The organism is Chitinimonas prasina (assembly GCF_030160395.1).
GTDB lineage: Bacteria > Pseudomonadota > Gammaproteobacteria > Burkholderiales > Chitinimonadaceae > Chitinimonas > Chitinimonas prasina.
The window spans coordinates 1530966-1588636 of the sequence record NZ_BSOG01000001.1 but is presented as its reverse complement, the minus strand read 5'-3'; the positions used below and the strand labels follow the sequence as shown (position 1 = coordinate 1588636).

Annotated in this window: 43 protein-coding genes, 1 pseudogene and 1 riboswitch (2 of these 45 cut by a window edge); of the genes and pseudogenes, 15 read left to right on the top strand and 29 right to left on the bottom strand. The window is 63.5% G+C overall.

Annotated features, from left to right (window positions below; all coding sequences use genetic code 11):
* The 3 genes from gabD to QQK16_RS07280 all read right to left on the bottom strand — a co-directional run.
* Positions 1-195, bottom strand: the beginning of a protein-coding gene (gabD, locus tag QQK16_RS07290; protein ID WP_284195766.1) for an NADP-dependent succinate-semialdehyde dehydrogenase. Its footprint begins 1260 nt before the window's first position; 195 of the gene's 1455 nt are visible here — the first part of the coding sequence; it begins with the start codon at positions 193-195; the stop codon falls past the left edge of the window.
* A gap of 81 nt (positions 196-276) precedes the next feature.
* Complete coding sequence (locus tag QQK16_RS07285) at positions 277-1545, bottom strand: 4-aminobutyrate--2-oxoglutarate transaminase (RefSeq protein ID WP_284195765.1); 1269 nt, start codon at positions 1543-1545, stop codon at positions 277-279.
* A gap of 107 nt (positions 1546-1652) precedes the next feature.
* Positions 1653-2201: a thioredoxin family protein gene (locus QQK16_RS07280; RefSeq protein WP_284195764.1), complete on the bottom strand. Its 549-nt coding sequence runs from the start codon at positions 2199-2201 to the stop codon at positions 1653-1655.
* 93 nt (positions 2202-2294) lie between these two features.
* Here QQK16_RS07280 and QQK16_RS07275 point away from each other — a divergent pair, with 93 nt between their 5' ends.
* Positions 2295-3020 carry a 16S rRNA (uracil(1498)-N(3))-methyltransferase gene (locus QQK16_RS07275; RefSeq protein ID WP_284195763.1) on the top strand — a complete coding sequence of 242 codons (726 nt, stop codon included), beginning with the start codon at positions 2295-2297 and terminating at the stop codon, positions 3018-3020.
* 33 nt (positions 3021-3053) lie between these two features.
* On the opposite strand, the gene QQK16_RS07270 is transcribed toward QQK16_RS07275, so the two are convergent.
* From QQK16_RS07270 to QQK16_RS07250, 5 genes are all read right to left on the bottom strand, one after another.
* On the bottom strand, positions 3054-3947 hold the full coding sequence (locus tag QQK16_RS07270; protein ID WP_284195762.1) for a DMT family transporter: 894 nt from the start codon (positions 3945-3947) through the stop codon (positions 3054-3056).
* Between the two features lie 90 nt (positions 3948-4037).
* Positions 4038-4559, bottom strand: a complete 522-nt coding sequence (locus tag QQK16_RS07265) for a GNAT family N-acetyltransferase (protein WP_284195761.1) — start codon at positions 4557-4559, stop codon at positions 4038-4040.
* A 143-nt stretch (positions 4560-4702) separates the two neighbouring features.
* Positions 4703-5863, bottom strand: coding sequence for a c-type cytochrome biogenesis protein CcsB (ccsB, locus tag QQK16_RS07260; protein WP_284195760.1), 1161 nt, complete (start codon positions 5861-5863; stop codon positions 4703-4705).
* Positions 5856-7889, bottom strand: coding sequence for a cytochrome c biogenesis protein ResB (locus QQK16_RS07255; protein WP_284195759.1), 2034 nt, complete (start codon positions 7887-7889; stop codon positions 5856-5858). The genes ccsB and QQK16_RS07255 overlap by 8 nt, the downstream gene beginning before the upstream one ends.
* Before the next feature lie 225 nt (positions 7890-8114).
* Complete coding sequence (locus tag QQK16_RS07250) at positions 8115-8738, bottom strand: c-type cytochrome (protein WP_284195758.1); 624 nt, start codon at positions 8736-8738, stop codon at positions 8115-8117.
* A 190-nt stretch (positions 8739-8928) separates the two neighbouring features.
* Between QQK16_RS07250 and yihA the strand changes: the two genes are divergently transcribed.
* The 6 genes from yihA to QQK16_RS07220 all read left to right on the top strand — a co-directional run bounded on the left by yihA (position 8929) and on the right by QQK16_RS07220 (position 19948).
* Complete coding sequence (gene yihA, locus QQK16_RS07245) at positions 8929-9549, top strand: ribosome biogenesis GTP-binding protein YihA/YsxC (RefSeq protein ID WP_284195757.1); 621 nt, start codon at positions 8929-8931, stop codon at positions 9547-9549.
* A gap of 273 nt (positions 9550-9822) precedes the next feature.
* Entirely contained in the window at positions 9823-10206 is a 384-nt protein-coding gene (gene pilG / locus QQK16_RS07240; RefSeq protein WP_284195756.1) for a twitching motility response regulator PilG, read from the top strand.
* Between the two features lie 25 nt (positions 10207-10231).
* The gene (locus QQK16_RS07235) at positions 10232-10597 is read left to right on the top strand and encodes a response regulator (RefSeq protein ID WP_284195755.1); all 366 of its coding nucleotides are present in this window, start codon (positions 10232-10234) and stop codon (positions 10595-10597) included.
* Between the two features lie 12 nt (positions 10598-10609).
* Positions 10610-11125 carry a chemotaxis protein CheW gene (locus QQK16_RS07230; protein ID WP_284195754.1) on the top strand — a complete coding sequence of 172 codons (516 nt, stop codon included), beginning with the start codon at positions 10610-10612 and terminating at the stop codon, positions 11123-11125.
* Between the two features lie 115 nt (positions 11126-11240).
* The gene (locus QQK16_RS07225) at positions 11241-13469 is read left to right on the top strand and encodes a methyl-accepting chemotaxis protein (protein WP_284195753.1); all 2229 of its coding nucleotides are present in this window, start codon (positions 11241-11243) and stop codon (positions 13467-13469) included.
* 206 nt (positions 13470-13675) lie between these two features.
* Entirely contained in the window at positions 13676-19948 is a 6273-nt protein-coding gene (locus tag QQK16_RS07220; protein WP_284195752.1) for an Hpt domain-containing protein, read from the top strand.
* An 89-nt stretch (positions 19949-20037) separates the two neighbouring features.
* Here the strand turns inward: QQK16_RS07220 and glpD are convergent, their stop codons facing one another.
* Positions 20038-21579 carry a glycerol-3-phosphate dehydrogenase gene (glpD, locus tag QQK16_RS07215; RefSeq protein WP_284195751.1) on the bottom strand — a complete coding sequence of 514 codons (1542 nt, stop codon included), beginning with the start codon at positions 21577-21579 and terminating at the stop codon, positions 20038-20040.
* Positions 21580-21647: 68 nt separating this feature from the next.
* Between glpD and glpK the strand changes: the two genes are divergently transcribed.
* From glpK to QQK16_RS07200, 3 genes are read left to right on the top strand one after another with little or no spacing between them, the layout of a single operon-like run.
* On the top strand, positions 21648-23132 hold the full coding sequence (gene glpK / locus QQK16_RS07210; RefSeq protein WP_284195750.1) for a glycerol kinase GlpK: 1485 nt from the start codon (positions 21648-21650) through the stop codon (positions 23130-23132).
* 32 nt (positions 23133-23164) lie between these two features.
* Positions 23165-24634, top strand: a complete 1470-nt coding sequence (locus QQK16_RS07205; RefSeq protein WP_284195749.1) for a TIGR04222 domain-containing membrane protein — start codon at positions 23165-23167, stop codon at positions 24632-24634.
* A 53-nt stretch (positions 24635-24687) separates the two neighbouring features.
* Positions 24688-25536: a sterol desaturase family protein gene (locus QQK16_RS07200; protein WP_284195748.1), complete on the top strand. Its 849-nt coding sequence runs from the start codon at positions 24688-24690 to the stop codon at positions 25534-25536.
* A 159-nt stretch (positions 25537-25695) separates the two neighbouring features.
* Here the strand turns inward: QQK16_RS07200 and QQK16_RS07195 are convergent, their stop codons facing one another.
* Positions 25696-26007 (bottom strand): hypothetical protein, encoded by a 312-nt coding sequence (locus tag QQK16_RS07195; RefSeq protein ID WP_284195747.1) that lies wholly within the window; start codon positions 26005-26007, stop codon positions 25696-25698.
* 60 nt (positions 26008-26067) lie between these two features.
* Positions 26068-26445, bottom strand: coding sequence for a VOC family protein (locus QQK16_RS07190; protein ID WP_284195746.1), 378 nt, complete (start codon positions 26443-26445; stop codon positions 26068-26070).
* Between the two features lie 65 nt (positions 26446-26510).
* Positions 26511-26730: riboswitch (cobalamin riboswitch) on the top strand.
* A gap of 154 nt (positions 26731-26884) precedes the next feature.
* Here QQK16_RS07190 and QQK16_RS07185 point away from each other — a divergent pair.
* Positions 26885-28837 carry a TonB-dependent receptor gene (locus QQK16_RS07185; RefSeq protein ID WP_284195745.1) on the top strand — a complete coding sequence of 651 codons (1953 nt, stop codon included), beginning with the start codon at positions 26885-26887 and terminating at the stop codon, positions 28835-28837.
* A 265-nt stretch (positions 28838-29102) separates the two neighbouring features.
* Here QQK16_RS07185 and QQK16_RS07180 read toward each other — a convergent pair whose 3' ends face one another.
* Positions 29103-30041: a lipase secretion chaperone gene (locus QQK16_RS07180; RefSeq protein ID WP_284195744.1), complete on the bottom strand. Its 939-nt coding sequence runs from the start codon at positions 30039-30041 to the stop codon at positions 29103-29105.
* Positions 30042-30298: 257 nt separating this feature from the next.
* Positions 30299-31228: an esterase/lipase family protein gene (locus QQK16_RS07175; RefSeq protein ID WP_284195743.1), complete on the bottom strand. Its 930-nt coding sequence runs from the start codon at positions 31226-31228 to the stop codon at positions 30299-30301.
* A gap of 184 nt (positions 31229-31412) precedes the next feature.
* On the opposite strand from QQK16_RS07175, the gene QQK16_RS07170 reads away from it, so the two are divergent.
* Positions 31413-32195: a substrate-binding periplasmic protein gene (locus QQK16_RS07170; protein WP_284195742.1), complete on the top strand. Its 783-nt coding sequence runs from the start codon at positions 31413-31415 to the stop codon at positions 32193-32195.
* Between the two features lie 698 nt (positions 32196-32893).
* On the opposite strand, the gene QQK16_RS07165 is transcribed toward QQK16_RS07170, so the two are convergent.
* From QQK16_RS07165 to glyQ, 11 genes and pseudogenes are all read right to left on the bottom strand, one after another.
* Positions 32894-33691, bottom strand: a complete 798-nt coding sequence (locus QQK16_RS07165; protein WP_284195741.1) for an inositol monophosphatase family protein — start codon at positions 33689-33691, stop codon at positions 32894-32896.
* 95 nt (positions 33692-33786) lie between these two features.
* A complete protein-coding gene (locus QQK16_RS07160; RefSeq protein WP_284195740.1) occupies positions 33787-34332 on the bottom strand; it encodes a response regulator transcription factor in 546 nt (181 codons plus the stop codon).
* The gene (locus QQK16_RS07155) at positions 34329-35543 is read right to left on the bottom strand and encodes an ATP-binding protein (protein WP_284195739.1); all 1215 of its coding nucleotides are present in this window, start codon (positions 35541-35543) and stop codon (positions 34329-34331) included. Before QQK16_RS07155 ends, QQK16_RS07160 begins: the two co-directional genes overlap by 4 nt.
* Positions 35544-35600: 57 nt before the next feature.
* A complete protein-coding gene (locus QQK16_RS07150) occupies positions 35601-36302 on the bottom strand; it encodes a M48 family metallopeptidase (protein ID WP_284195738.1) in 702 nt (233 codons plus the stop codon).
* Positions 36283-37050, bottom strand: coding sequence for a lysophospholipid acyltransferase family protein (locus tag QQK16_RS07145; protein ID WP_284195737.1), 768 nt, complete (start codon positions 37048-37050; stop codon positions 36283-36285). The genes QQK16_RS07150 and QQK16_RS07145 overlap by 20 nt, the downstream gene beginning before the upstream one ends.
* Complete coding sequence (gene gmhB / locus QQK16_RS07140; RefSeq protein WP_284195736.1) at positions 37050-37595, bottom strand: D-glycero-beta-D-manno-heptose 1,7-bisphosphate 7-phosphatase; 546 nt, start codon at positions 37593-37595, stop codon at positions 37050-37052. The genes QQK16_RS07145 and gmhB overlap by 1 nt, the downstream gene beginning before the upstream one ends.
* An 81-nt stretch (positions 37596-37676) precedes the next feature.
* A complete protein-coding gene (locus tag QQK16_RS07135; RefSeq protein ID WP_284195735.1) occupies positions 37677-38285 on the bottom strand; it encodes a hypothetical protein in 609 nt (202 codons plus the stop codon).
* A gap of 28 nt (positions 38286-38313) precedes the next feature.
* Positions 38314-38691 (bottom strand): annotated as a pseudogene (locus QQK16_RS21300) (acyltransferase family protein); the annotation flags it as partial.
* Between the two features lie 82 nt (positions 38692-38773).
* Complete coding sequence (glyS, locus tag QQK16_RS07130) at positions 38774-40858, bottom strand: glycine--tRNA ligase subunit beta (RefSeq protein ID WP_284195734.1); 2085 nt, start codon at positions 40856-40858, stop codon at positions 38774-38776.
* Between the two features lie 72 nt (positions 40859-40930).
* Positions 40931-41419, bottom strand: coding sequence for a hypothetical protein (locus QQK16_RS07125; protein WP_284195733.1), 489 nt, complete (start codon positions 41417-41419; stop codon positions 40931-40933).
* A 9-nt stretch (positions 41420-41428) separates the two neighbouring features.
* A complete protein-coding gene (gene glyQ, locus QQK16_RS07120; RefSeq protein ID WP_284195732.1) occupies positions 41429-42319 on the bottom strand; it encodes a glycine--tRNA ligase subunit alpha in 891 nt (296 codons plus the stop codon).
* Positions 42320-42493: 174 nt separating this feature from the next.
* On the opposite strand from glyQ, the gene recC reads away from it, so the two are divergent.
* From recC to recD, 3 genes are read left to right on the top strand one after another with little or no spacing between them, the layout of a single operon-like run.
* Positions 42494-45637, top strand: a complete 3144-nt coding sequence (gene recC / locus QQK16_RS07115) for an exodeoxyribonuclease V subunit gamma (RefSeq protein WP_284195731.1) — start codon at positions 42494-42496, stop codon at positions 45635-45637.
* Complete coding sequence (recB, locus tag QQK16_RS07110) at positions 45634-49137, top strand: exodeoxyribonuclease V subunit beta (protein WP_284195730.1); 3504 nt, start codon at positions 45634-45636, stop codon at positions 49135-49137. Before recC ends, recB begins: the two co-directional genes overlap by 4 nt.
* A complete protein-coding gene (recD, locus tag QQK16_RS07105) occupies positions 49134-50903 on the top strand; it encodes an exodeoxyribonuclease V subunit alpha (protein ID WP_284195729.1) in 1770 nt (589 codons plus the stop codon). The genes recB and recD overlap by 4 nt, the downstream gene beginning before the upstream one ends.
* Here the strand turns inward: recD and QQK16_RS07100 are convergent.
* The 5 genes from QQK16_RS07100 to ftsA all read right to left on the bottom strand — a co-directional run.
* On the bottom strand, positions 50900-53812 hold the full coding sequence (locus QQK16_RS07100; RefSeq protein ID WP_284195728.1) for an EAL domain-containing protein: 2913 nt from the start codon (positions 53810-53812) through the stop codon (positions 50900-50902). The genes recD and QQK16_RS07100 overlap by 4 nt on opposite strands.
* A gap of 173 nt (positions 53813-53985) precedes the next feature.
* Positions 53986-54168 (bottom strand): hypothetical protein, encoded by a 183-nt coding sequence (locus tag QQK16_RS07095; RefSeq protein WP_284195727.1) that lies wholly within the window; start codon positions 54166-54168, stop codon positions 53986-53988.
* 47 nt (positions 54169-54215) lie between these two features.
* Entirely contained in the window at positions 54216-55130 is a 915-nt protein-coding gene (gene lpxC / locus QQK16_RS07090; protein WP_308446997.1) for a UDP-3-O-acyl-N-acetylglucosamine deacetylase, read from the bottom strand.
* A 308-nt stretch (positions 55131-55438) separates the two neighbouring features.
* Positions 55439-56614: a cell division protein FtsZ gene (gene ftsZ / locus QQK16_RS07085; RefSeq protein ID WP_439954231.1), complete on the bottom strand. Its 1176-nt coding sequence runs from the start codon at positions 56612-56614 to the stop codon at positions 55439-55441.
* An 89-nt stretch (positions 56615-56703) separates the two neighbouring features.
* Positions 56704-57671: the 3' portion of a cell division protein FtsA gene (gene ftsA / locus QQK16_RS07080; RefSeq protein WP_284195724.1), read on the bottom strand. 271 nt of this gene lie beyond the right edge of the window; the window shows 968 of its 1239 coding nt (coding positions 272-1239); its start codon lies beyond the right edge, outside the window; its stop codon occupies positions 56704-56706.

Sequence of the window (57671 nt, the reverse complement as noted above, 5' to 3'; positions counted from 1 at the left end):
CCAGGCCGGCCAGGCGCGCTCCGCAGCCTCGATGGCGCGGCGGGTCTCGGCCGTCCCCATCTTGGGCACATGCGCAATGATCTCGCCGGTGGCCGGATTGTTCACGGCGATCTTCTCGCCGGAGTCCGCGTCCAGCCACTGGCCGTCGATATAACACTGCTGCTTGAGCAGGCTCGGGTCTTTCAGGTTCAGCATGTCGATCTCCAACGCAAGATGGCACGAAGGCCCCACGGGGCTCGCCCGGGGGCCTTCGCGTTCCGGACTACGGGGGAAAGCTTAGGCCTTGAGTGCCGCTTCCAGCACGGTCAATGCCTCGGCAAAAGTGTCGTCCTCAATGGTGATGGGCGCCAGGAAGCGGATCACATTCGAGTACACGCCACAGGTCAGCAGGATCAGCCCCCGCTTCATGGCTTCGGTCTGGACCTTCTTGGCAAAGTCCGCATCGGGCTCGTCGCTGCCAGCCTTGTTGAACTCCACCGCCACCATAAAGCCTAGGCCGCGCACATCGGCAATCTGGGGCACGGCAGACTTGAGGCTGTTGAGCTTCTCCATCAGCGCAGCACCCAGGCGCTGAGCGCGCTCGTTCAGCTTCTCCTCGGCAATCACCTCAAGTACGGCCAGCGCAGCCGTCACCGCCAGCGGGTTGCCGGCATAGGTACCGCCCAGGCCACCGGGTGCAGGCGCATCCATCAGATCGGCTCGGCCGGTCACGGCCGACAGGGGGAAACCACCAGCCAGACTCTTGGCCATGGTCATCAGGTCGGCCTTGACCGCGTGGTGCTCCATGGCGAAGGTCTTGCCGGTACGGGCAAAACCGGTCTGTATCTCGTCAGCAATCAGCAGGATGCCGTGCTCGTCGCAAATCTTGCGCAGTTCGACCATGAACTCGGTGGGCGCCACATAGAAGCCCCCTTCGCCCTGCACAGGCTCCAGGATGATGGCAGCTACGCGCTTGGGATCAATATCCGCCTTGAACAGGGTCTGCAGGGCCTTGATCGAGTCAGCCGAAGTCACGCCGTGCAGCGGCACCGGGAAAGGGGCATGGTACACATCCGCCGGCATGGGGCCGAAGTTCAGCTTGTAGGGGTTGACCTTGCCGGTCAGCGCCATGCCCATCATGGTGCGGCCATGGAAGGCGCCGGAGAAGGCAATCACACCGCTGCGGCCTGTGGCGGCACGGGCAATCTTGATGGCGTTTTCCACTGCCTCGGCGCCACTGGTGAAGAAAGCGGTCTTCTTGGGGCCGTGCACAGGCACAATCTCGTTGAGCTTCTCAGCCAGCTTCACATAGCTCTCATAGGGCACAACCTGATAACAGGTGTGGCTATAGGCATCCACTTGCGCCTTCACGGCAGCAGTGATCTTGGGATGGCGGTGACCGGTGTTCAGCACGGCGATACCGGCGGCAAAATCAATGAAGCGGCGGCCTTCCACATCCCATATCAGGCTGTTCTCGGCGCGCTCGATAAAGAAATCCCCCAGCACACCGACGCCACGGGGCGTAGCAGCGAGTCGACGAGCGTGGAGATCAGCATTCTTGGACATGATGGAATTCCTTGTGGCACAGGGGTGACGTGATGCGAATTTAATCATAAGCGATGAATAAATTCACCACTTACGATGAATTTATTCATCGCTGCGCCGCAACATCGTCACCGCCATTTGATCGCACAGCCTATGCTGGGCTTCTGCTCCAGCGGCCCATCCCCCATCATGGCAACTTGCTTCATGGCCTCGAACAGCTCCCGCTGGGCACCATGCGCCGCATGCCTGCCCGAGGCATCGAAGCGGCCCCGGTACTGCAGCAGCAGCTCGCTGTTGTAGCCAAAGAAGTCCGGCGTGCACACCGCTCCAAATGCCCGCGCCACGGCCTGGCTCTCGTCATACAGGTAGGGAAAGCCGAAGCCATAGGCCCGGGCATAGGCCTTCATATGTTCAAAGTCGTCCTCTGGGTACTGGGCAGGGTCGTTGGCACTGATGGCCACGCTCTTGATACCGTAACTCTCCAGCTCACGGCAGGTCTCCACCAGCGCCTCGCGTATGGCCTTGACGTAAGGACAATGGTTGCAGATGAACATCACCAGCAGGCCATTGTGCCCGCGCAACTCACTCAGGCAATGGTTGCGTCCGTCCACGCCAGGTAAGGTGAAATCAGGGGCCGGCAGGCCCAACTGGACAAGGGGAGCGGTCACACTGGCCATGGCTGCACGATCCGGAGTTGGGTAACCATGATTATAGGTGGCCCGCGCGGCTGGCATAATCCCTAACTCAACCTCTAGCGATAAGACCGCCTCATGCCCCGTATCTACCTCGATATGCCGCTTGCCAGTGGCCAGCAACTCAATCTGCCCGAACAGGCTGCCCGCCATGTACAGGTGCTGCGCCTGCAGCCAGGCGAGCCGCTGATGCTGTTCAATGGTCAAGGCGGGGAATTCGAGGCAGAGGTTGTCGACATGGGCAAGCGCCATGTCACCGTAGCCGTCGGTCAGCATCAGACAGCTGAGCGCGAGTCGCCGCTGCAGCTGACCCTGGTACAGGCGCTGTCAGCAGCCGAACGCATGGACTACACCGTACAAAAAGCGACAGAACTGGGCGTGAACTGCATACAGGTCGTGCAGTCGGCTTATTGCAGCTACAAGCTGGCACAGGACAGGGTGGAAAAACGCCTATTGCACTGGCAGGGCGTGGCCGAATCTGCCGCCGAGCAATGCGGCCGCACCCGCGTGCCGCATATCCTGCCGCCGGTCAGGCTGGACAGCTGGCTGACCCAGGCACCGGCTGCCGATCTCAAACTACTGCTATCACCCACCGGTGCCCGGCAATGGCATGAGCTGCCACCACAGGCCGGCAGCGTCCAGGTGCTCATCGGTCCCGAAGGCGGCTTCTCAAGCGACGAGAACAATATGGCCATCGCCGCAGGCTTCACACCGCTGATACTGGGCCCACGGCTGTTCCGTACCGAGACGGTGGCCCCGGTGATCGCCGCCCTGCTGCAAGCACGCTATGGCGACTTTCAGTAGCAACGCACCGGTCAGCGCAGCAGCCAGCAGCGCCTATTCTGCCTCGCGGACCATGCGCTCAGCCCACAGCTTCCACAGCGGCAACTGATGCACCAGCAAGCCCACCACAATCAGGGCCGTGCCCGTCAACAGGCCGGCCGATACCGCCTCGTCATTGGCCACATGGCCCAGCCACAAGGCGGTTACCGGGGTGATCAGGGTAATCAGCGCCACATGGGCGGTGGGCAGCCGCTGTATCAGCAAAAAGTACAGACTCATGGCCAGCACCGATCCCACCAGCGCCAGGTAGACCACCGCCCCCCATTGCTTCAGGCCCGCCGCGGCCGGCCACTGTCCATCCAATAGCCACCAGCCGGCCAGGGTCAGTATCGCACTGACCGTCAAGGCGCCCGTTGCCGTCGCCAGGGGTGGCGTATCCGCGCCGTGGCGCTTGGTCAGCACCGCACCCAGCGCTTGCAGCACATTGCCCATCAGGCCACCGGCTATGCCCCAATGGGCCTCCGGCCCCAGGCTCACCCGGTCGCGGAAGATACACCACAGGCCTGCCAATCCCAGCAACATGCCCAGCACCTGCCCACGGCCAGGGCGCTCACCAATGATCAAGCTGGCAAACAAGGCCGTGATCAAGGGCGACAGGCCGAACAGCACCGCCATCAGGCCAGAGGAGATATAGCGGGCGCCAAAGTAGGTGCAGGCCATGCTGGACGCCATGGCCACGCCAGCAATCAGGTAGGTGCGGCGCGACGCCCCATCCAGCGGCAAAGGCTGGCGCCATACCAGCATCAGCAGCCCCGCCGCCAGCGCGCCCAGGGCCATGCGGCCGGCTAGCGCGGCAGTGAAGGACATGCCGGCCACCGACCAGTTGATGGCCAGGGCAGTGGTAGACCAGACGGTGACAACACCGAGATAGGCAAAGGAAGTCGGCATGGCTAGCCCAGGGCTCCGAAAGGGACGGTGAGGCTTGCCGCAACGGCCTGCAAGCATCCAAAGGCAGGGCTTATACCATAGCGCGCCAGGCTAGCAGCAGCCCAGCGCCATCACAGGCAGCGGTTTTTCCAGCACGACAGCGTCGGCCAGAAAACCGTGTTCCCGCTTACGCTCGCCGGTCTCGGCAAAGCCCAGCTTGCGCCAGAAGGCAAAAGCAGGGGCATTGCTGGCAATGATGCTGATGCGCAGGGTACTGATGCGCGGCCAGCGCAGCACCAACTGCTCCAGCTCGGCAAATATCCTGCGCCCCAGGCCGCGCCCCTGCCAGCGCTCGGACAGCAGCAGTAGCTTGATCATGGCCTGGTCTGGATAGGGCCAGCTCCGCAGGACGGTGGCCATACCGACCAGCTCTTCACCCACCCATACCCCCAGGGCATGCTGCTCGCCCAGGCTTTTGCCGGGCGGCAGGTCACTGCCATCAAACCAAGCAGCTACTGCTTCGCGGCCAGGAGAGCGCTTGCCCTCGGTCAACTGCCAATAGCCGGGCGCCGCACAGGCAAGCTGATAGACGCCATCGAGTTGCGCCTGCGAGGGCACGACTATGCGTTCCAATCGGAAATCCAAGCGGCCCTCCCCCGAAAAGGCAAACGACCAGTACATGGACTGGTCGTTTATTAGAATCAGGTAATTTTACCCAAGCCTGTGGGCTGCGTCGAATATATCGAAACGCTTATTTTGCTGACGGCAGCCTTCGCCTACAGCGTGCCGTAGGAATGCAGGCCGGACAGGAACATGTTCACCCCCAGGAAGGCAAAGGTCGTCACCAGCAGGCCAACCACCGACCACCAGGCCAGTATGTCGCCCCGCCAGCCCTTGACCAGCCGCACATGCAGCCAGGCTGCATAGTTGAGCCACACGATCAGCGCCCAGGTCTCCTTCGGGTCCCAGCTCCAGTAACCACCCCAGGCATCCGCCGCCCACATGGCGCCCAGAATGGTCGCGATGGTGAAGAACAGAAAGCCCACCGCAATGGCCTTGTACATCACTTCGCCCAGGATGTCGTAGCTGGGCAGATGCGACTTCAATATGCCGCGCGCGGCCAGCAACTGCGCCACCCCCAGCATGGCGGCGATGGCAAAGGCGCCATAGCCGACAAAGTTGGCAGGCACATGAATCTTCATCCACCACGATTGCAGCGCCGGTATCAGCGGCTGTATCTCGTGCGCCTGGCGGTCAAAGGTGTACCAGAGTATGAAGCCCACCGCAGCCGAGATGATCAGCAGCACAAATGCCCCCATGCGGCGCGTGGCAAAGCGCTGCTCGTAATAGAGGTACATCATGGCGGTGATGAAACAGAACATGATGAAGACTTCGTACAGATTGGACACCGGTACGTGGCCTACATCCGGGCCGATCAGATAGCCCTCGTACCAGCGCACAAAGAACCACACCACGGCGGCACCAGCTGCCGCCCAGGTCAGGCCCGAGGCGATGGCATCGGCCGTATTGGAACGACGCAGCAAACCCACCCAGTAGATCGCGGTGGCCAGGAAGAACAGCACGCACATCCACATGGCGGCGGACTGGCTGGCCAGCACATACTTGAGCCAGAACGCAGTCTGACCACGACCGAGATCGTCGCCATACAGGGCTACCGCCCCCAGCGCCAGCAGGCCCGCCAGCGGAAAGAACAGCCGCACCGGCTTCCAGAACCAGCCCAACGCGACAAGCGACAGCGCGCTGCCCGCCAGAATGGCGTGCTCATAGACATCCATCGCAGCGTGATAACGCTGGAACACCACCCCGGCCACCGCCAGGATGAACAAGGCATATAGATGGTCGCTCAGCTTGAGCCCGCGCCAGAAAGGCGCATTGCCCGCCTGCGACAGGGTGGTCGCGTAGCTTGGATTAGTCATGGTGTTCTTCCTTGTGCGTGCTGGCCAGGCTGCTCAGGGCAGCGCTGTGCGCAGCAAATTCCTGCTCGGTCTGTGCATCACGGCGGTTGCTGCTGAAAGCCAGCAGCAGGCGGCCCTCCTGCGCCCACACCCAGATTCGGTTCTCGCGTATGTAAAACATGCAGAATATGCCCAGAACCAGCAGCAGACTACCCAGATAGACCAATGGCTGGCCTGGGCTGCGGGTAACCTGGAAACCGCTGGACTTGCGCTCCTCAAAGCCTACCGGCTGCAGATAGAAGCCGTGGCCGTAATCAAAGCTAGCCGATACCGCCACCAGGCTATCCATCAGGAAGCGATAATAACTGTCGTTGAATTCCACCGGGGCCAGGTTGGCCCGCTGGCGCGACAAATCCGCCGCATCCAGCACCGCGCCTTGCAGCAGCTTGATATAGGTCTGGCCTACCGCCTCCTGCTTGTCCTTGGGCACCCGCTCATCCAGAAAACTTTGCAAGGCGGTAAAGCCGCCATCGGCAAAGCGCTGCAGCACCCACACCAGGCTTTGCTCGAACTCCTTGCGATAGGCCGGGCTGATGGCGCCATCGCGTTCGGCCTTGGCCGCGGTACGGCGGGCGATTTCCGGCCAGGCCGCCGGGTCGTGTAGCACGGCACTGATCTGCATGAAGCCCTGGGGACTGAACTCGGCGTCCAGCGGTATCCGCACAAACGCGAACGGGGCCGCCACCGTACGCCGCATGCCACTCATCAGGTAGAAACGCCCGCCGTCCTCAAATGGCGACAGGTAGTTCAGGTATTCCACCGCCTGGCCCTGGGCATCGCGCACCTTGAACTGTATCGACGGCCCGACATTCTTGACCTTCTTGTCGGCCTTGACCTGGCGAGCATCCTGCATGCGGCGGCCAAAGTCCGATATCTCCGGCTCGGCTTCCAGGTTCTCGATATTGAAGGGCCGCAGCTCACCGAACTCCAAGGTCAGCGGCTGGCCGCCCCAACGGAAGGCCTGGCTGGCCAACGACACGGCGGCCAGCTCCTGCGGCCTGGGCGCAGCGCCCAACCAGTCCCACACCGCTAGCTTCAGCGGCGAGCCACCATCGCCAAAACTGGATTGGTAGATGGCCACGCCATCGACAATCAAGGGGTGGTTGACCTTGACCGTCCCCTTGGTGACCTTGCCGCTAGCCTTGCTGGTCACCTCGATATCGCTGGCAAACAACTTGGGCTGGCCAGTGCTGTAATGTTCGACATGAAACTTGTTGAGCTTGATAGCGAAGGGCAGCTCCTGCACGTAATAGCCAGGCCCGGCATTCAGCCAGGCCACATCCCGCGTCTCCCCCTCGGGCATGTCTATCACCCCGCGGAACGACAGATTGCTGGGGGTCAGCTTGCTTTTCTCGCCTATTTCGCTCACTGGCACCGTATTGCGGGTCTCTACTTCCTTGATGCCCAGCAGGCTCTGCAGCTTGAGGGGCAGGTTGCCATCCAGCAGGCCGCCTATGCAGATCACCACGATGGCCGCATGGGCGAACAGATAGCCCAGACGCTGCAGGCTGCCTTTCTTGGCAGCCAGCATGACACCCTCGTCACGCACCACCCGCTTGTGCCGGTAACCCTGGGCCGTCAGCCACTGCTCCGCCTGGGTCAGCGCCCCCTCCAAGGGCTGCTGCAACGCGATCTCCTGCTGGTGCGCCATGGCGCGCAAGGATTTCAGCGCAGCCTGCTCCCGATAGGAGCGGATATCACGCAATATGCCAGGCAGGTGGCGATAGATGCACAGCGAGGTCGAGCCCACCAGAAAGCCCAGCATGATGATGAACCAGCCGGCATGGTAGACATCGTAAAGCCCCAGCCACTCGAATGGGCGGAACCAGAAATCACCGAACTCGACGGCGTAGCTGGTGTAGGGCTGGTTCTGCTGCAGCACGGTGCCGATGATGGAGGCAATGGCAAGCAGGGTAAGCAGGCTGATGGCAAAGCGCATGGAGCTGAGCAGCTCGTACAGCGCACGGCCGAAAGAAAGACGACGCACGGCGATTCTCGACTAGTAGGGGACAACCCCGTTGCCCCACCGGTTGGCACCAGCAGGGAGAGGCCCAGCCACGAACAGGCACAACCGCGCGCCCGCTCGACCAGCACCGTTTAAACACACCAAAGGGGTGGCCAGGCCACCCCTTGGGCTATGCAGGCAGGAAAAGTTCCCCGCCGCCGTGATAAAGCTGCCACCCGAACCCGCCGTGGCAGCCCTGGGTCAGGCTTAACGCAGGCCGGCGATATACTCGGCAACAGCTTTCATCTCGGCATCCGACAACTTGGCAGCGATAGGCTGCATGATGCCGTTCTTGCGATCAGTATTGGCCTTGTAGCTGTTCAGCGAACTCACCACGTAGGCAGCATGCTGACCACCCAGGCGCGGATACTGCACCGGAATGCCAGCGCCGTTGGGGCCGTGGCAAGCCATGCAGGCCGGCACACCTGTTGCGGCGATACCACCGGTGTAGATCTTCTTGCCCGCCGCCATCAACGCCTTGTCGGTACCAGCGCGCTCCTTGGGCTTCTGCTCGCCATAGTAGGCAGCCAGGTTGCGCATGTCGTCATCGGTCAGGGTTGCCACCTGCCCCAGCATGATGGGGTTCTTGCGCTCGCCCTTCTTGAAGGCACTCAGCTGGGCATACAGAAACTCGGGATGCTGACCCGCCAGGCTGGGGTTGGCACTGGCAGCGCTATTGCCATCCAAACCGTGGCAAGCAGCACACACTTTTTCGACGATAGCCTTGCCCTTGGCCGGGTCGGCCTTGGGCGCAACCGCAGCAGGGGCGCCCGCGGCAACCGCATAAGAGGCCATACAACCGAACAGAACAGCCAGCACGCTACGCTTCATAGCAACAACTCCTTGATGACGAGGTGAGCGGCGAGTCGCTCGTTTTTACTTGTTCTAACCAGGGCGTAGGGTGCGAATAAAACTGGATGGGGAAGCATCCATACGCCAAGGCATTGATTCAAACCTGATATTCTATCCGAACCTTGAGGCGCCGCCAAAGTTGGCCGCCCTAAACAAAAAAGTTTAACTCATGTCGCTGTTTCGCCAACTCCGTTTCCACACCACCGTCAACGATCTGCACATGCTGCCAGGCGGCGGCATCGAGGTCGCTTTTGCGGGTCGCTCCAACGCCGGCAAGTCCAGCGCCATCAATACCCTGGCCGATCACAACCGGCTGGCGTTTGTATCAAAAACGCCCGGGCGCACCCAGCACATCAACTATTTCGACTTCGGCCAGGGCCGCTTCCTGGTCGACCTGCCAGGCTATGGCTACGCCCAGGTGCCTGAACCCATACGCGCCCACTGGGAGCACCTGCTGGGCCAGTACCTGGCCACCCGCCCCAACCTGATTGGCCTGGTATTGCTGATGGATGCACGCCATCCTCTCAAGCCGCTGGACGAACGGATGCTGGACTGGTTCATCCCCACCGGCCGCCCCGTCCACGCGCTGCTGACCAAGGCCGACAAGCTGACAAAACAGGAACAGGCCAAAACCCTGAGCGCCGTGCGCGACAAGCTTGCAGCCTGGCCGCAGTGCACCGTACAGCTGTTCTCCAGCCTCAAGAAAACCGGCATCGAAGAGGCTGAAAACGTGGTGGGAGGCTGGTTTGCCGCCGCCCAGGCAGAGGCAGAAGACAACTCGGGAACTTAATCGGGCAGACGCCGCTCTCACCGCACAGGTGTTATGCGCGCCTCCCGCTTTCCCTCCCTGAGCGGGTGCCCGACCAATGAGCGTCGGGCTTTTCAACCCCGGCCTTCTCCCCTTTGGCCGGGGTTTTTTATTACCCGTTTTGACTTTTTTTTAAGCAAAAGCGCATTGGAACTTGCTCTCGTCATAGAGGTTTGACGCTTCTTGTGCTATGTTTGACTTCGCCGTAATGGTGCATAAGCTCATTACAAAGCGGGTACAACAGGAGACAGGCCGATGCAGAATCTCGCCGGCATCAAGGTCATGGTGATCGACGACAGCAATACCATACGCCGTAGTGCAGAGATATTTCTCGGCCAGGCGGGTTGCGAGGTCATCCTGGCGGAAGACGGCTTCGACGCGCTGGCCAAGATCAGCGACCATCATCCCGACGTGATTTTCGTCGACGTGATGATGCCGCGGCTGGACGGTTATCAAACCTGCTCGTTGATCAAGAAGAACCCGAAGTTCAAGGCGACGCCGGTGATCATGCTGTCCTCCAAGGACGGTTTGTTTGACCGCGCCCGGGGCCGCATGGTCGGTTCGGACGAATACCTGACCAAGCCGTTTACGAAAGACAGCCTGCTGCAAGCAGTAGGCATACATGCCAACCACGCCTGAGAAGGGCGTCAAGGATAGAAATCAAATGACCATCAAGAAAATTCTGATTGTCGACGACTCCCCTACCGAGCGTCACTTCCTCGGTGAATTGCTCACCAAGAACGGCTTCCAGGTCATGACCCTGGAAAGCGGTGAGGAAGCCGTAGCGCGGGTCAAGGACATCATGCCCGACCTGATCCTGATGGACGTGGTGATGCCAGGCCTCAACGGCTTCCAGGCGACCCGCACCATCACCAAGGATGATGCCACTGCCCATATCCCGGTCATCATGTGTACCTCCAAGGGCCAGGAAACCGACATCGTCTGGGGCAAGCGCCAAGGCGCCAAGGGCTATGTGGTCAAGCCGGTCAACCCGGATGAACTGCTCAAGCAGATCGCCGCACTAGGCTAAGCTCAGAAAACCATGGCCAAGCGCGTCAGTCTTCGTGAATTCCAGGAAAGCGTGGTAGCGCGGCTCAAGTCGCTGCCTGCCACGCACGCCGCCTCCACCAAGCTCGGCATCCAGGTGGGTGATACTTCGTGGCTGGTCGATCTGACCGACGTCAGCGAAGTGCTGCCTGTACCCGGCATGGTGGACGTGCCCCTTACGCGCCGCTGGTTCAAGGGCGTGGCCAATATTCGCGGCAATCTGTTCAGTGTGGTCGATCTGCCCGGCTTTCTGGGCGACGAACCTGTCAACCTGGGCATGAGCAGCCGCCTGCTCATCATCCACCCCCGTCATATTGTCAACTCGGCGCTGCTGGTCAACCGCATGCTGGGTCTGCGCAATATCCAGGGGATGGAAGAAGTCGCTCCGGCCGATCCTGCCGTACCCTGGTGTGGCCCCACGCGACGGGACAGCGAAGGGCGGGAATGGCGTGAAATGCGCATCAACGAACTGGTGCAGCAGGCACCGTTCCTGCAAGTTGGCACTATCTGACAGATACCGGTACTGGCAAATGCCAGTACCGGTATTACCGCAATTAAGAACTGAGTATTTGCAACAATCTGGCCGGCTCGGCCCGCAGAGATAAGCAACAGGGAGATAAGCGAATATGGCGCTGCAGGATAAAACGAAATCGGGCGGTAATACCCAAGCCGGCTCGGCACCGCGCAGCGGTTTTACCGATACGCTGATGCGTGCGTTCGGACGCAACAAGGGTCAGTCCGGCGGTGACAAGGCCGAGAAGGCTTACGATCCCTTGCGCACAGTGTCCATACTGGACCGTATCCGGCCCCAGGCGGACGGTGGTGCAGCGCGACCACTGCCGCTGATCGGCCATCTCCCCATACGCCGCCAGATCGAAATCTGCTTCTGGGTCATGGGGATCTCCATCCTGGCCTTTGCCACCACCGTGGCCCTGATGGTGCGTTCCTCCGGCCATGACGCCATCTACCGAGCCACCTCCACCGAAATGCAGATGCTTTCGCAGCGTATGGCCCGTGCGTCCGCCCAGGCCATCCAGGGTAATGCCGATGCTTTCCCCCTGCTGACCGAAGCCTATAACGACTTCGACAAGGATCTGAACCGCCTGATCAATGGTGGCGATGGCCTGCCAGCATCCGGTGGCGATGCCGCCGAGATCCTGGGCAAGATCAAAAAGAACTGGGACAACAACTTCCGCCCCAACCCCAAGAAACCCACGATTGAGACCATCCTCAAGCAGCGTGAAACCTTGGTGGCAGTGACCAAGAACGTGAGTTCGATCAACCGCAACGATGCCAAGCTGCTGGAACTGACCCAGCAGCTGGTATCACTGCTGAGCGAATCGAACGCCCCTGGACACGAGATCGAACTGGCCAACCAGCAGGTGATGCTGTCGCAGCGCATGGCCAAGAACGCCAACGCCATGTTGGCCGGTGAAATCATCAACCCGGAAGTGGTCTTCCTGCTGGGCAAGGACACCAACACCTTCCGCGACACCCTGCAAGGCATGATCGAGGGTAGCGAGGAGCTGCGCATCCAGCCTGCCGGCAACCCTGAGGTGAAGGAAAAGCTGGCCGAAATCCGCGACATGTTCAAGGACTTCGAAACGGTGGTGGGCGCCTTCTCCCGCAACATGCAGAACCTGGTGAACACCCGTCTGGCAAACCAGACCACCTACAAGGAAAGTGAAAACCTGCTGCAGGATGCCAAGAAGTTGACCGCAGCCTACGAGCAATCGGCTGGCGGCATACTGCCCATCATCCTGGAAGTCGTGTTCGCGCTGCTGGCACTGGCGGCCCTGTTTGGTCTGGTGCGGGTGTACAACTCCGAATCGCAGCGTCGCCGGTCCGAGATCGAAGCCGAAAACAAGCGTAACCAGGAAGCCATTCTGCGGCTGCTGAACGAAATGTCCGATCTTGCCGACGGTGACCTGACGGTACGCGCCTCGGTGACCGAAGACCTGACGGGCGCTATCGCCGACTCGATGAACTACACCATCGACGAGCTGCGCAGCCTGATTATCGGTATTAACCGCGCCACCGACCAGGTGACGGCGGCATCCCAGCAAGCCCAGGCCATTTCGGGCGAACTGCTGCAAGCCGCCCAGCGTCAGTCCGAAGAAATCGTCGAGACCAACGAAGTGGTGCAGAACATTGCCCGCTCGATCAACGACGTGTCCGGTACCACCGTCGAATCCGCCCGTGTGGCGCGCCAGTCACTGGATGCCGCCAACAAGGGCGCCGATGCGGTGCAGAACCAGATCAAGGGCATGAACGAAATCCGCGAACAGATCCAGGAGACCGCCAAGCGTATCAAGCGGCTGGGTGAAAGCTCGCAGGAGATCGGTGAAATCGTGGAACTGATTTCCGACATTACCGAGCAGACCAACGTGCTGGCCCTGAACGCAGCCATCCAGGCCGCTTCCGCCGGTGAAGCCGGTCGAGGCTTCACGGTGGTGGCCGAAGAAGTGCAGCGACTGGCCGAACGCTCGGGTGAAGCTACCAAGCAGATCGGCGCGATTGTAAAGACCATTCAGGCCGATACCCACGATGCCGTGGCCGCCATGGAAATCTCCACCCAGGGTGTGGTGGAAGGTGCCAAGCTGTCCGACGCCGCAGGTCAGGCGCTGACCGAGATCGGCCAGGTGTCGAACGAACTGGCCGGTCTGATCGAGACCATCGCCAAGGCCAGCCAGTCGCAGCAGCAACTGGCCGACAAGGTGGCCGTATCGATGCAGGACATTTTGCGCATTACCGAGCAGACCACTGCCGGTACCAAGCAGACTGCCGTGCAGATTGGTCAGCTGACTGGTCTGGCAGCCGAACTGAAGGGTTCGGTTGCGGGCTTCAAACTCTGATTCGGCAAGGGCTGCAACGGCAGATTGCCGTGGTGGCCCTATAGCTCTCAAGCCATAAAGGGGAACGCCCCAAGCTCATTCATGCCAAGACATGGCGCCCGCGCGATGACACCAGGCCCGCCCCTATGGCGGTCCGTTACGCGCCAGCCATCCATCTTCGCTAGACCAGGAGCAGGGCGGCCCCGCAACGCGGAAACACAACATCGATGAGCGCGCACACCGAATTCGATCTGGGTTCGCTGATCTGGGTCAAAGGCGAAATCGACCAGGCCCTAGAGAAGGCACGCCAGAGTCTGGCCAAATATGCCAATCAGGCTGATGCCGCCGAACTCAAGTTCGCACAGACACACCTGCACCAGGTTCGCGGTGCAGTAGAGATGGTCGGCCTGTCCGGCGCTTCGCGCTTCGCCGAAGAGCTGGAAGTCGCCGTCGGCGCGGTTGAGCGCGGCGAAGCCGACGGCAGCATGCTCAAGCTGGTCTCCGACGCAGCGCAAAGCCTGACCCAATACCTGGAAGCACTGGTCAACGGCTCGCCCGATCTGGCCCTCAAGCTGCTGCCCAGCTATCGCCGCGTGCGCGAGCTGCGGGGCGAGAAGTACAGCAGCGGCGCCGATTTGTTCTTCCCCCCCCTGTCCGCCACACTGCCCGCCAACCTCGCAGCACACAAGCTGGACGAGGCCATCCTCCCGACTTACCTGAAGAATGCCCGCAGCCGCTTTGAAGCCGGCCTGCTGAAGTGGCTCAAGGGTGACAAGCACGAGGGTGGGCAGTGGATGGTGCAGGCTTTGTTCGGCGTGGCACGTACCCAGTCGAGCAATCTGCAACGCGGCTTCTGGTGGACTGCGGCCGCCATGGCCGAAGGCAGCGTCGACAATCGGGCCAAGCTCGATATCGACCAGAAACAATTGTTTGCCCGCCTCAATCAGCAGCTCAAGCGGCTGTCCGAGAGCGGCGGCAAGGTGGCGGAGCGACTGTTCCGCGACGTGCTGTATGCCGTCGCCACCATGGAAACCCAGAGCGTGCAGTGCGCAGCGGTGCGGCGCGCCTTTGGCCTGAACGCCCTGCTGCCAGCCGGCGCCCTGGAAGACGACGCCCATCAGCTCGCCGCCATGCAGGTCGCGCGGGAACTGAAGGAACTGATCAACCAGACCAAGGACAACTGGGCACGCGTGGGTGGTGGCAGCAGCGATCGCCTGCCCACTTTCCGCCAGCAGCTGGCCGAGGTCAGCAAGCGCGCGATCAGCCTGTCCATCCCGGCCTTCGACACACTGGCGGCCACGCTGCAGGAAGTGGTGGCCGGCATGACTGCGGCTCCCAACGAGAGCCAGGCGCTGGAAGTTGCCACCGCCCTGCTGCTGTTGGAAAACGCCTTGGTGGTGTTCCCCGAGCGCTCCAGCGACTTCCCGGCCCAGGCCACCGCCATGCAAGCACGCCTCAAGGATGGCGCGGCAAATGCGCCTGAGGTCACCCTGCTGGACGAAGTATCGCGGCGGGCGCAGGAGCGCCTGTTGATGGCGCAGGTAGCACAGGAAATACAGACCAATCTGGGCCAGATCGAACAAACCCTGGATGACTTCTTCCGCGACCCAGATACCCGTGGCGAACTGCTCAGTACGGATGCCCCCATACGGCAGATACGCGGTGCTCTGACCATACTGGACGAGCGTGACGCCCAGGTGATACTGGATGCCTGCGCCGACATCGTCAAACGCTGCCAGGCTGAGGACTACACGGCCCCGGCCGAAGAGCTGGAGTTCCTGGCGGAAGCCTTCTCCAGCCTGGGTTTCTACATCGATGCCCTGCGCCGCGAAGAAGCTGATCGCGGCAAGCTGATTGCCCCCTGGCTGCACCAGATCCGTGGCGAAGCCCCGGACGAGATCGTGCCCACGGAAGCCGAACAGATCGCCGCCGAGTTCGCCAGCGAACCGGAAGTCGAGCTGGAGCTACCGATGGCAGCCAGCCTGCCGGAGGCAGAAAGCACGCCCGCAACCGAGCCTGCGCAAGCTGCGGCACCGGTCGTCAGTACGGCCGTCAGCGAAGCGGCAGTCGATGCCGAACTGCTGGAGGTCTATCTCGAAGAAGCTGTCGAGGTGCTAGACAACGTCAACAGCCATCTGGCCATCATCCGCGACCAGCCAACCAACAAGGAAGCGCTGACTGTCATCCGCCGTGGTTTCCACACCCTCAAGGGTAGTGGCCGCATGGTGGGTCTGAACCAGCTGGGCGAAGTGGCCTGGTCGGTCGAGCAGGTGATGAACAAGTGGCTGCAGGATGAAAAGCGAGCCAGTGCCAGCCTGCTGCAACTGGTGGAGCAAGCCACGGCGGGCTTCTCGATCTGGGTGGATCAGCTCAAGGAGAGCGGTACAGCACAGGTGGAAGCCACTGCCATCTTTACCCTGGCCGAGCAATTGAAGAATGGCCAGGAGCCCGAGCATGCCGCGCCGGCTGCCGAAGCACCCCAGCCTGTCGCCCTAGAAGCGGAAGCCGAGCCCGCGCTGGATCTGGGCTTTGTGGCCGAGCCGGCCGCTGAAACGCCGATCGAACTGGCCCTGCCCGAGCTCACAAGCGAGGCTCCGGCCCTGCTTGAACTGGATGCCGCACCCACCACCGAGCCGGCCATCGAACTGAGTGCTGCACCGACAGACGAGTTCGCGCTGGATTTCGAGCTAGATGCTCCGCCCGCTGCGGCAGAAGCCGAGGCCGCCGAAGCGGCCGTGCTCGACTTCGACCTGGGCGAGCCGGAAGCAGCACCGCTGCTACCCGGCTCTATCGAGCTGGCCCATCCCGAAGAGGAAGTGGAAGCGCCCGAACTGGTCATCGGAGATATCACCATCTCCAAGGCCTTGTTCGGCATCTTCCTTGACGAGGCCTATCGCCATTTCGCCACACTGAACGATGCCTTTATCGACTTCAGCACCCGTGGCGAAGTGCGGCCTGAGTTTGTCCATGCAGCCCATACCCTTTGCGGTATCGCCAACACCACCGGCTTCACCTCGCTGGGCGAGCTGGGCTATGCCATAGAGCAAGCCCTGCTGGCCTACCAGAAGGCGGGTGCCGAACCGGCACAAGGCGACTACGACACCCTCTCCATGGCCATCGACAAGGTGGGCGTGATGCTGGGCCAGGTGGGTCGCTACGAAACCCCGCAAGACGAGCCACAGACCGTGGCCATGCTGACGGCCCTGACCAACCGCCTGAAGGACGAGGCCGAACCCCTGCTGACACTGGACAGCAAACCGGCACCGGCCGAATTCGACCTGACCCTGGATCTGCCAGCGCCCGCCGAAACAGTGGCCGAAGCCCCCGCACTGGAAGGGCTGACGCTGGATCTGGACGCCCCCCAGCCCACCGACGAAGTGGTGCTGGAGGCCCCAGCAGAGACGGCCGAGCCGTTGGATCTGTTACTGGAGCCGGAAGAAATCCATCTCGACCTTGGTGATCTGTCGGCGCCGGAAATCAGCGCAGCGACTGAAGCCGCCCTGCTGGAAGAGACGATAGAAGTCGCGGCAGCAAGCGATGCCGACGTGCTGGATCTGGATATATCGCTGGACGAGGCCGACACCCCGGCAGATGGCCTGAGCGCTACGGCAGACAGCTCCGATGTGCTCGACCTGTCGCTGGATGAGCTGGCCCTGCCCGATGTCAGTATCGACGCCCCGGTGGCAGCAGACGAGGCCGAGGTAGAAGCCGATCTGGTCGACCTGGAAGCAGAACTGACCGCCGACGAGGACACCCCGGTTGCACTGGTGGTGGAAGAACTCCCGGGTGCCGAGTTGCTGTCCGAACTGTCGCTGGATCTGACCGAGTCCACGCCAGAGTTGCTAGCCGTTGCCGATGAACCGGCCGAGTTGGTGGCGCCTGCCGCCGAACTGCCGGCCGAGGACATCGACAGTCCGCTGGTATTGGACGAGATCGCCGAGGACGTACAGGCCATTCCGGCCGCCGAAGCCATGCTGGAAGCTATTCCGCTGGCGGCGGTGGACGAAGCAATCGTGCTGGAGGTGGCCGAGGCCGAGGCAGCGACACCGGCGGTCGAGGAATTCGTCATCCCGACGGCGATATTTGAGCCTCTGGAGGAAGAAACCACGCTGGCCACCGCCCCCACGCCTGCCGAGCAGGATGGTGTGGGCAGCGTCATGCATCTGGCCACGCCGGATCGCCTGGGCGATATCCATGTCAAGGATGAGCTGGACGAGCAGTTGCTGCCTATCTTCCTGGAAGAAATGCAGGAGCTGCTGCCGCAGTTGTCGGCCGATCTGCGCGCGCTGCGCGGTGAACCCAACAACACCGAGACCCATGATTCACTCAAGCGGGTACTGCATACGCTCAAGGGCAGTGCGCGCATGGCCGGCGCCATGCGCATGGGTGAAGCCACCCACAATATGGAAACCCGCCTGCTCAATGCCGGCGAGCATCTCTCCATCGCCCTGCTCGATGAACTCGATCTCGACTTCGATGCCATCACCGAGCTGCAGGACAGGCTGATCAACGGCGAGCCTGAAGCCGCCGCCGAGGCCGAGGAACAAGCTGATATCGCCGCCATGGTGGCTGCATCGGCCGCATCCGAAGCCAGCCGTATCGCCACGGCACAGCCGGGCCAGGCAGCCCGCACCGCTCCGGCCCTGGGCCTGGTCGACCCCGATGCCGGCAAGTCCAGCATACGGGTGCGCTCCGACTTGGTCGACCGCCTGGTCAACCAGGCGGGCGAAGTGTCGATTTCGCGTACCCGTATCGAATCCGAAATGCTGGCGCTCAAGCGCTCCTTGCTGGATCTGACCGATAACGTGGCCCGTCTGCGGGGTCAGTTGCGCGAGATTGAAATTCAGGCCGAATCGCAGATGCAGTCGCGGATGGCCCATGCCACCGACCTGCCTGACTTCGACCCGCTGGAATTCGACCGCTTCAGTCGTTTGCAGGAACTCACCCGCTTCATGGCCGAAAGCGTCAATGACGTGGCCACGGTGCAGCACAACCTGTTGAAGAACCTGGACGAATCCAGTGCCGCGCTGACCCAGCAGGCCCGCATGACGCGTGACCTGCAGCAAGAACTGATGCGCGTGCGCATGGTGCCGTTCTCCTCGGTATCGGAACGCCTGTATCGGCTGGTGCGCCAGACTGGTAAGGAAACCAGCAAGAAGGTGAACCTGGAGTTGCGCGGTGGCCGTGCCGAGATTGACCGGGGCGTGCTGGAGAAAATGGTGTCGCCGTTCGAGCACATGCTGCGCAACGCCATCGACCATGGCCTCGAGACGCCTGACCAGCGTCTGGCCAAGGGCAAGAACGAGTTCGGCGAAATCGTGGTGGAAGCCCGCCAGGAAGGTAACGAACTGGTACTGGTGCTGCGCGACGACGGTGCGGGTCTCGACATCGAGCGCATACGCCAGAAGGGTGTGGAGAAAGGCTTGATCGAAGCCGGTGGCGAGTACACCGACGCCCATATCATGGGCCTGATCTTCGAAGCCGGCTTCTCTACCGCCAGTGCGGTGACCCAGCTGTCGGGCCGCGGCATAGGCATGGACGTGGTCAAGAGCGAGATCGAGGATTTGGGCGGTCGCGTTGAAGTGACCTCCGAAGCCGGTCGTGGCACCACCTTCACCATCCACCTGCCGCTGACGCTGGCAGTCACCCAGGCCGTGCTGGTCAAGGTTGCCGGCAAGCTCTACGCCATCCCCTCTGTGATGGTGGAACAGGTGCAAGAACTGAAGGTTGATCCGCTCAACCAACTGTACCAAAGGCATCAGGCCGAGTGGCAGGGCAATGTCTATCCCTTCCACTACCTGCCTCGCCTGCTGGGTGATTACGACAGCCAGCCCGAGCAGAAGCGCTACAACACCATCATGTTGCTGCGCTCCGGTATCAGCCGCATTGCTGTTCATGTCGACGAACTGGTGAAGAACCAGGAAGTTGTGGTGAAGAACATTGGGCCGCAACTGGTGCGGGTGGCTGGTATCGCCGGCGCTACCGTGCTGGGTAACGGCGAGATCGTGCTCATCATCAACCCGCTGGCCCTGCTGCAGCGTCGCGCCGAGGCCCCGGTGGCCGACTTCGATGCCGCTATGGCTGCCAGCGCACCGGCCCCCGAGGAGATCCTGCAGATCGCCCCGCTGGTCATGGTGGTGGATGATTCGTTGACTGTGCGCAAGATCACCGGCCGCCTGTTGGCCCGCGAAGGCTATCAGGTGGAGACCGCCAAGGACGGCGTGGATGCGCTGCAGAAGTTGCAGGACATCCGCCCGGCGGTGATGCTGCTGGACGTGGAAATGCCGCGTATGGATGGCTTTGAACTGACGCGTAACCTGCGTCTGAATGCCGACACGCGCGACATCCCCATCATCATGATCACCTCGCGTACTGCCGACAAGCACAAGAACTATGCGTTCGAACTGGGCGTCAACGCCTTCCTGGGCAAGCCTTACCAGGAAGACGAGTTGCTGGAGCATATCCGTCGCCTGATCGGCGAAGAACAGCCCACAGCCTGACACAGGCCAGCAAGCTGAAATGAACACGCCCCGCAATGCGGGGCGTGTTCGTTTCAGTCGGCAACATCCCCTGACAAACTGGCGCCGGCTCAGCCAGCCTGTGCCAGCAACCAGTCAGCCAGACCCTGCCGTTCCGACGCCGTCATATGCAAGCCACGCTTGGTCCGGCGCCACAATATGTCATCAGCCGTCTGCGCCCATTCTTCCCGCATCAGATAGCGCACCTCGCACTCATACAGCTCGGCCCCAAAATGCCGGCCCAGCTCGGCTACGCTATTGGCAGTACCCAGCACCAGCATCAGCCGGTCGCCAAACTGCCGCGCCAACCGGTACACCAGGCTCGCCGGCAAGCCGCCATAGCGCACACAGGCTTCCTGGTAGAACGCCTCGAAATCGGCACCGTGCATGACACCACCCGGTAGCACGGCGGATTGGGCAGGCAGTTGCATACGCTCGAAATACGGCTTCAGATGCTGCAATGCATGGCGTGCCAACTGCCGATAGGTGGTCAGCTTGCCCCCGAATACCGACAGCACCGGAGCGCCGCCCTGGTCCAGCCGCAGGGTGTAGTCGCGGGTGATGGCCGACGGGTTGTCGCTCTGGTCATCATACAAAGGCCGCACGCCAGCGTAGCGCCACAGCACTTCGACAGGCTGAGGCGGACGTTCGAAGTACTCCCCCACCAGCTGGCAGAGGTAGCTTACCTCTTCATCCGAACACGCCACCTCGCCCGGTTCGCCATGGTGCACGACATCGGTAGTGCCTATCAGGCTATAGCCCTGCTCATAGGGCAGCACAAAGGCGATGCGGCCATCGCGGTGCTGCAGGATGAAGGCCTGCGGGCCATCATGCAGGGCAGGCACCACGATATGGCTGCCTTTGACCAGTTTGACAGAATCCCGCGCGCCCAGCCGCAGCCCGCCCTTGAGCACTTTTTCCACCCAGGGGCCGGCGGCATTGACCAAGGCCCGGGCATAGACGGTTGTCGTCCCGCCATCTGGCGTCTGAACCGAGACCCGCCATTGCCGCCCCTCCCGGTGCGCTTCCAGCATGCGGGTGCGGGTTCGTACCGTACCGCCCAGCTCGCGGCATTGCATGGCATTGGCCACTACCAGCCTGGCATCGTCCGCCCAGCAGTCGGCATAGACAAAACCCCGCTTGAAACCGGGCTTGATCGGCCCGCCCCAGGGGTGGCGCCGCAGATTGATGCCGTAGGATGCCGGCAAGCGCTCTCGCCCGCCCAGATGGTCGTACAGGAACAAGCCCAGCCTGATCAGCCAGGCAGGCCGCAGGCCATCATGGTGGGGCAGCACGAAGGCCAGTGGCCACACCAGGTGCGGCGCCATGCTGAGCAAGACTTCCCGCTCGCTGAGCGACTCGCGTACCAAGCGGAATTCCCGCTGTTCCAGATAACGCAGGCCACCGTGTATCAGCTTGCTGGAGGCAGACGACGTCGCACCGGCCAGGTCGCCCTGTTCCAGCAGCAATACCTTGAGGCCGGCCTGGCTGGCATGGCTGGCGATACCCGTGCCATTGATGCCGCCGCCCACCACCAGCAGGTCGTAAGGTTGTGTCGTTTCCATCGCATAGTGAAGATAGCCCATGGTCAGGGCGGGGGCTACGCCCAGCACTTGCTAGAATCGCCCCAAACGACACGCCAACAACAAAAACTACGGCAATACAACACATCGGAGACACCATGCCCCACGCCATCCTGTCCATAGACCAGGGCACCACCAGCACCCGCGCCATGCTGTTTGACCGGGCCGGCAAGGTACTGGCCCGCGCCCAGACCGAGCTGCCGCAGCACTATCCGGCCGATGGCTGGGTGGAACATGACGCCCTGCGCATCTGGCAAGACACCCTGGCCGTGGTGCGGGATGCGCTGGCCGGCGCCGGCCTCGCCGCCACCGAGATCGCCGCCATCGGCGTCACCAACCAGCGCGAGACCACCGTGGTGTGGGATCGCCAAACGGGCCAGCCCATTCATCCGGCCATAGTCTGGCAGGACAGGCGCACCGCCGCCTGGTGTGCCGCCCACCACACACCCGAGCGCGAGCAATGGCTAGCCGACAAGACCGGCCTGCTGCTGGACCCGTATTTCTCTGCCAGCAAGATAGCCTGGCTGCTGGACCATGTAGCCGGCGCCCGGCAGCGGGCCGAGGCTGGCGAACTGGCATTCGGCACCATAGACAGCTGGCTGATCTGGCAGCTGACCGGTGGGGCAGTACACGCCACCGACGCCACCAATGCCTGCCGCACCCTGCTGTTCAACCTGCACACCCAGGACTGGGACCCCGAGCTGCTGGCCTTTTTCGGCGTGCCCGCCAGCCTGCTGCCGCAGGTGCAGGACTGCGCTGCCGATTACGGCAGCAGCCTGCCCGAGCTGTTTGGCGCCGCCATCCCCATACGCGGCGTTGCCGGCGACCAGCAGGCCGCCACTGTGGGCCAGGCCTGCTTTGCGCCAGGCATGGTCAAGTCCACCTATGGCACGGGCTGCTTCATGGTAATGAACACTGGCAGCGAGATGGTGCGTTCCCGCAACCGCTTGATCACCACCCTGGCGTATCGCCTGGACGGCCAGCCCACGTTCGCGCTGGAAGGCAGCATCTTTATCGCCGGCGCCGCCGTGCAGTGGCTGCGCGATGCCGTCAAGCTGATAGGCAGTGCTGCCGAATCGGAAAAATGGGCACGCGAAGTGGATGACACCCATGGTGTCTACCTGGTGCCGGCCTTTACCGGCCTGGGCGCGCCCTACTGGGACCCCCAGGCCCGAGGTGCCATCATTGGCCTGACCCGCGACTCCGGCATTGCCGTCATTGTGCGGGCGGCGCTGGAGTCGGTCTGCTACCAGACCCGCGATCTGCTGGAAGCCATGCGGGCGGACGGCACCACCCTGCCGGCCGCCTTGCGTGTGGATGGCGGCATGGCGGGCAACAACTGGGTGATGCAGTTTTTGGCCGACCTGCTGGATACGCCGGTGGAACGCCCCACCATTACCGAGACCACGGCCTTGGGCGCAGCCTACCTGGCCGGACTGGGCATAGGCTTGTATGCCAATCTGGAGGAAATCAGCCAGCTGTGGGCCTGCCAGCAGCACTTTAGCCCCGCCATGGCAGCCGAACGGCGCGTATCGCTCTATGATGGCTGGGTGGAGGCCGTGAGCCGCGTGCGCAGCAAGTAAGCGCCTGTTCAAAGCCCTCCCAGGAGACCGCCATGCAAGCCCAGCTGACACCCGACCAACAGGCGCTATACCAACGTATTCTGGCTCACCCGCTGGAGCAGCCCGACCAGTTGGTGCCGTTCTGCAGCAAGCTGGCCCGGCAGAATGGCTGGTCGCTGGACTATGCCACGCGCGTGGTACAGGAGTACCGCCGCTTTGTGCTGCTGGCGCTATGCAGCGGCCATGTAGCATCGCCTTCCGATGCGGTGGACCAGGCCTGGCATCAGCACCTGTGCGACAGCCGCGATTATTGGGAGCGCTTCTGCCCGCAGGTGCTGGGGCAGCCCCTGCACCACGAGCCCAGCCGTGGTGGCCAGCAGCAGGACAAGCACTACCGTGATCTCTACCAGCAAACGCTAGCCAGCTACCGGCGCCTGTTCGGCATGGCGCCACCAGCCGATATCTGGCCGCCCCAGCCTGCCGCCAACCGCTTTGTCCGGCTGGATACCCGCCAGTACTGGCGCTTGCCCAAGCCCACGCTGACCCGCCCCCGCAACCTATTGGCCGGCCTTGCCGCCAGCGGCCTCTTGGCCGGTTGCGCAGTGCTGCAGGATTGGCGGGTGTGGAACTACAGCGGTCCGGATTTCCTTAGCTTTTATCTGTCTGCGCTGTTGGCGCTCGCGCTGTTCTCCCTGGCCTGGCATGGTTGGTGCCGCTGGCGGGATGACAGCGCCAGCAGCATGCTGCCCCCCAGCCTGGATGCCTACCAGACAGCCTATCTGGCAGGTGGGCCGCACCGGGTGCTGCAGACCGCCCTGCTCAAACTGGAACAACAACAGCTGATCCACACCATGCCCGATGGCACGCTGCAACGCACCGGCGACATAGGCCTGGCGGAGACCGCGCTGGAACGCAGCGTCTTTGGCCTGCTGAGGGAGGGCGAGAAACAGCCCAGTCTGTTCCAGCGCGCCCTGCCTTATCTGCGGTCGCAACTTCACCCGCTGCGCCAGCAGCTGGAAGAAAAACGCCTGCTGCTGAGCAATGCCCAGTACCAGGCTCAAGTCCTGCCCATCCGTTTCGGCATGGCGGCCCTGTGGCTGCTGGGCCTGATCAAGATCGCCATCGGCATCAGCCGCGATAAGCCGGTCGCCATCCTGGTCATCATCGTTCTGGCCTACGGCGGCTTCTGCGCCTGGCGCCTGCTACGCCAACGCGGTCGCCTGCATACTACCCGGCTGGGCAGGGATACCATGCAAGCCAACCGGCAACTGCTGCAGAAGCAACTCAATAGCTCGCCCCAGCAGCCCGATCTGGTACTGCGCCAGTTTGCCTGGTTGGGTAGTGCGGCCCTGGTAGGGACGGCTTGGGGGTACCTGCTACCGGTCTACCGGCCCACCCCCGACACCGACTCCAGCACCACCAGCACCACCACCAGTACAGGCGGCGACAGCTCGGACAGCTCCAGCTCAGATGGTGGGGGAGGCGGTGGGTGCGGTGGATGTGGCGGTGGTGGTGGGGACTGAGCGTCCGCTGTCTATTAGCCACTTAAGCTCATCACAGGCACCCAGGAAACACTATGGAACTCGGCTTTGACCCCGGATTGGTCCTGCTTGCTCTGGCACCCGTCTTTTTGGGCTGTGTCGCCTGGGAGGCCTGGTACTGGCACAAGCGCGGCATCGCCAAGTACACCATGGTCGATACCCTGTCCAACGCTGGCCTGGCCCTGCTGCATCAGGGCGCCGACCTGCTGGCCAACCTTTTATTTATCAAGACAGCCTACACCTGGGTGCATGCCCATGGCCTGCAACTACTACCCATTAGCTGGTGGAGCCTGCTGTTGGCCTTTCTGCTGCAGGATTTCCTCTACTACTTCTTTCACCGTGCCAGCCACAGGGTACGCTGGCTATGGGCCAGCCATGTGGCCCATCACTCCAGCGAGCGGCTCAATCTCTCCACCGCATTCCGCCAAAGCCTGACCTACCCGATATCAGGCATGTGGCTATTCTGGCTACCCATGGCATGGCTGGGCTATTCGCCCGACCTGGTCATCCTGGTGGTCGGACTCAACCTGGCCTACCAGTTCTTTGTCCACACCGAAGCCATAGGCCGGCTGGGCTGGCTGGAGCAGGTGTTCAACACCCCCTCCAACCACCGGGTGCACCATGCCCGCAACCCGCAGTACATAGACCGCAACTACGCTGGCGTGCTGGTCATCTGGGACCGGCTGTTCGGCAGCTATGTGCCGGAAGTCGAGGCACCGCGCTATGGCATCGTGCGGCAGATACAGAGCCACAATCCGCTGCGCCTGACCTTTCACGAATGGAGCGATATGTTCCGCGATGCCTGGCGCACCCGCGACCCTCGTCATTTCTGGAAACCGCCGGAGTGGGCGGAAAGCCAGGCCAAGCAGCAGCGCCGCAGCTAGATCGCCCGCTCAGCAGCGCATGGCCTAGCGCCGGGGATGGGGGAGGGTGCCACCCGGCTAGACGACCCATGCAGGTCATCGGGCAGGCAAAACTGCGCCAGCAATGAACACGGGTGCCGTTTGGGCGCCCGTGTTTAAACAACAAGCACTACCCGGCGCCTAGTCGTAGGGTTCCTCATCGGCCGCAGCCGGCATGCCGGCCTGGGCGCGCTCGCTGGGTACACCGTAGGCGGTCAGGATATAGTCGTACTGGCCGGCATCGAACTGCTGGGCCACATAGGGCTGCAAGGCCACCAGTTTGTCGGGGTTAAGGAAGTAAGACAGCACCATGTCGGGGTCGGGACGCTGCTGCTCGGCCGCAAACAACTGTAGCAACCAGATGGACGAAATGGTCTCCGCCACCGGCAACTGGCCGGTTAGCGCACCGTTCATTCCCTTTTCCCAGACTTCGATGGCACGTTTGATCTGCATGGTGTCCATTCTACGCGGCGAAGGCCGGTAGTTGTCCAGCCGCTGATGCAGGGCTGCCCGCTAGTGGGGCGAATGCAGGGCAACCCGGTTGCCCTCGCTGTCGAGAAAAACCGCCATATAGCCTATCTCCTCGCTGATCTGCCGCTTGGCGATCAGCACCTTGCCGCCGGCACCCTCTACCCTGGCCAGCACCACATTGAGGTCATCGCCGCCGTTCAGATAGACCAGCACCCCATCCTGCGAGGGCTTGTAGAAGCCGGGAACATGGATGATGGTGCCGCCCACCTTACCCTCGCCCCCTGGCAACACCCCCATGCGCACGCCCGCCATGGGCCATTCCGGCATGTCGTAGGCAAAGATGGCGCTGTAAAAGCGCTTGGCCCGGTCGAAATCAGCGGCCGGTATCTCGAACCAGTTGATGGCGTTGCCGTCGTGCATGGTGTGCCTCCTGCTTATGTAATTAGATTAATAGATTAGTTCGGCCATAGCCGATGCGCTGCGTATAATGCGCCACCTCGACAGGTGCTTTGCCAAGTCAAAGTGAAACGGGAAGCTGGTGGGATTGCCCTGCAATCGAACCCGGCGCTGCCCCCGCAACGGTAAGCCACAATGAAGTGCTTCTGGTGTCGCGCTCGCGCACATCCCGCCACTGCCTCCAGTCGAGGTGGGAAGGCGAAGCACAGAGTGGCCAGCCCGGAGACCGGCCTGTCGTGCCTGCTGGACGCGCTTGATGCTCAAGCCGCCACATGGATGGTGCGGAGGTCGCGGCGGGCGTCTCTCCCGCGACGCCGCCTGGCCCCCTGGCCTGCTGTACTCCGTCGCGCCTCCGCTTGAATTGATCGCCTGCGGTGGGCAGGCGCAGTGGAGCGACTCCCTGATGTACTCTCGTCTTACCTCTCTCTCGGCCGCCATGATGCTGGCCGGTCTGGCTACGTCTGCCTTTGCGACGGAACAAACCCAAACCCTGGTGGTAACCGCCACCCGCTTGCCCGCTGCGGCGGCCGACCAACCCGTGAACATCTCGGTCATCTCGCGCGAGGAAATCGAGCGCAGCGCGGCCAGCAATCTGATAGCGCTGCTTGAAGGCGTGGTCGGCATCACCGTGCGAAACAGCGATGGCACCGACAATGGCTCCATCGACCTGCGCGGCTTTGGCATCACCGCCGCCAGCAACACCCTGATCCTGCTCGATGGCATCAAGCTCAATGACAACGATCTGTCCTCGCCCAAATTGTCCGGCATGGCGCTGGACCGGCTGGAGCGCATCGAGATCGTCCGTGGCGGCGCCGTCGCCTGGGGCGGCGGCAGCACCGGTGGCGTCATCAACCTGATCACGCGCCAGGGGCCCGGTGGCAATGTCTCGCTCCGCGCAGGCAGCCACCAGTCACGGGAACTGTTTGCCGGCGCCGGCTTTGGCACCCAACTCAAGCTGCGGCTCGATGGCTACCATCAGGAAAGCGATGGCTTTCGCCGCAATAGCGCCCATAAGACCAACGCCGGCTCTGCCACACTGGGCTGGCAGGCGGGTGACACCCGGCTATCACTGGGCCTGGCCCGCGACGAACATGAAAACCGTTTCGCCGGCCCCCGTGCGGTCAATCCCGCCACCGGCAGCGATGAGTTTGTGACCGATCCCTGGGGCAGCAGCAATCTGGCCGACCATGGCGACATCGACAACACCCGCTACACCCTCCACGGCGAGGGCAAGCTGGGCCAGGCACGCTGGGTGGTGGATCTGAGCCGGCGCGAGAAGGATCAGGACAGCTACTTCGAGGATGCCTATGACGGTATCTCGCGGGCCCGCAACGAAATCCGCGAAAACCGCTTCTCGCCTCGTGCCGCCTATGATTTTGGTGCACTGGACCTGGCCGGCGGCGTGGACATCAGCCGCAGCCTGGCCAATGGCAGCAACAGCTATAGCAGCCCCTTCTACAACAGCAGCGGCACCTCGACCAGCGTGCAGAAGACCCGCGCTTTCTGGCTGGATGGCGGCTATGCCATGGCCGTCGGCACCCGCATCACGCTGGGTGCACGTACCGAGCGGGCCGAGCAGACCCTGCACAGCAGTGGCCAACTGACCTCGGATCGCAAGTCCTCACCGCTGGCATTGCAACTGGGCCTGCGCCATGTGCTCTCGCCCGAGCTGTCGCTGTATGCCCGCCTGGGCAAGAGCTATCGCCTGCCCAATGCCGATGAGCTGGCCTATAGCAGCGATCTGCGCACCCAGACCTCGCGCGACCTGGAGGCTGGGCTGGATGCCCGCCTGCCGCTGGGCAAGTTGCGTGTGTCGCTGTTCAATCTGCGCCTGAATGATGAGATCGCCTTCCAGCCGCATGTGAATGGCTTCGGCGCCAACATCAATCTGCAACCTACCCAGCGCCGTGGCCTGGAAGCCGACTGGTCCTACCAGGCCGGCAACCTCAGCCTGGGCGCCAACCTGGCCTGGCAGGATGCCGAGTTCCGCAGTGGTATCTACGCAGGCCACAATGTGGCTGGCAAGCAGGTGCCGTTGGTACCCAAGCTGCAGGGCAACCTGCTGGTCGGCTGGGCCTTCAGCGAAGCAACCCGCCTGAGCGCCAGCCTGCATGGCGTGGGCGATAGCCGGCTGGACAACGACCAGGACAACACCGGCGCCAAGCTGGCCGGCTACGGCACGGTCAACCTCAAGCTCAGCCATCAGTTGGGCGATCTACAACTGGCCCTGAGCGGCCAGAACCTGGCCGACAAGCGCTACGCCACCTACGGCATCAAGAGCACGACGGCCAGCAACTACAACCTCTATCCCATGCCGGGTCGCCGCTGGTTTGCCAGCGCGGCCTACCGTTTCTAAGAGCCTGTTATGGATTGAAACATTGATTGGAGATGTAAGGCTGTGCAGGCGCCAGGGAAACCCTGGCGCTAAGCGTCAAATCAGCCTGATGCAGCGTGCGTGCCAAACAGACTCCAAGCAAGCAACAAGGGCGACCCGAGGGTCGCCCTTCTGCATGGCGTGGCCTATCCACCGGCGTATCTGCACCCAAGCGGCCAGCTACATCGTGTGGACAAGTGCGGCTCAATCCTGCCTTCGGCAACCGAAGGGGGAGAACAGGGTAGCCCTAGTCCTCGTAGGCCCTCAGGCGCAATTGCTCGTCTGCACTAAAACGGGCGCTGCGCAACTGGCTGATGGCGCTGCTGCGCCCAGCCTCGTCCAACGCCATATCCGCTTTGATACGGGCCAACTCCACCAGATAGGCCTGTATCCGTTGCTGCCAGGCAGACTCCTCGCGATCCACCTCGGCCAGACGCTGGGCAGCCTGTTCGCCCACGCTGGCGGTACGTAACTGGTAAACCGCCGCATCATCGGCACCCTGCGCCCGCGCGCGGCTGACCTGCTCGGCCAACGTCAGGTGCTGCACCGGCACTTGCCGTTGGGCCAATATCTCGGGTGGCAGGCGCTGATCCAGCTCGGCCAACCGCTGCTGCTTCTGTAAGGGCTTGAGGCTGCTGTCCCGCAATATGGCCTGTCGGGCCAGGGCGTCATCGTCATAGGTATCCTGCCAGCCAAACAAGGCGGTCAGCTCGGCCGGGCTGAAATACTTGGCACGCAAGGCGCGTACCGCCTTGATACGCGCCTGGGCAGACTCCAGGCTGGCGCCGGCCAGTTCAGTCTGCTGCTCCAGCGCAACCAGCTCGCGCTTGAATGCCACATAGCGATGCAGCAAGCGCTTGGCCTCTGCGGCCGCCTTGGGCGGCAAGCGCTTGTCGAGCTCGGCCTCCAGCGTGGCCAGCACCTGCTCCAGTGTACGCTCGCCCACCGTGGCCAGGTGGTAGTCAAACAGCTCGATCAGGCTGGCATCCAACACCAACGCATCGGCTGCGGTCTGCAACTGGCCATCGCTGACTGTGCCCTGCAAGGAAGCCGGCATCTCGCCGGATGCCACCGGGGTCGCCGTCGGCAGGGTAGGTGCGTCTGTATTGGCGGCAAACAGGCCAGCGGCTAGCAGCAGCGCGGCGCTGGCAATAAAGTAAGGGGATTTCAAGGTATCGAGCTGCATGGTTAAAAGACCGGGCTAGTGTACTACCCACCCCCTCATGCAGGCAGGGCAAGAAGGAACCAAGCAGCCCACTCCCAAGTAAGGGCGTGAGCAGTTAAGTACCTGCTATGAAGGTAACGCGTTGAAAACGGCCGTTCAGCGTAGCCCCAGCGCAGCGGCAAGGGCGGACCAGCACAGCGGAGCGCCTGCAGGCTCGGGAAGGCGCCAGGCATACCCTGGCGCCTGTTCAGTCCGTCAGCACCCAGCCATGGCCAGGCTCACAGACCCGCATTCTTGAGCCGGTTGGCCTGCTGCCGATACAACGTGACCGGGTTGGTCTCGAACAGATGGACGATGCCGAAGAAGTGGTTGATCTCGTCGACATGGTTCATCTTGTAGTTGTCGCGCAGCACCTGGCCCAGGCGACTGGAGCAAGTACCCACCAGGCCATCGTTGGGGCTGCCATAGGCCAGCCCGGTCAAGGCCAATGCGCCATCGGACACATCAAAGATATTGGTCACCGTGCTGGCGCCGCTCCAGGAGTAGTAGCGCACACCATTGACCACATAGGCGCCTTCGCCACAGGCTGTGGTGGGCACACCAGCCGGGAAGCGGGCATTGAAGTCGGCTGTCTTGGCCGTGGTTAGCGATTCCATGGCAGCGATCGGGTCCTGCGGCAGGTGGCTGCCGCCCGATACCACCGAGATCAGGCCCGCCAGGCCCTTGGCGGCAGAAGCCGCCAGGCTCTCCGACACCGAGCCCGGAGGAACGGCGCCACGGACGATATCGGCAATACGCGACCCCTTGTTGACACCACCGACCGACGTTACCGACGCCACCAGCTGCGGTGCCACGCCAGCCACATAGCGTATGGTCGGGCCGCCGTGGCTATGGCCTATCAGGTTCACCTTGCGGGCACCTGTGATGGCCAGCACCTGCTTGACCTGGCTGAGCAGCTGCTCACCACGCTTCTCGGTGCTGTTAGTGGCCGATACCTGGGCCACAAACACCTTGGCACCGTCCTTTTGCAGCTCGGCCGGGATGCGGTAGAAGTAATCCACCCCCAGCGCCTGGTCAAAACCGAACAGGCCATGCACCAGCATAATGGGGTATTGCGTCTGGGTATAGCCGCTGGAAGCGGCCAAGGCGGGAGCAGCCGGGGCGGCAAGCAGCCCCAACGCCACCAACCATGCAGCGTAGCGTGTCATCGATGTTGTCTCCGTATGTTGTTGATCCGCCTATTTGTTTTGGCGGTACGGACAACTTAGCCAAGCGCAGAATGAAAATCTAGAGCAATCGCTCGATAGGTGGAAATACGTGGCAAAAATGTACCATCATGTAAGTACCAAGCAGCCGCTGGCGACACCTGGGGCAGACATAATGAAACGCATCATGCCGTGGTCCGTATGGTGGTTGGTGCTGACCCTGCTGGCAGGCCCGTCCCAGGCGTCCGCCCCTTGTGCCCGTCCCATACAGGTGGCCTATTACGACCTGGGCATACTCTACGATCCGGCCACCGGACAGGGGCTGGATCGCGATGTGGTGGATACCCTGGCCCAGCGCACCGGCTGTCGGTTCATGCCGCGCTTCGAATCACGGGTACGTATCTGGACCATGCTGGCCGCCGGCACGCTGGACATGAGCGTCTCGGGCATACCGACGCCGGAGCGGCGCCAGTTTGCCGAGTTCGTGCCGTACTTCTGGGTACGCAATGAGCTGGTCACCACCCGGCGGCTGGCACAGATCAAGCCCGAGGAATTCCTTGCCAACCCCGACCTGCGGCTGGGCGTGGTCAAGAGCTACAAGCATGGCGAGGCGTGGGAACCCTTTATCGAACAACTACGGCAACGTGGGCGGGTAGATGAGCTGGCGGATACCGGCAGCCTGTTCGATCAGCTGGAAGCCAACCGTATTGCCGCGTTCCCAGCCCTATCGCTGGTCACCCTGGGCATGGCCAAGCGCTATCCCACCCGCCAGCCCATGGTGCGGCTGCCTTGGTTTGGCGAGCAGGCCAAGGTGGAACACGGACTGATACTGTCACGCAGCAAACTGGATCCGGCCACCTACAAGCTGTTCCAGCAAACCATCAACGAGATGCGCAGGGACGGCACGCTCAAGGCCATCTTCAGCCGCTACATGGGCAACGCAGATGCCGAGGCCATGTTGCAGCAGTAGAGCCTGTTATGGACTCAGGTCGTGGATGAGTGATGACGTGAGGAGCAGGCGCCAGGGCAACCCTGGCGCTGGACGTCAGCGCTGCCTGAACCAACGGGCTCTACCCTTGATTGAATCCACACTCCCCGCCCGCGCCGCCGCGCGGGAGCCTCGCTGACGCTCGTTATCATTCTGAATGAGCTGCAGCGCCTGCTATGGACTCCAGTCTGGGATGGGTGATGACGTGAGGAGCAGGCGCCAGGGCAACCCTGGCGCTGGACGTCAGCGCTGCCTGAACCAACGGGCTCTACCCTTGATTGAATCCACACCCCCCGCCCGCGCCGCCGCGCGGGAGCCTCGCTGACGCTCGTTGTCGAGCCTTTCATGGGCCAAACATTCTGAATGAGCTGCAGCGCCTGCTATGGACTCCAGTCTGGGATGGGTGATGACGGGTTGAGCAGGCGCCAGGGCAACCCTGGCGCTGGACGTCAGCGCTGCCTGAACCAACGGGCTCTACCCTTGATTGAATCCACACCCCCCGCCCGCGCCGCCGCGCGGGAGCCTCGCTGACGCTCGTTGTCGAGCCTTTCATGGGCCAAAGATATCGATGGGTGTGATGCCTGAGCAGGCACCAGGGGAACACTGGCGCTGGGGCGTCCATTCAGCCTGAACCAGCAGGCTCTCCCTTGATGGAGTCCACGCTGCCTGAGGACGAAAGCCTACAGATTGTACTTGACCCATTTCATCCACTGGGCAAACAGGCCCGGATTCAGTGCGGCCACAACCGAGCGCTGCCAGACATCGTCGTCCCAGTAGTCGTCGTGATACAGGCTGGTCATCTGCCCTCCGGCCTCGGTCAGCATCAAGCAGCCTGCGGCGTAATCCCACAGGCGCTGGCCGCCATGCACATAGACATCGAGGCGGCCTGCTGCGATATAGCACCAGTCCAGCGTAGAGGCGCCGAAGTTGCGCTGGCTGCCATAAGGCGGCAGGGTGGCCAGCCGTTGCGGCAGCTTGCCGCTGAGCCACTTTACCTCGACCCCGGCAATGGCCTCGGTCATCAGCGGGGTATGTTGTTTCAGCGGCAGGCGCTGGCCGTTCAGGTACGACCCCTTGCCCAGCTCCGCCGTGAACATCTCATCGGCCACCGGGTTGTAGATCACCCCAAGCACGGTACGGCCCCCCTGCATCAGGGCCACCGAGATGGCAAAGTAGGGCAGACCGTGGAAGAAATTGGTGGTGCCGTCTATGGGATCTATCACCCAAAGCTGATCGTTGGCCTCCCACAAGGCCTCCTGCTCGGCCACGCTCATCTCCTCACCCAATACCGGGCAGGCAACGATGCGGGGCAGTGTAGCCTCCAGCGCCCTTTGGGTGGCGATATCCGCCTCGGTAAACAGCGTACCGTCATCCTTGCGCGTGCCCTGGCCCAGGCGCAGAAAGCGCGGCATGACCTCGCTGGCCGCCGCATGGCGGACAGCGGTCATCACCTGGTCGAGCACAGAGTATTCGGGCATGGCTAATCACGGTGGGTTGGACACAGCGGGCTATTCTAACGGAGGCTGCGGCCGCTGGTGTGGGTGTCTACCCTAATCATGCGGCAACTGGCCGATCAGCCTTGCCGCACGGGGGGATTGGGGCTGGGCCGTTTGCCCAGTTTGCGTTGCAAAGTGCGCCTGTGCATGTTCAGCACCCGGGCGGTGGCACTGATATTGCCCCCCTGCTCGGCCAACACCTTTTGGATATGCTCCCATTCCAGCCTGTCCATGCTCAGCGGCTGCGCCCCCACCTCGGCCTCGCTATCTCCCTGCAGCCGATCAAACGCGCTGATGATCTCGTCCACCGTGGCCGGCTTGGCCAGGTAATGCACGGCCCCCAGCTTGATGGCCTCGATGGCAGTGGCAATGCTGGCATAGCCGGTCAACATCACGATACGGCAGTCGGGCGCCAGTGCCAGCAGGGCGGGTACCAGCCGCAGGCCGCTGTCTTCGCCCAGCTTGAGATCCACCAGCGCCTGCCGGGGTGCCCGCTGCTGCGCCAGCGCCAACGCCGTGGTCGCATCATGGGCCTGGCGGCAGGCCCAGCCACGACGGCTGAAGGCCCTGGCCAGCACACCGGCCAGGGCTGCATCATCGTCCACGATCAGGATGTCGCTCATCGCCCCTCCAGCGGAAACACCACCCGTACGCAGGTGCCCCCTTGCGGCCTGGCCAGCCAGTCCAGCCTGGCGCCCACCCGCTCCAGTGCCGATATGGCCAGCGCCAGGCCCATGCCCAAGCCGGCGACCGTATCGCCGACCGGCTTGCCGTCAAAACCTGGTCCAGCATCGGCAATATCCAGCTGCACACCATGGGCCGACCAGTCCAACATCACGCCCTGCCAGTCCGGGCTGGCATCGGCAGCATTGTCCAGCAGGTTGAGCAGCGCCTGCCTGAGGGCGAAATCCAGCATCAGCCTGGGTGGCTCGCCTAGCCCCAGCAACTGGTAGTCCAGCCTGGCCTTCGGCCTGACCACCTGCCAGTCCTCCAGCAACATCGCCACAGCGCTATCAGCCGGCTGGGGTGCACTGGCATCGGCCTCTGCCCGCAGCCGCTGCAGCTCGCTGCGGCAGGCCTGCAGCTGGCGCTGCATCAGACGCAGATCATCGGCCAGCTGCCCCTGGCCGGCCTGTTCTGCCAGCAATTCATCGGTCAGTAACGTCAGGGTGGCCAGCGGGGTTCCCAGCCTATGCGCTGCGCCCGCGGCCTGTATGGCCAGGCCCAGCACCTGTTGCTGGCGCAAGGCCGCCTCGCGGGCTGCGGCCAGTGCTTGCTCGTTGGCACGCAGCTGCTGCCCTATGCGGGCTACCAACCCGGCCACGATCAGGGCTGCGGCCACAAAAGCCACCCACATGCCGGTGGTGTGCAGGAAGAAGGCCTGCGCCAGATCGGATTCATTCAAGGGCAAGGGTTGGTACCACAGCAGCAGCAGGCTGTAGCAGGCGATGGTCAGCGCCGTCAGCGGCCATACCAGCCGGCCAGGCAGGCTGGCGGCGGCAATGGTGAGCGGCAGCAGAAACCAGGCAGTGAAAGGGTTGGTGGCTCCGCCTAAAAAGAACAGCCATAGGCTGTGGCCACAGATATCCATGGCCAGCTGCCGGCCTATCTCACCCTCGCTGACCGCCACGCCGCCCTGCGCCAGGCGCAGGCGCCACAGGCTGAAGCCGTTATAGGCCAGCAGCAGCAGACAGATGAAGCCCAGCGACAGCAAGGGCAGTTGCCAGCGGAACAGCAACACAGCCAGCAGCATGGCGCTGGCGTAGGCGCAGAGGGTCAGGCCTCGCAGCAGGACGATGCGGCGCAGGATGGCTAGCAGGGCGGTATGGGGCATGGCGGGATTCTAAAACGTACAGCCCAAGCCCTCGCAGGCTGCGGCAAAACGCCGCTGTTACCAGGCAAAGTAGCGGGCACCCTCGCGCTTGAGCCAATCGCGCTTGTGCTTCCAGTCCGGGCAGGCGGTCGCCACCAGCGCCCAGAAGCGGTGGGAGTGGTTCAGCTCTACCAAGTGGCACAGCTCATGTATCACCACATAGTCGATCACCGGCAAGGGCGCCTGCATCAGGCGCCAGTTCAGCCTGATGGTGCCTTGCGAGGTACAACTGCCCCAGCGGGTGCCAGCGCTGGACAGCTTGAACTCGCCATATCGGAGTCCCAAGCGTGCCGCCCAGCTATCAAGCCGCTCGGCCAGGAATACCCGCGCCTCGCGCCGCATCAGCTTCTGCAACGCCAGCGGGATGTCGGCCGTGGTCTCAGCCACCAGTTGCAGCGCATCAGCCGTGACGGCGGCGCGTTTATGTCCCAGGCTCAAACTGCGCGGTTCACCCAGCCACTCCAGCGGGCTACCGGCCTGCAAAGGGGTAGCCGCTGGCCGCTCGGCCAGTGCATCAAGCTTGCCCAGTATCCAGCCAGCCTTCTGGCGCAGGATGGCATCCAGCTCTTGCAGGGGAAAACGCTGCGGCAGGATGACCCGCAAGCCCTCCTGCCGGATCTGCAAGCCCACGCTGCGGCGGGCGGAGCGCTCCAGCCACACCGGCACATCCCGCCCCTGCAGGGCGTAGATATGGCGGGTTTCAGGCAGTGATCGTGCCATGGACATCCTGCGGCTGCTTATTGGCCGGCCAGCAGGGGCCCACGCCGCTGATGCGCACCATCTCGGTCTCGATCCAGCTCTCCACCTCACGCCTGACCTCGTCCGCACTTTTGCCCACGGTGGGGATGGGCGGGCCGATGGACACGGTGGTCTCGCCCGGATACTTGAGAAAGCTGTTGCGCGGCCAGAATTCGCCGGAATTAACCGCCACCGGCACCACCGGTGCACCCAGGGCACAGGCCAGGCGGGCGCCGCCCTGCTTGTAGCGCCCCCGCTTGCCGGCAGCTATGCGGCTGCCTTCTGGGAAGATGACTATCCAGGCGCCATCCTTAAGCCGCTGGGTGCCCTGCTCGATCAACTGGCGGCTGGCCACGCCACTATTGGCGCGGTCTATGGCAATGGGCCGCAAGCTCCACAGGCCCCAGCCAAAAAAAGGTATCCACAGCAGTTCCCGCTTGACCACCCAGGCGGTCAGGGGCACGAGGCGCTGCAGGAACATGGTTTCGAATGCCGACTGGTGCTTGCTCATCACCACCGCCGCTTCGCGCGGCAGGTTCTCGCGGCCTATCACCCGGCCACGCAGGCCGCAGGTCAGTTCCAGCCACTTCACGGCGAACCAGCACCAATAGCTGATGACACCGTAGCGCACCTTGTAGGGCAGGGGCAGGACCAGCATGCAACCAATGGCGCAGAGCACGGTGTTCAGCGCCCAGCCCGTCATGAACAGCGAAGAACGCAACCACACCATCAGTCTTCTTCCTTGCCTATCAGGTAGAGCGCCGCATCCATCAGGTCGTAGCAGACACGGGTATGTTCGGGCAGGCCACCAGCAGCCAGGGTACGTTCACCCTTGCCAGTACGCACCAGTATGGGTTCGGCCCCAACAGCCTCGGCTGCTTCCAGATCACGCAGGCTGTCGCCTATCACCGGGGTATCTTCCAACCGCACATCAAAGCGCTGGGCAATATCACGATACATGCCTGGCTTGGGCTTGCGGCATTCGCATTGCATGTCGGCAGTGTGGGGGCAGAAGAAAATGGCATCAACCCGCCCACCCACGCTGGCCAGCAGGCGATGCAGCTTGCCATGCATGGCATTGAGCTCGGCTGCACCGAAAAAACCCCGGCCTATGCCGCTCTGGTTTGAGGCGATCACCACCCGCCAGCCGGCATGGTTCAGCAGGGCAATCGCTTCCAGGCTGCCATCGATGGGCACCCACTCCGCTGCCGACTTCACGAAATCATCGCGGTCATGGTTGATTACGCCATCCCGGTCCAGTATCACCAGCTTCATGGTATCAGCACGCTTTCATTCCAGATGACGACTAGCCTATCGTTCAGACCCAGGTATGTCCTGCACTATACGCCCAAGCGTTTATTTCCCCGGGCTCAGGGTTGGTTTCCCAGCCAGCCAGCCACGTTTCAACCAACCCTGCCAGTGCTGGTTCTTGAAGCGCTGGGCCGGCTTCTCCACCAGGTTCCAGGACAGGCAGGCCAGCACCAGGGTGCCTATCAGGGGCAGCCAGACCAGGTTGACCACGCTCAGCCCACCCTGTGGTGCCAGCCACCAGGCAGCCAGCTGCTGCATGGGGAAGGCATACAGGTAGACACCGTAGGAGTAGTCCTGCCGGTCAAACCAGCCCGGTAGCGGCACCGGTGCGCAATAGGCCAGCCACAGCACGCCATAGGTCAGGGCGAAGTAGTAGCACACCATGGGCAGCACCTGGCGGAACACCAGATAGAACACCAGCAGGGTCAGCAAGGCCAGCAGGCCCTTCATGCGTATCTGCTCGGCATTGACCTGGAAAAACGCGCCCAGCAAAAAGGACAGCAACAAGCCCGGCAGCTGTGCATCTGCGCTGGGGTTGCCCGCCGCAAACAGGACAATGACAGCCGCGAACCCCAGATTGAAGGCAACCCGGTTGCCCAGCACACCCAGCCAGCCAGCCCAGGCTGGCGCACGCCAGGTAGAAGGTACATTCATACGGCAGCGTCCAGAGCGAGCCATTGATCGCACGGGGGGCCGGGTTGCCCGCGAAGGCATCATGCAGGCTGTATTGCACGCCACCCAACAAGGAGGCGTTGTGGCTGACAAAGCGGACAAAATCGATCGAGGCAAAATAGGCGCTGGCGTCCAGGCCCGAACTGATGAAGGCAATGGCCGGCGCCACCAGGGCGGCCACCATCAGGCCGGGGAAGAGGCGCAGCCCCCGCCGCCAGAGAAAGCCTCCCAGTTTCGGGTTGCGCAGATAACTGCCACAGACCAGAAAGCCGCTGACCGCAAAAAACACGTTCACGGCAACGGTGCCGAACGACAGGCCCACGGTGACCGACAGGTATTCCGCCGGATTGCCCGACAGTGGCCAGGCATGCGACAACAGCACCAGCATGGCCGCCAACAGCCGCAGCAAGCCAAAGTTGTTGGCCACGCCAGCGCGTTCGTAGTCGCGCAAGGTATCCGTCATACTGCCTTTACTCCGCCAGCAGGGAGATATCAGCCACCTGGTTCATCAGGCTGCTCAGTGCCGCCAGCAGCGCCAGCCGGTTGTGCCGTACCGCCAGGTCCTCGGCCATGACCATCACGCTGTCGAAGAAGGCATCCACCGGGGCACGCAGGCCCGCCAGCTGCTTCAGCGCGGCCGTGTAGTCGTGCGCAGCCAGGGCGGCAGCCACCGGCGCCTGCAAGGCCACCAAGGCGCCGTGCAGATCGCGTTCGGCCGCATCGGTCAGCAGCTCGGCCGCAATGGCCGGCAGCGCCTGGCCTTCGCTCAGGTTCTTCTTGAGTATGTTGCGTATGCGCTTGTTGGCTGCTGCCAGGGCTGCTGCCTCAGGCAATGCCTTGAACTCGGCCACGGCCGCCAGGCGCAGGGCCAGCTCGTCAAACCGGCTGGGCTTGTCGGCCAGCACGGCCTCGATATCTGCCGCCGGGAAATCCGCCGCCAGCAGGTTCTTCAGGCGCTCCAGCATAAAGCCGAACACACCTTCTACCGTATCGGCCGCCACCACCCCAGCCGGGAAGGCTGCAGCGGTCTGTGCCAGCAATTGCTTCAGGTCCAGCGGCAGCTTGGCTTCCACCAGCATGCGCAGCACGCCCAGCGCCGCACGGCGCAGGGCAAACGGGTCTTTGTCACCAGTAGGAATCAGGCCTATGCCCCAGATACCCACGAGGGTTTCCAGCTTGTCGGCCAGCGACACCGCTTGTGCAATGGCGCCCTCGGGCAGGCTGTCTCCAGCAAAACGGGGGTGGTAATGGCCCTCGACGGCGGCGGCGACGGCAGCGTCCTCGCCATCAAGGCGGGCATAGTAGGTGCCCATGATGCCTTGCAGCTCGGGGAACTCGCCCACCATATCGGTCAGCAGGTCGGCCTTGGCCAAGTAGGCGGCACGCCCAGCCAGGGCCTGATCGGCGCCCAGCTCGCCGGCAATGGCGGCGGCCACGGCTTCCAGCCGCGCCACACGCTCCAGCTGGCTGCCTATCTTGTTGTGGTAGACCACCTCGGCCAGACGGGCCACCCGGCTGTCCAGGCGGTGCTTCTGATCCTGCTCGTAGAAGAACTTGGCATCCGACAGGCGCGCCCGCAGTACGCGGGCATTGCCGTTGACGATAAAGCGCGGGTCGGCGGTCTCCAGATTGGAGACGATCAGGTAGCGGTGCGTCAGCTTGCCGCTGGCGTCCAGCAGGGGAAAGTACTTCTGGTTCTGCTGCATGGTGAGGATCAGACACTCCTGCGGCACCTTGAGGAAATCCTCCTCAAAGCTGCCCTCCAGCACCACCGGCCACTCCACCAGTGCAGTCACCTCGTCGATCAGCGCGTCGCCTCCGGCAATCCGCGCACCGTGGGCGGCGGCCTTGCTGTTGAGCGCGGCCACAATGGCGGCACGGCGTTCGCTGAAACTGGCCACCACCCGCCCTTGCTGGCGCAAGGTGTCGGCATAGCTGTCGGCATTGGCTATCGTGACTGCCCCCTGCGACAGGAAGCGATGACCACCGGTGACGCGGTCGGCGGCAAAGCCCAGCACTTCGCCAGCCACCACCTGGTCGCCATGCAGCATCACCAGGCCATGCACCGGCCGGATGAACTGGCTCTCACGGCTACCCCAGCGCATCAGCTTGGGCGCGGGCAGCTTCTTCAGCGCATCAGCCACAATGGTCGAAAGATGGGCGGCCAGCGGCTCGCCCTGCTTCTCGGCACGGTAGATATACACATCCTGCTTGCCGTCTGAACCCTGCACCAACTGGCCGAGCTGATCGGCTGCCAGCCCCACCGAGCGGGCAAAGCCCAGCAGAGCCGGGCTGGGCTGACCATCCTTATAGCCGGCCGCCACGGCCGGGCCTTTTTTCTCCACCATGCGGTCAGGCTGCACGGCCAGCACGCCCGGCAGGCTCACGGCCAGCCTACGTGGGCTGGCGTATTCAACGGCCTGGGCGTCCGCCGCCACAAAGCCCAGCTTCTTCAGCTCAGAGGCGATGGTCTCGGCGAACGAAGCTGCCAGACGGGGCAGGGCCTTGGGTGGCAGTTCTTCGGTGAACAGTTCAATCAGCAGGGTTGAGCTCATGGCACTTCTATTCCAGCACGGGGTTGGGGTAGGTGGCGCTACTGCGCGGCACGCCTACCCGGATTGAATGGCTTATTCCTTGGCGCCCGCTTTTTTCTCGCGGGCGATCTTGCAGACCTGCAGCAGGAAATCCTGCATATAGGCCGCCTTGGTGACCGGATCGAACTCCCACTGGAAGCCCGCCAGGTCTTTGCGGCTGACCTCGTCGTCGTCCTTGTCGCGGTATTCCACGGCTATCCCGGCCATCTCCGACTTGGCGCAGTCCAGCGCAAAGCGGGTGTACTCGGTACGGAAGGTATCGCCTTCCTTGTTTTCCTGGTCTTTCTTGTAGGCCCGACGTACCCAGGCATAGACATACTCGTCCGAGCCAAAGCTGTCGTCATGGCCTATGGATTCCCAGGAAACCCTGATTTCGTGATCAGGCTGTTCGCCGTAGAGCCGCCAGTCGCCTTCCTTCTCGCCAGGCACCGGCACTGGCGGCTCGGCGTTCTCGGTATCCATATAGCTGCCGCCACATGCGGCAAGACCCAGGGTCAGTAGCAAGGCAGCAGCAGTCTTCATGGCGAGACCTCAGTCCTTTTTCAGCATGGGGAAGCCCAATGCTTCACGGGCATCGTAATAGGCCTGCGCCACACCGCGCGACAGGTTGCGGATACGGCCGATATAGGCAGCCCGCTCGGTCACCGAGATAGCGCCACGCGCATCCAGCAGGTTAAAGCTGTGGCCGGCCTTGAGTATCATTTCATAGGCTGGCAGGGGCAGGCTGGCTTCCAGGAGGCGCTTGGCTTCCTGTTCATAGTCATTGAACTGGCGGAACAGCAATTCCACATTGGAATGCTCGAACGCATACTGCGATTGCTCGACTTCGTTCTGGTAGAACACATTGCCGTAGGTCACTGGCGTGCCGTCAGGCAGATGAGTCCAGACCAGGTCGTAGACGTTCTCGATATCCTGCAGATACATGGCCAAGCGTTCCAGGCCATAGGTGATCTCACCGAGCACCGGCTTGCAATCGAGGCCGCCCACCTGCTGGAAATAGGTGAACTGGGTCACTTCCATGCCATTGAGCCAGACTTCCCAACCCAAGCCCCAGGCGCCCAGGGTGGGGTTCTCCCAGTCGTCTTCCACGAAGCGGATGTCGTGGACCGTGGGGTCCAGGCCCAGCTCACGCAGCGAACCCAGATAGAGATCCTGGATATTGTCGGGCGAAGGCTTGAGCACCACCTGGAACTGGTGATGCTGGAACAGGCGGTTGGGGTTCTCGCCGTAGCGGCCATCCTTGGGACGACGGCTAGGCTGCACATACGCCGCATTCCAGGGTTCCGGCCCCAGCGCGCGCAGGAAAGTGGCGGTATGGCTGGTGCCGGCACCCACTTCCGTGTCATAGGGTTGGAGCAGGGCGCAACCCTGGCTATTCCAGTAGTTCTGCAGGGTGAGGATGATTTGCTGGAAGGTCAGCATTGTGACGGGTGCCCGATAAAGTAGAACGATATAAACCCAGGATTCTACTTGAACTTGCGCGCTTGGCATCCCCGTTTGCATGCATGGCCGTCGCAAGCGCGACACAGCATGTGCCATGCGCGATGCCGTCCCCTGCAGGTATCATCGTGCCACCCAACGCTCGCAGCCGCCCACGTGCTCCATCTTTACCAATCCAACCGCCTGGAAACCCTGGCCACGCTGCTCTACGGCGTGCTGGCCATACCGCCTGCCCAGCCCTATGCCAAGGAGACGGTCATCGTGCAGGCACGCGGCATGGGGCGCTGGCTCAGCCTGCGTATCGCCGAGCGTTTCGGGGTGTGCGCCAATATGGATTTCCCACTGCCTGCCACCTTTCTGTGGCAGTTGGTCGAGACCGTACTGGGCCCGCAACCGCGCAGCGGCCCGTTCGGCAGCGACGCCCTGGCCTGGCGCCTGCACGCCCTGCTGCTGCAACCGCCGCCCGAGCTGGCCGGCTATCTCACCCCGCCAGACGACAGCCTGGCCGACCAGGCGCAGCACCAGGTGCTGTCGGAGCGCCGACGCTGGCGTCTGGCCAGCCGTATTGCCGATGTGTTCGATCAGTACCTGGTGTACCGCCCGGACTGGCTGGCCGCCTGGGAGGCCGGCCGCAGCCTGGGCCTGGGGCCGGACGAGCACTGGCAGGCCGCCCTCTGGTGCCGCCTGGCACGTGACCGCAGCAGCTCCCACCGGGCCGACCTGATGCAGGCCCTGGTGGCACGCCTCCAGGACCCGGCCCCCCTGCCATTGCCCGAGCGCATTGTGCTGTTCGGCAGCAGCAGCCTGCCGCCACTGTTCCTGCAGATACTCAAGGTATTGGGCCAACGTCTGGATGTCTGCCTGTTTGCGCTGAATCCCTGTGCCCAGCCCTGGGGCGACATCAGCGACCGGGAGCAGGCCCATGGGCCGGGCGAGCGTCTGCTTGCAGCCTGGGGGGCGCAGGGCAGGGTATTCTTCGACGACCTGGCCAGCGCCGATGAACTGACCAGCCTGCCCGATGAAGGCCCGCCTGCCAGTGGTCTGCTGGGCCAGTTGCAGCACGCTCTGCTGCTGCTCGATGCCGAACCGCTTGAAGCCCTGCCTGCAGTCGATCATAGCCTGGCCATCCACGCCTGCCACAGCCCGCTGCGGCAGGTGGAGACGCTCAAGGACGCCCTGCTCAGCCGCCTGGCTGCCGACCCGGGCCTGCAGCCGGCCGATATCGTGGTGCTATGCCCTGATATCGAGACCTATGCCCCCTATATCGATGCTGTCTTCGGCCAGGGCGAGCCGCACCTGCCCTATGCCGTGGCTGACCGTGGTGGCCTGGGCAGCTCCCCCCTGCTCGCCACTTGGCTGGAGCTGCTACGGGTACCCGATGGCGACTGGGAGGCCGACCGCCTGGCTGCCTTGCTGGAACTACCGGCACTGGCCCAGCAATTTGGCCTGGATGCAGACGACCTGCCCCTGCTGCAGGCCTGGATCGCCGAGGCCGGCATACGCCGTAACCAGACCGGCGATGCCTTCAGCTGGCAGGAGGGACTGGGGCGCCTGCTGCTCGGTGTGGCGCTGCCCGATGCCGGGGCCGCCGGCGGCCTGCCCTTGTTTGCCAGCTTGGTGCCGACGGCAGACCTGGACCTGCGCTTTGCCGACCGTGTAGCCGGCCTCAGCCGCTTCGCCCGGCAGCTGGCACACTGGCAAGCCGCCCTGGCCCGGCCCCGCAGCCTGCCGGAATGGTCGCAGTTGCTGAATGAATGGCTGGAGCGCTGGTTTGTGGATCTGGAAGGCGATCGCGCCGCCGTCGACACCCTGCGTAATGTGGTAGTGGAGCTGGGTGCCCTGGGTGAGCGCAGCGGCATGCTGCAGCCGGTGGGCCGGGTCGCCGTGCTGCAATGGCTGGCCGGCAAGCTCAAGGATGGTTCGGGCGCTGGTGGCTTTCTGACCGGTGGCGTCACCTTCGCCCAGCTGATGCCCATGCGCAACCTGCCCTTCCGCATCGTGGCCGTGCTGGGCCTCGATGACGGCGCCTTCCCCCGCGACAGCCAGCCCGATGGTTTTGACCTGATCGCTCAGCATCCCCGCCGTGGTGATCGAGCCCGGGCACTGGACGAGCGCTGGCTGTTCCTGGAAACCCTGCTGGCTGCCCGTGACGGCCTGCAGCTTTACTACACCGGCCGCGATGCACGCAGCGATGTGGCCCTACCGCCCTCCACCGTCATTGCCGACCTGCTCGATGCCATCAGGGTAGGCTGGGGCGAGGAGGGCACAGACCCGGCCCAGGCCTATCTGCACCGGCACCCATTACAGCCGTTCTCGCCCCAGCGTTTCGGCCCGCAAGCGGCCCTGCCCACCTTCGACGGACGCTGGGCTAGCATCGCCCAGCAAGCCGGCCGGGGTCAGGCACAACCACCCTCGCTGGCTGACGCCTGCCTGCCGGCCGAGCCATTGCGGCTGCTGGAACTGGATGAGCTGATCCAGTTTGCCCGTGACAGCAGCGGCTGGTTTCTGCGCAGGCTGGGCGTCAGGCTGGACCGGGGCGAAGCCACCCTGGCCCACCGCGAACCCTTCGAGCTGGACAGGCCGGGCGAGCGTGCCCTGCTCCTACTGGGCGCCGCCCAGGCAGATTCGGCCGATACACTGACCGCGCTGGGGCAGGGCGCTGCGCTGCTGCCAGCCGGCCAGGCAGGCGACATCTGGGCCGAACAATCGGCCCGCCATTTTGCCCCCGCCGTGGCGCTGTGGCGGCAGGCCGGAAGTGGCGAAGTAGCCATCAATCTGGAGCTGGAAAAACTGCGCCTGCAAGGCCTGCTACGCGGCCTGGGGCCGGATGGCCTGGCCCTGCGGCAGCCCGGTAAGCTGCGCGAAGGCGACAGGCTGGCTGCCTGGCTGCAGCACCTGCTGCTCTGCGCCAGCCAACCTGCCGGCATTGCCTGCACCACCCGCCTGGTCGGGCTGGAGGAAGTCGCCCACTACCAAGCGGTGGCCGACAGCCGCAGCTTGCTGGCGGACTGGCTGGCAGCCTATCGCCTGGCCATGACGCGACCCATCCCTTTACTGCCTCGCAGCAGCCTGGCCTATGCCGAGGGCCTGAGCAGTGGCCGCGACCCGAGCCCGGCCAAGGCGCTGGATGCAGCCCGAAAGGCCTGGCTGGGCACCGACCGCTTTGCCGGCGAGGGCAGCTTTGCTGGCATGCGGGCGCTATGGCGGGGCCAGATGCCGCTGGACGATACGTTTGTTGTCCTGGCTGAGCAGTTGCTACTGCCCCTGCTACAGCATGAACAACGGACGGCGCTGACATGAGCTTCGACGCCCTGGCTACGCCACTGGATGGCCTCAACCTGATTGAGGCGAGTGCCGGCACCGGCAAGACCTGGACCATTGCCGCCCTGTATGCCCGGCTGGTGCTGGAACGGCAATTGCTGCCCGAACAGATTTTGGTGGTGACCTATACCAAGGCGGCCACCGCTGAACTGCGTGGCCGCATTCGTGCCCGCCTGGCAGAGTTGGCACTGGCGTTCGAAACCGGTGACAGCCCCGACCCCTTCTGTGCCGCCCTATTGGCCCAGACCGAGCCGGCCGAGCGCTACCCGGCCAGCTTGCGGCTACGGGCCGCCGTCTCCGGCTTTGACGTGGCCGCCGTCTTTACCATACACGGCTTCTGCCAGCGCGCCCTGGGCGAGCACGCGCTATTGGCCGGCCTGGAGCTGGAACGCGAGTTTGTGGCCGACGAAACAACGTTGTTGCAGGAAGCCGCCGATGCTGCCTGGAAGAACGAAACTGCCGGGGCCAGCAGCAGCTGGCTGAACTGGCTGATCGCCAACGGCCAGTCGCCCGATGTATGGCTGGCCGGACTGCGCGGCTATCTGGGCCATACCGACCTGCGGGTGGCTGTCCCTGAGCTGGCCGGCCTGGCCGAGTTGGAACAGCGCTTCGTCGCCGCGCATACCGCCTTGAGCCAGCGCTGGGCACAGGAGGGCGCCGCTGCCGAGGCTTGGTTGCTGGCACGCTCCGATGCGGGCCAGTTCAAGGGCACCCACCGGCGAGACTGGTTGCTGGGCTCGCTGGCGCTGTGGCGGCAATGGCTGGACAACCCCGCCCTGCCTGCCATTACCGAGGATGAGAAATCACCGGGGCAGGCCGAAAGCCGGGTACGCCGGCTATTTGCGCGCGAGTTGCAAGCCGCCCTCAAGGCACCTGCCGAGCTGCCCGCTGTATTCGAGCTGTTCGAGCCCTGGGCCACGGCGGCGCTGCCACTGGCCCAAGCCTATGATGCCCGCCTGCGCTGCACCCTGGGCAGGCTGGTGGCCGAACTGGTGGAACGTGTCCACGCCCGCAAGGCCGCCCTGGGCATCATGAGTTTCCACGATCTGCTGGTCGAACTGGATGCCGCGCTGGCCCAGGATCACGAAGCGCTGCTGGGCCGTGCCCTGCGGCAGCGCTACCACGCCGCCCTGATAGACGAATTCCAGGATACCGACCCACTGCAGTTCCGCATTTTCGACCGCCTGTTCGGTAGCGGCGATGCGCCGGCCTTCCTGGTGGGCGACCCCAAGCAGGCCATCTATGCCTTCCGGGGTGCCGAGTTGCACGCCTACCTGGCCGCCCGCCAGCGGGTAGCGCCGGACAGGCGCTACAGCCTGGGCACCAACCGCCGCAGCACACCTGCCTTGGTCGCTGCGCTGTCGCAGCTGTTTGGCCGCAGCGAAGCGCCTTTCCTGCTGCCCGAACTGGGCTACCCCGAGGTAGATGCGCTGGACGACAAGCCCACCCTGCTGCTGGACGGCCAGGTGCATGCGGCCCTGGCCTGGGACTGGCTGGGCGACGACAGCCTGGGCAAGGCGGATGCCCGCAACCAGGCCGTAGCCCTGACTGCCGACCGCATCGCCACCCTGCTGACCCCAGGCCGCGCCAGCCTGGGTGGGCAAGCACTGGGCGGCGGCGATATTGCCGTGCTGGCCAGCAAGCACGATGAACTGCAAGCCATGCAAGCCGCACTGGAGGCACGCGGCATTGCCAGTGTGCGTATCAGCCGGCAGCGGGTATTCGAGACCGAAGAAGCCCAGGACCTGCTGCAGGTACTGAATGCCCTGGTCAACCCCAGTGATCGCCAGGTCAGGTCTGCCATGGTGACGATGAGTACCGGGCTGGACGCCGAAGGCCTGTATGCACGCCTGCACAACGAGGCACGCTGGGAAGCCACCCTGGCCGATTTCCGCCGCTGGCAGCAACTGCTGCACAGCCGCGGCGCCATGGCCGCCCTGACCGCCTGGCTGATAGAAAGCGGCGCCGCCGAGCGCATCGCCGGCTGGCATGATGGCGAGCGGCGGCTGACCAATCTGCTGCACCTGTTTGAACTGGTGGAACTGGCCCGGCGGGAGCGGCCCGGCCTGGCCCCCTTGCTGGCCTGGTACCGCAGCAATCTGGCCGAAGCCAGCGGCGAGGACGACGAACAACTGATGCGGCTGGAGAGCGACGCCAGCCGCGTACGCCTGGTCACCATCCACGCGGCCAAAGGCCTGGAATACCCTGTCGTGTTCTGCCCCTTTCTGTGGGATGGCCAACTGTTCAAGCAGCACGAGCGCTGGGCCTTGTGTTACGAGGACGACAGCAATGTCCTGGACCTGGGCTCGCCCCAGTTCGACCAGCGCCGTCAGCGCGCGCGGGAAGAGCGGCTGGCCGAGAAGCTGCGCCTGCTCTACGTGGCGCTGACCCGTCCTCGCAGCGCCTGCATCATCGCCTGGGGCCAGGTGAAGGAGCAGGCCAGCAGTGCCCTGGCCTGGCTGCTCGCCGGTGGGCAAGAGCAGACCCGCGACGCCACTGCCCTGCACGCCGAGATCGACACCCTGATCGCCAGCTCCCGCCCCGGCGCCATGGCCTGGCTGCCCCAGGCCCAGCCTGCCAACAGGCACGCCGACACCTCGCTGCCGGCGACACCACCGCAGGTAGCGAGGCTGCAGCGCTTGCTGCAGTGGCAATGGCGCATGAGCAGTTTCTCGGGCCTGACAGCAGGCCTGCACGATGAAGCCCCCGACCATGATGCCGCCGTGGCGCCGCCGGAACCGGCCATGGCCGATGAGCTCGGTCCCTACGACAGTTTTCCGGCGGGGCCGCGTGCGGGTGTCTGCCTGCATGCGCTGTTCGAGCTATGGGACTACGGCCGGCACGATAGGCCGGCGCTGGAAGCATTGGCCCAGCGCCAGTTGCAGGCCCATGGCTTTGACCCGCAGTGGGCCGGGATGGCGGCCGATCTGGTCGAGGCCACCCTGCATGCGCCGCTGACGCCGGCCGCGACCTGTCTGGCCCAGGTGCCAGCCAGCCAGCGGCTGGTGGAGATGGAGTTCACCTATACCCTGCAACCGTTTGCCTGGCCCCAGCTGATCGCCATCCTGGCCGACCCCGCGCACGGTCTGCCCCCGTGCTTTGCCGAGGCCGCCCAGCGCCTGCATGCCGAGGTCGGCCAGGGCTACCTGAAAGGCTTCATCGATCTGGTCTGCCAGCTTGATGGCCGCCACTATGTGTTGGATTGGAAATCCAACCGCCTGATGGGCTACGACAGCGCCAGGCTGCAGGCCGCGATGGCCGATGAGCACTACTATCTGCAGGCCCTGATCTACTGCCTGGCGCTGCATCGCTACCTGGGCTGGCGCCAGCCCGGCTACGACTATGAGCGCGACTTTGGCGGCGCCCTTTACCTGTTCCTGCGCGGCATCACCCCGGCGGGGCGGGGGGTCTGGCACTATCGCCCGCCGCTGGCCCTGATCACCGCGCTGGAAGCCCTGTTCTGTGGAGTGCCGGCATGAATATCGCCACCCTGCCGCCGTTCGCCGCCGAACTGAAGGCCTGGCTGGAGCAGCGCTTTCCTGCCGCCGCACAAGCGGCCTTGCAGGCCGCGGCCCTGGTCGCCAGCCGCGCGGAGGAAGGGCATGTCTGCCTCAATTTGAGCGACATGGCAGGTCAGCATTGGCAGGGCATTATGCTGCCCGAACTGCAAACTTGGCGTGTGGCGCTGCTACAGAGCGGTTTTGTCGCCCTGACGGAAGGCTACGCCCCATTGATACTGGATGGCGACCGACTCTACCTAGGGCGGCTGTGGGCGGACGAACTGACGGTGGCCGCCGAACTGGCACAGCGCGCCAGCGCCACCGAGCTGACGCCCAAGCAGGCGCGTACCGTACTGGACCCCTTGTTTGCCGGCACGGCCGGTGACGACGGCCAGAGACTGGCGGCAGCCACCGCCCTGCTCAATCGTATCGCGGTGATCTCGGGTGGGCCGGGCACCGGCAAGACCACCACCGTAGCCAAAGTGCTGGCTGCGCTGGTGCAACTGGAGCCCGCCGCACGCATCGTGCTGGCCGCCCCCACCGGCCGAGCGGCCGCCCGCATGGTGGAAGCCCTCAAGCAGGCGCGCGACCGCTTGCCCATAGACATGATTACCCGCGCCGCCCTGCCGGAAGAGGCCCAGACCCTGCACCGGCTGCTGGGTTTCCGGCCCGATGGTGCACAACCGCGCTACGGCCCCGGCCAACCGCTGGGACTGGATATCCTGGTGGTGGACGAAGCCTCGATGATCGATCTGGCGCTGTTCGCCCGCCTGCTGGCAGCACTACCCCGGCATGCGCGGCTGATACTGCTGGGCGACCGCGATCAACTGGCATCGGTGGAAGCTGGCAGTGCCTTTGCCGAGCTGGTGCGGCAGGCAGGACGCACACCGGATGGCAGCCGCCGCCTGGCGGCAGCCACGGGAGCCCGTCTATCCCCCGGCAGGCCCGGCTCGGCCCTGGCCGATGGCATTGCCCTGCTCCATGTCAGCCATCGCTTTGGCAGCGATAGTGGCATCGGTGCCCTGGCACGCTGCGCTAATGCCGGTGACAGCCAGGGTGCATTGCAGTTGCTGCGCGCCCCCCCGCCTGACCTGGCCTGGCAGCCGGGCCTGTGCCGCGACTGGCAGGGTCTGCTGCTGGCGCAGCTGCAAACCCGGCTGGCGGACTACCGCGAGGCGGTAGCGGCCCGCGACATTGATGCGGCCTACCACCATTTCCACCGCCTGCGGCTACTCTGTGCCTTGCGCGAAGGCCCGGTGGGGCTGGAAGCCATCAACCGCCTGCTGGAAACCCGGTTGCTGCATCAGGATCCCCGCCGCCAACCCTGGTATGCCGGCCGTCCCGTCATCGTACGGGTCAACGATAGCGTGCTGGGCCTGGCCAATGGCGATGTGGGCCTGGTACTGGAGAGTGAACAGGGCTTGCGGGTGTACTTCCCGCAGGAGGCCGGCTGGCGCGGCTACGCACCCACCCGCCTGCCCCGGCACGAAACCGCCTTTGCCCTGACCGTACACCAGTCACAAGGCTCGGAGTTTGATGAGGTCTGGCTGCTGCTGCCCGATGAGGACGCTGCCGTGCTGAGCCGTAGCCTGATCTACACGGCCTTGACCCGTGCCCGACACAAGGTGGCGGTATGGGGCTCGGCCTCGACCTTGGCGGGCGCGCTGCAGCGCAGCGTCCAGCGGGATAGTGGCTTGGCGGACAGATTGAGGGTGCCGGCTGACAGCATCCCGAGCGAAGACTAGGGCCGGTTCGGCCTGGCGGCCAGCCACAAGGCCAGGTCAACCGGTGCCAGCGGGCGAGCAAAATGGTAGCCCTGCGCCACGTCGCAACCTTCCGACTGCAGGAAGGCCAGTTGCTCGGCAGTTTCCACCCCCTCCGCCACCACCGTCATTCGCAAACTCTGACCTATGCGTACCACCGCGCTGGCCAGGGCACGGTCTTCTGCATCCTCGCTCAGATCGCGCACAAAGCTCTGGTCCAGCTTGAGCTCGCCCACCGGGTAGCGCTTGAGGTAGCCCAGGCTGGAGTAACCTGTCCCGAAGTCATCCACCGCCAGCGCCACACCCATGGCATCAAGCTTGTTCAGTGCAGCCAGGGTATGTTCATCCCGCACCATCATCAGGCTTTCGGTGATCTCCAGCGTCAGTTGCGCCGGCGCCAGGCAGTGGCGGGCAAGGGTCTGCGCCACCAAGTTCGGGATATCATCGTGGCGGAACTGCCGGGCGGACAGGTTGACCGAGATGCGGGGCGGCGCGATACCTATGCGTACCCACTCGGCCATCTGCCGGCAGGCCTCGTCCAACACCCAGCTACCCACCGCATCGATCAGCCCGCTCTCCTCAGCGATGGGAATGAACCGGGCTGGCGACACCATGCCCCATTGAGGGTGCCGCCAACGCACCAGCGCTTCCAGACCATAGACGCTGCCATCTGCGATATGCACCTGGGGCTGGTAGTGAAGCAACAGCTCCTGCCGGCTTAGCGCCAGCCGCAGGGCGGCCTCCACCTCCAGCCGCTCGGCGGCATCCTTGTCCATGGCAGGCTGGTAGAAACAGAAAGCATTGCGGCCCAGCTCCTTGGCCCGATACATGGCGGCATCGGCGTGCTTGAGCAGATTGTCGTAGTCGGTGCCGTCATCGGGGAACAGGGCGATGCCCACACTGGCCGAGCCATTCAGGGTCAGTCCGTCGAACTCCACCTTCTCGGCCGCGGCCGCAATCAGCTTCTCGGCCACGCTGGCTGCACCCAGGGCGTCGCAGTCGTTGAGCAGCAAGACAAATTCATCGCCACCCTGGCGGCAGACGGTATCCGACTCCCGCACTACCTGCTCCAACCTCGTCGCCATGGTCTTTAGCAGGCGATCGCCCGCCGCATGGCCCAGTGAGTCATTGATGGTCTTGAAACGGTCGAGGTCGACGAACAACACAGCCAGCGGACTGTTGTCACGTATCGCATGGGCCAGCGCCAGCTCCACCCGATCGGCAAACAGCGACCGGTTGGGCAGGCCGGTCAGCGGGTCGTAGAAAGCCAGGCTGTGTACCCTCGCCTCGGCCTCGCGGTGTTCGATGGCAATGCCGATCAAATGGGTACATGCATCGACCACCCGGCGATGGAACTCACTTGGGCGGCGCCGCTCGCGGTAGTAGATGGCAAAGGTGCCCAGCACCCGGCCATCGCTGCCATGTATAGGGGTAGACCAGCAGGCGGCAATACCGTGTTCGCTTGCCAGTTGAGCATGGCTCTGCCAAAGAGGATCGTGGGCCACATCCTCGACCTCCACCACCCGGTTGAAATACGCCGCCGAGCCACAGGAGCCCACTCTGGGACCAATGCTGATGCCTTCAATGGCCGCCATGAAAGTCGGTGCGAGGCTGGGTGATGCGCCATGGCGCAACTGATTGCCATCCAGTATCAGGATGGAGCATCGGGTATCCGGCAGCAGGTTCTCCACCCCCCGCGCAGTAGCCTCCATGACATGGCCTAGTGCATGGCCTGCAGCAAGGCTCTCCAGCACCTCGTGCTGCAGGCTGAGCAGTCCCTCGGCCCGAACCTGTTCCTGAATATTGCGGGCATAAGCGATGATGAATTCGTCGCCATCCAGGGCCATGTGGGTGGCATGCACCTCGATAGGTGTGAATTTGCCGTCGGCGCCTGCAATTTCCAAGCGGAAGCTGAGCGCTCCCGCCGCCTTGATCTGGTTCCAGCGCTCCTGCCACTGTGCCTCCTCCAACTGCGGCGCATACCGCCACACCGGCTGGCCCACCACCTGCGCCAGGGTGCCTTGCAGCATGCGGCAGGCGTAGGCATTGGCGTCGCGTATGCAACCATCGGTCGCCACCCACACTGCTGCAATATGCGCATGCTCGAAGGTATGGCGGGTCAAACGCATACGCCGCTCTGCCTCTGTTTGTCGGCCTATGTCGTGAATGATGGAATACAGCAGCTCGCGCCCCCCCACCGAGATGGGGTTGGAATGGACTTCCACATCGCGTACTTCGCCGCTCTTGAGGCGATGGCGGAACAGAAAGTAGCTGCGCTGCTCGCTGCGAGCCAGCTTGATTTCGGCGGCGATGGCTTCGGGGGGCAGGGTGTTGATCTGGCTGATATTGAGGCGGGCAAACTCGTCTGACGTGTAGCCATAGTATTCGCGGGCGGCAGCATTGGCTGCCACGATGGCACCGCTGTCCGGCTCCAGCATCAGTTTGACCGCATGGCTACGCTCAAACACTTCGCGGTAGGCACGTTCACTCTCGCTCAGCGCCTGCTCGGCGGCCTTGCGCCAGCTGATATCACTCACAAAGGCAAAACAGCCGGCGTAGCTGCCATCGGCATTCAGTAATGGGGCGGTGGACAGATCGGCCCAGAAACGGCTGCCATCCAGCCGGCGAAACAGAAACTCATGCTTCTCGCTGATACCCTGCCGCCGCCGTGCCACATTGCCCTGGGCCAGTTCACGCTGGGCCTCATCCATGAAATCCCATAGCGGCCTGCCCAGCAGGCTATCCACCTCCCCGCCCAGCATGCCGGCCATGCGGGTATTCAGATAAACGGTCAGGCTATCGGCGTCGATAACCCACACGCCCTCCTCGGCCTCCTCGACCAGGCGGCGGAACAAATCAGCACCATAGCGGGTTTCGATGGGTGTACTCATCGGACCAATTTATGCAAAGGGGATTTATATATAGTAGGGCCTACCCCGCGTTGCAGCATTTCCTGCAGGCCCACGCATGGCTGTTGCAGGGCCCACTAAGACTGTTGCAGCGGCCACAACAGGTGCAGGCACGCCGCTTACGCCGGCCGGCCCACATCGCAGCCAGCGCATGCTCAGGTACTCAGGCGCTCGACGAACAGGCCTATGGCAATGACCAGCAGCAAGGCCAGGCTGAAGCGCGCCAGCCACCCGCGCGCGCGGCGCCAGAAGGGGTCGCCGGTACGCCGCTCCCGCCAGAGGCAATAACCCCACAGCAGGACAATGGCGACAAAGATAAAACGCAGAATGGCGAACATGATGTCGTTCAGTCTACCCGGCCCGGCGCCCGCCGGGGCGGGCATCGTCAGATACGGGCGGGGGTATAGCGGTGGAAGGCGGTGGGTGCCGCTTCCGGGCTGTCGAAACTGACATACTCCCAGGCCTCGGGGTCGGCCAGCAAAGCCCGCAGCAGCTTGTTATTCATGGCATGGCCCGATTTGAAACCCTCAAAGGCGGCAATCAGGGGGTAGCCCAGGATATACAGGTCGCCAATCGCATCGAGCACCTTGTGGCGGACAAACTCGTCCTCGAAACGCAGGCCCTCCTGGTTGAGCACCTTGTACTCATCCAGCACGATGGCGTTCTCCATGCTGCCACCCTTGCCCAGGTCGTTGGTGCGCATGTATTCCACTTCGTGCATGAAACCAAAGGTCCGGGCCCTGGCCACTTCCTTGATATAGGAGGTCTCAGCAAAATCCAGTTCCACCGTCTGCGCCGCTTTCTGGAAAGCCGGATGGCGGAACTCTATGGTCAGCTTGACCTTGTAACCCTCATGCGGCAGCAGCCGCACCCATTTGTCACCCTCTATGGCCTCAACCGCTTTCTTGACCCTGACATAGCGCTTGCGCGCCGGCTTTTGCTCGCGCACGCCGGCTTGCTGCAGCAGGTAGAGAAAAGGTGCCGCGCTGCCATCCATGATGGGCATTTCCGATGCGGTCACGTCCACCTGCACATTGTCTATGCCCAGGCCAGCGAAGGCCGACATCAGGTGTTCTATGGTCGCCACCCTTACGCCATCCTTCACCAGGGTAGAAGACAGCCGGGTATCGTTGACCAGGTCTGGTCCCACCCTGAAGCCGGGCTGGCCGGGCAAGTCTGCCCGGCGGAACACAATGCCGCTGTCAGGCGGTGCCGGCGACAGGGTCAGTTCCACCTTCTCGCCCGAGTGCAGGCCCACGCCCACGGCACGTATGGATTCTTTGAGGGTACGCTGGTAAATCATACGGTTGCTTTCAGTTGGATGCATGGCAGGCGCGCATGCGCCCGCAGTGCCCGGGGAGAGAGCCGTTCACTGCCTGGCATGCGCCACCCACCATCAAATCTGCAGCGCGCAGACACCCTCCGATTTTGCCATATCGCAAAACCGGTCCTGATTGAACCTTGCTATCGAGCGGATTGTGCAAGCTCGCGTCCGGCCTGTCAGCCGCGTACCCGGCAGGGCAAGCTTATCGCCGCCTGGCCCCGCACTGATACCTTGCACAAGGACGGGAAGCAGCCTGCCGACTCAGCAGGCTGCACCCATCACCATCAGTCCGCCTGCTTACGCAGGAAGGCAGGGATGTCCATGTCGCCACCCGCGAACACGGTACCGCGCGGCGATTCCACCGCGGCGCCAACGTTACCGGCACGACGGCTGTTACGGAATACCGCCGGCTGGTCGTATTGCTCGTAGTCCATTGCCGGCATGCCATCATCGGTGCCTGTGCGCTGCACGATGTGCAGGTTGGGGCTCTTCTTCGACTCGCGGCCGCCCAGACCCGTTGCCACCAGGGTGACACGGATCTTGTCGCCCATAGCCTCATCGAAGGCAGTACCGAAGATGATACGGGCGTCCTCGGCGGTGTAGGCCTTGACGGTCTCCATCACCTCGTGAACTTCACGCATCTTCAGGCTGTAGTCGGCGGTGATGTTCACCAGCACGCCACGGGCGCCGTTCAGGCTGATGTCTTCCAGCAGTGGGCTGGCGACAGCATGCTCGGCCGCCACACGGGCACGGTCCATGCCCTCGGCGTGGGCCGAACCCATCATCGCCATGCCCATCTCAGTCATCACGGCCTTCACGTCAGCGAAGTCCACATTGACCAGGCCCGGGACATTGATGATCTCAGCGATACCCGCCACGGCACCCTTGAGCACATCGTCGGCGGCCTTGAAGGCATCCTTGAACGAGACATCATCGCCCAGTACCTGCATCAGGCGCTCGTTCGGGATGATGATCAGCGAATCCACATACTTCTGCAGCTCGTCGATACCAGCCTGTGCGGCCTTCTGGCGCTTGCCCTCGAAGGCGAACGGACGGGTCACCACACCCACGGTCAGGATACCCTTGTCACGGGCGATCTCGGCCACGATAGGCGCCGCGCCGGTACCGGTACCGCCACCCATGCCGGCGGTGATGAACACCATGTCGGCACCTTCCAGCATCTCGGCAATACGCTCGCGGTCTTCCTCGGCCGCGGCGCGACCTACATCGGGGTTGGCGCCAGCACCCAGACCCTTGGTCAGGTTGCCACCCAGTTGCACCACGTTGTCGGCGCGGTTGCGCTTGAGCGCCTGCGCGTCGGTGTTGGCGCAGATGAACTCCACCCCCGTCACACCGGCATCAATCATGTGGTCCACAGCGTTGCCGCCACAACCACCGACACCGATCACCTTGATCCTGGCGACCGGGACTATGTCCTGCGCTGCTTCCAGAAACGAAATAGGCATTGCTCTCTCCTCTGTGCCCGAACTAACTCAACTCAATCGAAAAACGAAACTTGCTGCCAACCGGACCTCCGGACTGGCAGATCTCAGAAATTGCCCTGGAACCACGTCTTCATGCGTTCGATCAGGCCACCGAAGCTGGCGCCCTGCATCGTCTTCAAACCATTGCGCTGGGCCTGCTGCTTGCCCAACAACAAAAGACCCACGGCGGTGGAGAAGCGGGGGTTCTTCACCACCTCGGCCAAACCACCCACATACTTGGGCACCCCCAGCCTTACCGGCAGATGGAACACCTCTTCACCCAGCTCCACCATGCCCTGCATCTGGGCCGACCCGCCGGTGATCACGATGCCGCTGGACAGCCGCTCCTCAAACCCGGAGCGGCGCAACTCTGCCTGCACCAGCGAGTAGAGTTCCTCCACCCGGGGCTCGATGACTTCGGCCAGGGTCTGGCGATTGAGCTGGCGCGGACCGCGCTCGCCCACGCCTGGCACCTCTATGGTCTGCTGCGGGTCCGCCAGCTGGCGCAAGGCGATGCCATGGGCACGCTTGATGTCCTCGGCCTCCTTGGTCGGCGTCCGCAATGCCATGGCGATATCGTTGGTGATCTGGTCGCCGGCAATGGGTATCACGGCGGTGTGGCGGATGGCGCCATCGCAGAACACGGCAATGTCGGTGGTGCCGCCGCCGATGTCGATCAAGCAGACACCCAGTTCCTTCTCGTCCTCGCTCAGCACGCTCATGGCACTGGCCAGCGGCTGCAGGATCAGATCGTTCATCTCCAGGCCGCAGCGGCGCACGCACTTGGTGATGTTCTGGGCTGCGCTGATGGCGCCGGTGACGATATGCACCTTCACCTCCAGCCTCACCCCGCTCATGCCCAGCGGCTCCTTCACATCCTCCTGTCCATCGATGATGAATTCCTGGGTCAGGATGTGCAGAATCTGATGCTCGGTGGGGATATTGACCGCACGGGCCGTCTCTATCACCCGGTCCACATCGGCCTGGGTGACTTCCTTGTCCTTGATAGCGACCATGCCGTGGGAGTTGAAGC

Excerpts from the sequence above, each read along its gene's own strand:
- QQK16_RS07285 (WP_284195765.1), bottom strand. The coding sequence starts at position 1,545 with ATGTCCAAGAATGCTGATCTCCACGCTCGTCGACTCGCTGCTACGCCC.
- QQK16_RS07280 (WP_284195764.1), bottom strand. The coding sequence starts at position 2,201 with ATGGCCAGTGTGACCGCTCCCCTTGTCCAGTTGGGCCTGCCGGCCCCT.
- QQK16_RS07275 (WP_284195763.1), top strand. The coding sequence starts at position 2,295 with ATGCCCCGTATCTACCTCGATATGCCGCTTGCCAGTGGCCAGCAACTC.
- QQK16_RS07270 (WP_284195762.1), bottom strand. The coding sequence starts at position 3,947 with ATGCCGACTTCCTTTGCCTATCTCGGTGTTGTCACCGTCTGGTCTACC.
- ccsB (WP_284195760.1), bottom strand. The coding sequence starts at position 5,863 with ATGACTAATCCAAGCTACGCGACCACCCTGTCGCAGGCGGGCAATGCG.
- QQK16_RS07250 (WP_284195758.1), bottom strand. The coding sequence starts at position 8,738 with ATGAAGCGTAGCGTGCTGGCTGTTCTGTTCGGTTGTATGGCCTCTTAT.
- yihA (WP_284195757.1), top strand. The coding sequence starts at position 8,929 with ATGTCGCTGTTTCGCCAACTCCGTTTCCACACCACCGTCAACGATCTG.
- pilG (WP_284195756.1), top strand. The coding sequence starts at position 9,823 with ATGCAGAATCTCGCCGGCATCAAGGTCATGGTGATCGACGACAGCAAT.
- QQK16_RS07235 (WP_284195755.1), top strand. The coding sequence starts at position 10,232 with ATGACCATCAAGAAAATTCTGATTGTCGACGACTCCCCTACCGAGCGT.
- QQK16_RS07230 (WP_284195754.1), top strand. The coding sequence starts at position 10,610 with ATGGCCAAGCGCGTCAGTCTTCGTGAATTCCAGGAAAGCGTGGTAGCG.
- QQK16_RS07225 (WP_284195753.1), top strand. The coding sequence starts at position 11,241 with ATGGCGCTGCAGGATAAAACGAAATCGGGCGGTAATACCCAAGCCGGC.
- QQK16_RS07220 (WP_284195752.1), top strand. The coding sequence starts at position 13,676 with ATGAGCGCGCACACCGAATTCGATCTGGGTTCGCTGATCTGGGTCAAA.
- glpK (WP_284195750.1), top strand. The coding sequence starts at position 21,648 with ATGCCCCACGCCATCCTGTCCATAGACCAGGGCACCACCAGCACCCGC.
- QQK16_RS07205 (WP_284195749.1), top strand. The coding sequence starts at position 23,165 with ATGCAAGCCCAGCTGACACCCGACCAACAGGCGCTATACCAACGTATT.
- QQK16_RS07200 (WP_284195748.1), top strand. The coding sequence starts at position 24,688 with ATGGAACTCGGCTTTGACCCCGGATTGGTCCTGCTTGCTCTGGCACCC.
- QQK16_RS07195 (WP_284195747.1), bottom strand. The coding sequence starts at position 26,007 with ATGCAGATCAAACGTGCCATCGAAGTCTGGGAAAAGGGAATGAACGGT.
- QQK16_RS07190 (WP_284195746.1), bottom strand. The coding sequence starts at position 26,445 with ATGCACGACGGCAACGCCATCAACTGGTTCGAGATACCGGCCGCTGAT.
- QQK16_RS07185 (WP_284195745.1), top strand. The coding sequence starts at position 26,885 with ATGTACTCTCGTCTTACCTCTCTCTCGGCCGCCATGATGCTGGCCGGT.
- QQK16_RS07180 (WP_284195744.1), bottom strand. The coding sequence starts at position 30,041 with ATGCAGCTCGATACCTTGAAATCCCCTTACTTTATTGCCAGCGCCGCG.
- QQK16_RS07175 (WP_284195743.1), bottom strand. The coding sequence starts at position 31,228 with ATGACACGCTACGCTGCATGGTTGGTGGCGTTGGGGCTGCTTGCCGCC.
- QQK16_RS07170 (WP_284195742.1), top strand. The coding sequence starts at position 31,413 with ATGCCGTGGTCCGTATGGTGGTTGGTGCTGACCCTGCTGGCAGGCCCG.
- QQK16_RS07165 (WP_284195741.1), bottom strand. The coding sequence starts at position 33,691 with ATGCCCGAATACTCTGTGCTCGACCAGGTGATGACCGCTGTCCGCCAT.
- QQK16_RS07160 (WP_284195740.1), bottom strand. The coding sequence starts at position 34,332 with ATGAGCGACATCCTGATCGTGGACGATGATGCAGCCCTGGCCGGTGTG.
- QQK16_RS07155 (WP_284195739.1), bottom strand. The coding sequence starts at position 35,543 with ATGCCCCATACCGCCCTGCTAGCCATCCTGCGCCGCATCGTCCTGCTG.
- QQK16_RS07150 (WP_284195738.1), bottom strand. The coding sequence starts at position 36,302 with ATGGCACGATCACTGCCTGAAACCCGCCATATCTACGCCCTGCAGGGG.
- QQK16_RS07145 (WP_284195737.1), bottom strand. The coding sequence starts at position 37,050 with ATGGTGTGGTTGCGTTCTTCGCTGTTCATGACGGGCTGGGCGCTGAAC.
- gmhB (WP_284195736.1), bottom strand. The coding sequence starts at position 37,595 with ATGAAGCTGGTGATACTGGACCGGGATGGCGTAATCAACCATGACCGC.
- QQK16_RS07135 (WP_284195735.1), bottom strand. The coding sequence starts at position 38,285 with ATGAATGTACCTTCTACCTGGCGTGCGCCAGCCTGGGCTGGCTGGCTG.
- glyS (WP_284195734.1), bottom strand. The coding sequence starts at position 40,858 with ATGAGCTCAACCCTGCTGATTGAACTGTTCACCGAAGAACTGCCACCC.
- QQK16_RS07125 (WP_284195733.1), bottom strand. The coding sequence starts at position 41,419 with ATGAAGACTGCTGCTGCCTTGCTACTGACCCTGGGTCTTGCCGCATGT.
- glyQ (WP_284195732.1), bottom strand. The coding sequence starts at position 42,319 with ATGCTGACCTTCCAGCAAATCATCCTCACCCTGCAGAACTACTGGAAT.
- recB (WP_284195730.1), top strand. The coding sequence starts at position 45,634 with ATGAGCTTCGACGCCCTGGCTACGCCACTGGATGGCCTCAACCTGATT.
- recD (WP_284195729.1), top strand. The coding sequence starts at position 49,134 with ATGAATATCGCCACCCTGCCGCCGTTCGCCGCCGAACTGAAGGCCTGG.
- QQK16_RS07100 (WP_284195728.1), bottom strand. The coding sequence starts at position 53,812 with ATGAGTACACCCATCGAAACCCGCTATGGTGCTGATTTGTTCCGCCGC.
- QQK16_RS07095 (WP_284195727.1), bottom strand. The coding sequence starts at position 54,168 with ATGTTCGCCATTCTGCGTTTTATCTTTGTCGCCATTGTCCTGCTGTGG.